Genomic DNA, 55,692 nt, shown 5'->3' with positions numbered 1-55,692 from the left:
GGGAAGTTGTGCATGCCGTAGACGGCGTCGGCCGGGAACCGGTCGAACAGGCCCTCCTCCACCATCACGCGGCCGCCGCCTTCGTTCTCTTCGGCGGGCTGGAACACGAAGTGCACCGTGCCCTTGAAGGGCTTGTGGCGCGACAGGTGCTCGGCGGCGCCCAGCAGCATGGCGGTGTGGCCGTCGTGGCCGCAGGCGTGCATCTTGCCGGCGCACTTGGAGGCGTGCGCCTGCGTGCCCAGTTCCTGCATGTTGAGCGCATCGAGGTCGGCGCGCAGCGCGATGCTCGGGCCTTCGCCGTTCTTCAGCGTGCCGACCACGCCGGTGCCGGCCAGGCCGCGGTGCACCGGCAGGCCCATCAGCATCAGCGCGTTGGCGACGACGTTGGCGGTGCGGTGTTCCTCGAAGGCGGTCTCGGGGTTGGCGTGGATGTCGCGACGCCAGCTGAGCATGCGGGCGCGGGTGTCTTCGGCGATTTCGGGGTCGCGGTACATGGCGTGGGTCTCTCGTGGGGTTGTCGGGGTCAATGGAAGAATTCGGCGATCAAGGTCGCACCCAGGAAGGTGCCGGCCGTGGCGGTGAGCGACACCACCACGATGCGCCAGCCCAACTGGCGGAACACCGGCAGGTCCTTCGCGACCGAGAAGCCGGCCAGCGCCAGCACCGGCGTGGTGAAGGCCAGGAAGTTGAGCTTGGCGGTGATGGCGATCAGCGCGTCGGAAAACGGAAACAGCCCCGGAATGCCCGCCAGCGTGGCCACCACCGACAGCACCAGCACCATCGGCAGGCGCGGCACCAGCCGCTTGATGCCCTCGACCACCAGCGCGATCAGCACCACCGCCGCCATGCCTTCGAGCGACACCAGCACCGGCACCTTGTAGGTCAGCGAATTGCCGATGAGCACGCCGCCGCCCACCACCGTCCAGGCGATGAGCGTGTCGCGCAGCGACGTGGCGCCGCCGTGCGCCATGCTGACTTGCGACACCGCGCCCGTGCCCGCCGCGTCCTGCGCGCCGCGCTTCGAGAAGCGGCCCAGCACCGGCTCCAGCTTGCCGTAGAGCCACGAGCACAGCGGCAGCGACAGGAACAGCGTGAAGTAGAAGCCGGCCACGGTGGTCAGCAGGTTCGAGGCGGCCGCAATGGCGGTGAGCTGCGGCAGCATCTCGGCCGGCTGCTGCGCGGCGATGGCGCCCAGCGCGGCGGCCATCAGGCTGCCCGAGCCCACGCCGGCGCCCATGGCCAGCGAACGCGGATCGAAGATGTGCAGGCTGGCGATGAAGCCCGCCAGCACCGCGATGAAGAGCGCGCCCAGCACGGTGCCGGTGATGTACTCGGCCAGCACGCCGCGGCCTTCGGGCGAGGCCATGCCGTACTTCTCGCCGATGATCACCAGGTTGCCCTCGCGGCCCACCGAGAAGGTCGCGCCCACGGCCTCGCGCTTGATGCCCAGCAGCAGCGCCAGCGGCAGGCCCAGCGCCAGGGTGCCGAGCGCATGGCCGAACTCCTGGAACAGCAGCGCCCAGCCGGCCTGCCTGACCTGCGGCAGCGCGGCGCCCACCGTGAGGCCGAGCTTCACCACGAACAGCAGCAGGCCGGCGTTCAGCAGGCCGCCGGCCAGCGACTGCTCGGCCGTGGCCACGCGCACCGCGCCCGGCAGGCGGCGCTGCGCAATGCCCCACACGGCCGCGATCAGCAGCGCCCACAGCATCGGCAGCAGCGCCACCTTGCCGGGGCCGACGCTGAACTGCACCGGGCCGATGAGTTCGGCCGCGGCCACGATGGCCAGCGTGACGAGCACGAGCTTGAGTTTTCCGGAGGCGCTGGAGCGTACGGGTGCGGCAAGAACGGAGGCGGCAGAGGTCATGGGTGGGGCTTCTTCTGGCGGAATGCGGGCGAGTTTCCGCGTCCGGCTCTATTGCATCAATGACCGCAAATAGGGATATTCGATGCATTGAATGCAACACTCGCCACGAACTTCAGGAGACCGGGCCATGGACGACAAGCTCGACACGCGCCGCGTGCGCTACTTCATGCAGGTGCTCGACAGCGGTTCGGTGCGCGGTGCCGCCGACGTGCTGGACATGGACCCCTCGGCCGTCAGCCGCGCCATCGGCATCCTCGAGCAGGAGTGCGGCGTGCCGCTGCTGGAGCGCCACGGACGCGGCGTGGTGGCCACCGACGCGGGCGAGATGCTGGCCGGCTACGTGCGGCGCCAGAACAGCCAGAAGCAGCACCTCATGGCGCAGATGGACAGCATCCGCAAGATCGAGCGCGGGCACATCGACATCGTGGCGGGCGAGGGCTACGTCGACTGGCTCATGCGCCACAGCCTGCGCGACTTCATGACCACGCACCCGAAGATCACCATCGAGCTGGACGTGGCCAGCACCGACGAGATCGTGCGCCGCGTGGTCGAGGAGCGCGCCCACATCGGCATGCTGTTCCAGCCACCGAAGGACGACCGGCTCACCTCGCACCAGTCGCACCCGCAGCCCATCCAGGCGATGGTGCTGCGCTCGCATCCGCTCGCGCAGCTGGGCCGGCCGCTCAAGCTGGCCGACCTGCTGCCCTACCCCGGCGCCACGCTGCACCGCCACTTCGGCGTGCGCCAGCACATCGAGGCGGCGGAGGTCAGCGAGGGCGTGCGGCTGCCCGCGCTGCTGACCACCACCTCGTTCAGCGCGCTCGGCCATTTCGTGTCGGCCGGGCTGGGCTACACGCTGGGCACGCGCATCTCGCTCACGCCCAACGCCAACAGCCCCGAACTGGTGGAGCTGCCCATGAAGAACCCGCTGCTGTCGCAGGGGCGCTCGCACATCGTGTCGCGCCACGGCCGCATGCTGTCGCCGGCCGCGGCCGAATTGCTGCGCCGCGTGGTGGCCGACATGCGGGTCTATGCCGACGACACGCCCGCCAAGGAAAGACGCACGGCCGCGCGGGCCAGAAGCACCCCGGCCTGAAAGGGATGATCCGCCGCATTGCGCACATCGCCGCTTCGGTGTTCTGATCGGACCACATGTCCTACGTCATTGCACTCTTCATCCACCTGCTGTGCGCCGCCTTCTGGGTCGGCGGGATGGCGACCATGCACTTCGCGGTGCGCCCCTCGGCCGTCGCCACGCTGGAGCCGCCGCTGCGGCTGCGCATGATGGCCGCGACGCTGCGGCGCTTCTTCGTCGGGGTGGATGCGTCGGTCACGCTGCTGTTCGTGTCCGGCGTGGGAATGATCATGGCGGCAGGCGGCTTTCGCGGCCTGCACTGGCGCATCGAGGCCATGATGAGCATCGCGATCGTGATGGCCGCGATCTACGTCTACATCCGCGCCTCGGTGTTCCGGGCCATGCGGCGCGCGGTGGAAGAAAGCGCGTGGCCGGTGGCTGCCGCGCGGCTGGATACCGTGCGCAAGCTGGTGACGCTGAACCTGGTGCTGGGCGTGGCGGTGTTCGCGGTGGCGACCATCGGGCGCGCGGGCTGACGAAGGGCGTCAGGCGATTGCGGCCGCAGGCGCCGGAAGGCGCACCGGGCTCGCCGTGCCTGCGCCGTTTTTTTCAGACCACGCCGGCCGACCGCAGGGCGTCGAAGCGGGCGTCGTCGATGCCCATCTCCGCCAGCACCTCGCGCGTGTGCTGGCCCAGCGCGGGCGGCGCGTGGCGCAGCACGGGCGGCGTGGCCGACAGGCGCAGCGGACTCGCCACGCCGGTGATGCTGGCGATGCCGTCGCCCGCGTCGCGCGGCAGCGTGACCTTGAGGCCACGCGCCTGCACCTGCGCGTCGTCGAAGGCCTGCGCGATGTCGTTGATAGGGCCGCAGGGCACGGCCTTGTCCTCGAGCAGCGTGACCCACGCTGCCGTGGTGCGGGTGCGCGTGAGTTCTTCCATCATCGGGATCAGCACGCCGCGGTGCTTCACGCGAAGGGTGTTGGTGGCAAAGCGCGCGTCGCTCGCCCATTCCGGATGGCCCGCCGCTTCGCAGAAGCGCGCGAACTGGCCGTTGTTGCCGATGGCCAGCAGCATCGCGCCGTCCTGCGTCGGAAAGTCCTGGTAGGGCGCGAGGCTCGGGTGCGTATTGCCCTGGCGCCCGGGCGCCTTGCCGGTGTTGAGGAAGGCGCTGGCCTGGTTGGCGAGGATGGCCATGCCCACGTCGAGCAGCGCCATGTCGATGTGCTGGCCTTGGCCGGTGCGGTCGCGCACCTGCAGCGCCGCGAGGATCGCGGTGCTGGCGTAGACGCCGGTGAACAGGTCGGTCAGCGCCACGCCCACGCGCAGCGGGCCGCCGCCGGGCACGTCGTCGGGGCGGCCGGTGATGCTCATCATTCCGGTCATGGCCTGGATCATCAGGTCGTAGCCGGCGCGCTCCGCATAGGGGCCGTCGTGGCCGAAGCCGGTCACGCTGCAGTAGATGAGGCGCGGGTTGGCCGCGCGCAGGCTTTCCTGGTCGAGGCCGTATTGCTTCAGCCCGCCGGTCTTGAAGTTCTCCACCACGATGTCGGCCTGCGCCGCCATCTGCCTGAGCAGCGCCTGCCCGTCGGGCGTGGCCATGTCGACCGTGACCGAGCGCTTGTTGCGGTTGCAGGCGGTGAAGTAGCTGGCCTGGTCGGTGTCGTTGCCGTCGGCGTCCTTGATGAAGGGCGGGCCCCAGGTGCGCGTGTCGTCGCCGACGCCGGGGCGCTCGATCTTGACGACGTCGGCGCCCAGGTCCGCCAGGATCTGCGTGCACCACGGGCCCGCGAGCACGCGGGACAGATCGAGGACCTTGATGCCGTCGAGTGCTGCGGGCTTGTTGCTCATGCGTTCGATCAGTTCGCGAACGCCGCGATGCCGGTGATGGCGCGGCCCAGGATCAGCGCGTGGATGTCGTGCGTGCCTTCGTAGGTGTTGACCACTTCCAGGTTCACCAGGTGGCGTGCCACGCCGAATTCGTCGCTGATGCCGTTGCCGCCCATCATGTCGCGCGCCATGCGGGCGATGTCCAGCGACTTGCCGCAGTTGTTGCGCTTCATGATCGAGGTGATTTCGACGGCGGCAATGCCCTCGTCCTTCATGCGGCCCAGGCGCAGGCTGCCTTGCAGGCCCAGCGTGATCTCGGTCTGCATGTCGGCCAGCTTCTTCTGGATGAGCTGGTTGGCGGCCAGCGGGCGGCCGAACTGCTTGCGGTCCAGCGTGTACTGGCGGGCGCGGTGCCAGCAGTCTTCGGCGGCGCCCAGGGCACCCCACGAGATGCCGTAGCGGGCGCTGTTCAGGCAGGTGAAGGGGCCCTTGAGGCCCTGCACTTCGGGGAAGGCGTTCTCTTCGGGGCAGAACACGCCGTCCATCACGATCTCGCCGGTGATGCTGGCGCGCAGGCCGACCTTGCCGTGGATGGCGGGGGCGCTCAGGCCCTTCATGCCCTTCTCGAGCACGAAGCCGCGGATGGGGCCGACCGTGCCGCTTTCGCTGACTTCCTTGGCCCACACCACGAACACGTCGGCGATGGGCGAGTTGCTGATCCACATCTTCGAGCCGCTGAGCGAGTAGCCGCCCGGCACCTTCTTGGCGCGCGTGGCCATGCTGCCGGGGTCGGAGCCGTGGTCGGGCTCGGTCAGGCCGAAGCAGCCGATCCATTCGCCGGTGGCGAGCTTGGGCAGGAACTTCTGCTTCTGCGCTTCGGTGCCGAATTCGAAGATCGGCACCATCACCAGCGAGCTCTGCACGCTGGCCATCGAGCGGTAGCCCGAATCGACGCGCTCGACTTCGCGGGCGATCAGGCCGTAGGCCACGTAGTTGAGGCCGGGGCCGCCGTATTGCTCGGGGATGGTCGGGCCGAGCAGGCCGAGCGCGCCCATCTCGCGGAAGATGGCCGGGTCGGTCTCGCCGGTGCGGAAGCCTTCAGTGACGCGGGGCGCCAGGCGCTCCTGGCAGTAGGCGTTGGCCGCGTCGCGGATCATGCGTTCTTCGTCGGTCAGTTGCTGGTCGAGAAGAAGGGGGTCATCCCAGTGGAATTGCGCTTTGGCGGCCATGTGGCTGTCTCCGGAGAAGGGGGAAGAAAACAAAAAGAGGGGGATCGGTCGATCCTAGCCACGCGCAAGCCATGACGCAAACGAGGATTCCTCACCCAGATATGCGTTTGTAGAATGTCTTGCAAGATGTTCGGGCAGCGTCTTCATTGGCGAGCGCTGCGTTCCATTCATACTTTCCAGGCATACATGCATGCGCCGCAAGATCCCGCCCCTGCAGACCCTGGTGTGCTTCGACGCCGCCGCGCGCCACGAGAGCTACACGCGCGCCGCGCAGGAGCTGGCCCTCACGCAGAGCGCGGTGTCGCGCCAGATCGGCACGCTCGAAGCCTTCCTGGGCGTGGCGCTGTTCCGCCGCACACGGCACGGCGTGGCGCTCACCGCCAGCGGCGCGGCCTATGCGCGGCAGACGGCCAAGCGCCTCGAGGCCATGGAGCGCGACACGCTCGACGCGATGGCCCACCAGGGCGAAGGCGGCTCGCTCTCGCTGGCGGCCGTGCCCACCTTCGCCACCCGCTGGCTCATGCCGCGCCTGAAAGGTTTCGCGGCGCTGCAGCCCGACGTGGTGGTGCACATCGAGACACGCACCCGTCCCTTCCTGTTCGCGGATGCCGAGTTCGACGCCGCGCTCTACGCTGGCACGCCCGCGCAGGTCGAGAACTGGGCCGGCACGCATGCGCTGCTGCTGATGCACGAAGACGTGGTGCCGGTGTGCAGCCCCGCCCTGCTGCCGCGCGGCAAGGCCGTGACGCCGGCTGCCATCGCGAAGATGCCGCTGCTGCAGCAGAGCACCCGGCCCGACGGCTGGCGCCAGTGGTTCGACGCGCAGCAGATCGACGCACCCAACGCGCGCGGCGGACCGCGCTACGAGCTGTTCTCCATCCTCGCGGCCGCAGCGTCCCATGGCCTCGGCGTGGCGCTGATGCCGACGATGCTGGTGGCCGACGAACTGGCGCGCGGCGAGCTTGTCGTCGCATGCGCGCGGCCCCTGTCGGGCGAGCGCAACTACTACCTCGTCACGCCCGAGCGCGCCGACCAGCGGCCGCTCTTGAAGTTCTTCAGCGACTGGCTGCTCGGGCAGGCGCGGCAAGGGTGAGCGGCGGCGCGCCGGGCAGGTCGACGAGCGCTTGCGGCATCACGGCGGTGCTCATGGGGTGTTCCCGCCCAGCACTTGTTCCGGTGCAATCTTCTTCGGCGGCGAAATGCGCCGCGGCCTGAACGGCCCCGCGACCTTCTCCAGCCACGGATCGCACACGGCACGGAGTTGAGGATCGATCTTGAACTGCGGATCGCGCGCGTCGAACAGAACCGACTTCTTCGCCTGCGCCCGCACCAGCGCGAAGGCGTCTTTCTCGGAGCGGCTGTTGTCGAACATGAGCGTCATGTTCGCGATCTGCGCCGCATGCCCGACCGCCGCCTGCGTGCGGGGAAAGCGCTCGATGAGCTTCCTGCGGTCCACGTCGTGGCCGCCCTGCTGCTTGCGGGTGCTCACGCGAAAGACGGACATGTCGACCGACACCAGGCCGACGAAGAGCAGCACGACGAAATAGCCCGCCTGCTGCATCGCGCGGATGTCGTCCGCCTTGGATTCGTGGCCGCCGCCGGGCAGCGGCTTCCAGTGCGAGAAAACCGTCTCGAACGCGAAGGGCATGCGCTGGTCCATCACCAGGCTCTTGAAGGCGCGCACGCCTTCCTGCGACAGGATCTGCCACTTCAGGTCGTCGTCGCGCAGCTGCTGGGCCCAGGGCGGGATATGCCCGGTACGGGGGTCGGCGTCCGGCAGGATCGACATCATCATGCGATCGGCGTTGATGAGCGGCATGCGCAGCGACGCAGCCAGGCGCGAGTACCACAGCGTGGACTTGCCGGAGCCGTTGTGGCCGGCAAGAACGAAGGCCACCGGGCGCGGCCCCTGCGTCTGCTCGAGCAGCTTCTCGAGACCGGGTGGGCGGCGGCTCACGCCTTGCTCGCGCGGAACCTGCCGTCGACCAGCCGGCCGATCACCTGGGTACCGTCGGCGGACTCGCGGATGACCTTGGTCGGGTCCTGCGGGTAGGCGTAGTAGGCGAATATCCTGGCTGCGTTGGGTCCGCGAAAGACCACCGCCCTGTCGATGCCGGGCTTGTTGAGCGCACGGGCCGCCTTCTTCAGCAGCACCGTGGTGTTGTCCTCGGGGCGCACTGCCGGCCGCGCCGCCTTGCCGACCTTCACCAGCGCCATGCCGCGCCCCAGCGTCGCAACCGAGCGGCCCTGCACCAGTTGCCCCGTGGCGCTCGCACGCGCGGTCGTCGTCTTTTCTCTTGCCATGGCCGGATGATCGCTCAAAAACGGCGGCACGGCGCATGCCGCGGACCCGTGTCCGGAAACGGCGAGCGCAGGCAGTGCCGAAGCCGGAAACTCCGCGCATGACAAGCCCCGCCTCTCTCGTCGCAGCGCTCGACTGGCCCCGCATCGAAACCGAGCTCGCCAACCGCGGCTGCGCAACCACCGGCGTGCTGTTCACGTCGCAGGAGTGCGCCGCGCTCACGGCGATGTACGACCGGCCCGCCCACTTCCGCAGCCGCGTCGTCATGCAGCGCCACGGCTTCGGCCAGGGCGAGTACCAGTACTTCGCGAACCCGCTGCCGCCCAAGCTGGCCGCTTGGCGCGGCGCGCTGTACGAACGCCTCGCGCCGCTGGCCAACGCCTGGGCCGCCGCGATGGGCCAGCCCGCCGACTACCCGCCGGACCACGCCGCCTATCTCGCGCGCTGCCACGCAGCCGGCCAGTCGCGCCCCACTCCGCTGCTGCTGCGCTACCAGGAAGGCGACTACAACTGCCTGCACCAGGACCTCTACGGCGACCTGCAGTTTCCGCTGCAGCTCACGGTGCTGCTGAGCCGGCCGGGCGAAGACTTCACCGGCGGCGAGTTCGTGCTGACCGAGCAGCGCCCGCGCATGCAGTCGCGCGCCGAAGTCGTCTCGCTCGCGCTGGGCGAGGCGGTGATCTTCGCGGTCAACCAGCGGCCCGTGGTGGGCACGCGCGGCAGCTACCGCGTGACCATGCGCCACGGCGTGAGCCGCCTGCGCTCGGGCCGCAGGCACACGCTGGGCATCATCTTCCACGACGCGCGCTGAACGAGGGCTTTCCCGCACGGTCGTTCTACTTGTAGGGCGCGGCCGCATTCCCAGCCAAGACCGGCGAAAATCGCCACCGCATCAGGCACCCGCCAGGATCTCCGACACCAACGATCGGGGCCGCGGACTCGCCGGATGCCGATCCGCGCCTTCGTGGCGCGGGTGTGTTCGAGTGGTCGTCAGGGAGCTGTATGAACAAGAACTCGTCCGGGAATCCGGGTGTGGCGGGAAAGCCGCCTTTCGAATCCGCCGCCGCGGCACCGCCATCGAAGCGCTCGCGGCGCTTCAGGGTGGACGTGGGCACCATCGTCAGCGCGGTGGCGCTCACGCAGTCGCTGCTGCTGGTGTCGCTGGGCTATTGGGGGTCGCAGCGGCTGGTCTCGCGCATCGGCACTTCCGCGCACAAGGCCAACCACGACCGCACCGAGGACAAGGTGCTGGCCTTCCTGCAGAAGGCCGAGTCGGTGATCGACGCGGCGGGCAGCGCCCCCAGCCTGCGGCCCGCGGGCGAGCAGTCCGAGAGAACTTCGGAGCTGCTGTGGACGCTGCTGGCGCAATCGCCCGAGCTCGACAGCATCTACGTGGCCAACGAAGCCGGCCAGATGCTGATGGCGCTGCGCTACCCCACGCCCGCCATGCGCCACATAGAGCGCGGCCCGCAGTTCACCACCGAGACCTGGCACTACAAGCCGCCGCCCTCGGCCGAAGCCGACGTGCAGGACCGCTACGCCACGCGGCGCGTCGAGACCCTGCACAGCCGCTACGACCCGACGCAGCGCAGCTGGTATGTGCAGGCCCGCAAGGCACAGGGGCCGGTATGGACGCAGCCCTATGTGTTTGCCGCCGCGCAGGAACTGGGCGTGACCTACGCACTGCCAGGCAAGCGGCGCTACGCCGAGGGCGGCACGCAGGCGCTGGTGGTGGCGGGCGACGTGTCGCTGGGGCGCCTGTCGGGGTTCGTGCAGCAATTCAGCAGCAGCATCGGCCACGGCGAAAGCGCCCTCCTGAGCGCCGACTTCCGCGTGCTGGCGCGCAGCGATCATCCGGGCGTGCTCCACAAGCTGGAGCTCCCGTCGGGCGTGCTCGGCGCGCTGCATGCCCACATGCTGGCCGACGGCACCGCGGGCAGCCGCCACGACACCGAGTTTTCGTTCACGCACGAAGGGCGCAACTATCTGGTGCAGACCTCGTCCATTCCCAGCACGGGCTGGCAGCTGGTGAGCTGGGTGCCCGAAGACGTCCTGCTGGGCGACCTGCGGCATGCCGTGCTGCTGAGCCTGCTGCTCGCGCTGGCCTTCCTGGCGGTGGCGCTGTTCATGTCGCTCAAGCTGTCGAAGCTGGTGACATCGCCGGTGGAGAACCTCTCGCACATCGCGCGGCGCATCGGCCTGCTGGAGCTGGACAACCTGCCGCGCGAGCCCAGCCGCGTGCTCGAGATCCAGCACCTGGACCAGGCGCTGGACGATTCCGCGCGCAGCCTCAAGGCCTTCAGCAAGTTCGTGCCGGTGGATGTCATCAACCAGCTGGTCGCCGACGGCCATGCACTCGCGCCCAACGGCTCGCCGCGCCGGGTGACGGTGATGTTCAGCGACGTGGAGGGTTTCACCTCGATCTCGGAGTCGCTCGACACCGACGTGCTGGTGGGCATGCTGACCGAGTACTTCAACCTCGCGACGGCGGTGTTCGCGCGGCACGGCGGCATGGTCGACAAGTTCATCGGCGACGGCATCATGGTGCTGTGGGGCGCGCCCGCCGACCTGCCCGACGCCGAGTACAGGGCCTGCATGGCGGCCCTCGAGCTGCACGTGGAAATGGACGAACTCAACCGCCGGTGGGTTGAACAGGGCCTGCCCGAGTTCCGCACGCGCGTGGGCATTCACACGGGCATGGTGATCGCGGGAGTGCTGGGCTCGAACGACCGGCTGTCGTACACCGCGTTCGGCGACGTGATCAACGTGGCGAGCCGCATCGAGGGCATCAACAAGCAGCTGGGCACGCAGGTGCTGATGTCGGAGGTGACGTTCGCGGGCCTGCAGGGCCGGCTGCACACGCGCCGCATCGAGGAGCTCGTGGAGCTGCGCGGCCGGCAGACGCGCATGGTGCTCTACGAGCTGATGACTTCGTAGCGGCCCGCTCTAGCGCGGCGCCTGGGTGACGCGCACCAGCACCAGGTTGGCGCTGGTGCCGTTGCCCTGCGTGAGCACCGAATACTGCGTGTCGTTGATGAACAGCAGCTGGTCGCCGCGCGAGATGCGCGCCGACACGGCATAGCGCATGCGCGGATCGATGCGGGCCGCGTCCACCTTCAGCTCGTAGGCGAACGGCGGCTGCCTGCCGTCGGCCTTGAAGCGCTGCTCGGCCAGCACGGTAGAGGGCGCGTCCATGCGCGACACGTCGAGCAGCTGCACCACGATCTCGGCCGCTGGGTCGAGCGCGATGCGCTCGCGATAGGCGACGGTGCCGGTCACGCGCAACTGCGAGGCTCCAGCAGCCGCGCCGGACGACGAGGGCGCCGCGCAGGCACCCAGCAAAGAAGCGCCTGCCACGGCGGAAAACATGAGGAGGCCGGTACGTCTTTTCATCCGCCCATTATGCGGAGGCACGCTCCGCGGCGAAGGCCACATACCACTCGAGGCTTCCGGGGTTTGCCATCGCTTCGCGGTTGACCACCTTCTCCAGCGGCTGCCCCAGCAGCAGCTTCTTGATCGGCAGCTCCTGCTTCTTGCCGGATAGCGTGCGCGGAATCTCGCCCACCTGGAAGATGTCGTTGGGCACGAAGCGCGGCGACAGCGACGTCTTGATGGCGTTGTTCAGCCGCGCGCGCATGGCATCGTCGAGCGCCACGCCAGGGCGCAGCACCACGAACAGCGGCATGTAGCTGTCGCGGCCCAGGTACTCCAGGTCGACCACCATCGAGTCGAGCACCTCGGGCAGGCCCTCGACCGCGCTGTAGATTTCGCTGGTGCCCATGCGCAGGCCCTGGCGGTTGATGGTGGCGTCGCTGCGGCCGTAGATGATGCAGCCGCCGTCGGCGCCGATCCTGATCCAGTCGCCGTGGCGCCATACGCCGGGGTAGGTGTCGAAGTAGCTCGACAGGTAGCGCGCGTTGCCCTCGTCGCCCCAGAAGTACAGCGGCATCGACGGAATGGGCTGGGTGCACACCAGCTCGCCCACCTCGCCGATGACGGGCTGGCCGTCGTCGTTCCAGGCTTCCACGGCATGGCCGAGTTCGCGGCATTGCATCTGTCCCGGCACTTCGGGCAGGTCGCGGTTGCCGCCGACGAAGGCGCCGCAGAAGTCGGTGCCGCCGGAGATGTTGCACCACCACACGTCGGGGGAGCCCGCGTCGAGGATCTGCCGCGAGCCCCAGCGCTGAACTTCCTCGGGCAGCGGCGAGCCGGTGCTGCCGAGCGCGCGTACGGCCGACAGGTCGCCGCAGTCCTTGGCCACGAGGCCGGCCTTCATGCAGTTGGTGAAGTAGGCCGCGCCGGCGCCGAAGAAGGTGACCTTGTGCCGCGCCACGAAGCGCCACAGCACGCTCCAGTCGGGCTTCTCCTTGCTGCCCGCCGGGTTGCCGTCGTAGATGCAGATGGTGGCGCCGAAGGCCATGCCCGAGAGCTGCGAGTTCCACATGACCCAGCCGGTGGAGCTGTACCAGTGGTAGCGCTCGCCGAGGTTGTTGGCGCCGTAGCTCGCGCCCACGTCGTTGTGCAGGCCGCAGGCGTGCATGGTGAGGATGATGCCGCCCTGCCCGTGCACGATGGGCTTGGGCAGCCCGGTGGTGCCGCTGGAATAGACGATCCAGATCGGATGGTCGAAGGGCAGCCATTCGGGTTCGAAGGCGTTGACCTCGTCGTCGTAGCGGCCGACGGCGCGCGACCAGTCGATGTCGTGCGGCACTGCGTTGGCGGCGAAGGGCGACTTCACCAGCACCAGCTTCTTCACGCTGGGCAGCTGGCCGCGCAGCTCCCGCAGCACCGCGCTGCGGTCGAGCGGCTTGCCGCCGTAGTGCACGCCGTCCACCGCGATCAGCACCTTGGGCTCGATCTGGCGGAAGCGGTCGGCCACGGCGGCGGTGCCCATGTCGGGCGCGCACACGCTCCAGATCGCCCCGATGCTGGAGCACGCCAGGAAGGCGACCATGGTCTCGGGCACGTTGGGCAGGTAGGCCGCGACGCGGTCGCCGCGGCGCACGCCCAGCGCCCTGAGCGTGAGCGCGACCGACGCGACCTGGCGGCGCATCTCGGGCCAGGACATCTCGCGCACGTCGCCGCGTTCGTTGTCGCTCACGATCGCGGGCATGCCGGCCGCGTGCGCCGCATCGACGTGGCGCAGCACCTCGCGCGCGTAGTTGACCTGGGCGCCGGGGAACCACTGCGCGCCGGGCATGCGGCGCTCGGCCAGCACGGTGGCGCCGGGCGCGAGCGGCGTGGGGGACTGGATGGCGGCGTAGTCCCAGATGCTGCGCCAGAAGGCGTCGAGCTCGGTCACGGACCAGCGCCACAGCGCGTCGTAGCTGTCGAAGGAGAGGCCGCGCTTCTCGCGCAGCCAGTTCTGATAGAGGCGGATCTGGGGAATGTTGGGGGCGGGCATCCTGCAAGCGTAGCGCTGCGAACGACCGTGCTCAATCGGGGTTGACCTCAGGGTTTGTACGTGTGTTCAAGTTTTTTGTACAAGCGTTCAATACGCCCCGATGAGCACCCGCACACCGACCCACAGGCGCGGCGCCTCGCGCGCCGCGGCACCTGCCGCCGCCGAGACTGCCCGCCCCGACCGCAAGCACGCCATCCTGCTGGCGGCCGAGAAGCTTTTTGCGCGGCACGGCTACCACGTGGTCACCATCCGCCAGATCGCCGAGGAAGCCGGCGTGCCGCTGGCGCTCGTGGGCTACTACTACGGCCAGAAGCACGAGCTGTTTCACGCCATCTTCGAACACTGGGGCCACACCATCGAGGAGCGGCTCGCCGGCCTGGCCGCCCTGACCCTCGACCCCGAAGACGTGCGCACGCTGCCGCGCATCATCGAAGCCTTCACCGCGCCGGTGCTGGCGCTGCGCGCGAGCGCCGAGGGCGAGTACTACGCGCTGCTGGTGGCGCGCGAGCTGTACCACGCGACCGAGGAAGCCGACCGCGTGCTGCGCGGCTACTTCGACCCGCTGGCCGAGGCCTACATCGACGCGCTGCACATCGCACTGCCGCACGCCTCGCGCAGCCAGGTCGCCTGGGGCTACCAGTTCGCGCTGGGCTCGCTGCTGCACCACCTGAACGACAGCCGCATCGAACGGCTCTCGCGCGGCGAGAACAAGCGCGCCGACGCGGCCGTGGCGCCGATGCTCGTGAACTTCATCGTCGGCGGCCTGCGCGCCGCGCTGCCTCGCCCGAAGGCGGCCAGGAATCCATCCACGAAAACCATCCCACGGAGACAGAAGACATGATGACGAAGACCCCGGTGAAACGGCGCACCCTGTTGTTGTCGGCGCTCGCTGCCGCATCGGCCGCCGCCGCGCTGCCCGCGCTCGCGCAGTCCGCCACGAAGATCGTGTTCGGCTACACGGCCGTGACCGACTTCGCATCGGTGTTCGTGGCGGCCGAAGAGGGCTACTTCAAGAAGCGCAGCCTCGATGTCGAGCTCAAGTTCATTCCGCTGAACTCGACCATTCCGGCCGCGCTGCAGTCCGACTCGCTGCAGATCGGCGGGCCCACGCCGTCGGTGTTCCTGCAGGCGGTGGACGGCGGCCTCGACCTGGTGCTGGTGGCCGGCGGCGGGCTCACCTCGAAGACCATCACCGGCTTCGGCCTGGTGGCGCGCGCCGGCTCGGGCATCAAGAGCGCGCAGGACTGCGTGGGCAAGAAGATCGGCGTGCCGGGCCTGGGCGCCTTCCTGCACGTGACCTTCCGCGCATGGCTGAAGGACAGCGGCGTGGACTACCGCAAGGTCAACTTCGTGGAGGCTGCGTTTCCGCAGCATGCCGACCTGCTGCGAGGCGGATCGGTCGACGCGGTGGTGTCCGCCGACCCGTTCATGAGCCGCATCACCGAAAGCGGCGCAGGCTACGTGGCCTCGTACTACTCCACCTTCCTGCCCGAGAACAACCAGACCATCGTGCATGCGGCCAAGCGCGAATGGGTGGCGAAGAACCCGGCGGCGGCGCGCGCGTTCCGCGAGGCGCTGGTGGAAGCGGCCGCGTTCATGCAGCAGCCGAAGAACGACGCGAAGGTGCGCGCGGCCATCGGCAAGTACATCAAGCTGCCGCCCGAGGTGCTGGCCAAGGTGCAAGTTTCGCCGCCCGGCCCCGTGGTGACCGAGAAGCAGCTCGCCTACTGGACCGGGCTCATGAAGGAGCAGGACATGCTCAAGACGAACATCGACGTGGCGAAGCTGGTGGCCAAGTGATCTCGGCGCCCGCCCCTGTCACCGCGCGCGCCGCGCTGTCGGCGAGCGCATTCGATTCGCCAACCGGCCCCGCGATGCAAGCCACTCCCTTCCTGCGCTTCGACGGCGTGACCATCCGCCTCGGCGGCCGAGAGATCCTGTCGCCCACCTCGTTCGACGTGGCGCGCGGCGAATTCGTCTGCATCGTCGGCCCCAGCGGCTGCGGCAAGACCACGCTGCTGCGCGCGGCCAGCGGCCTCGTCACTGCCAGCGCGGGCGAGGTGCGGCGCAACGGCGTGAAGATGACCGAGCCCTCGCGCGAGGTGGCCTTCGTGTTCCAGGACTACGGCCGCGCGCTGCTGCCCTGGCGCACGGTGGAAGGCAACGTGAGCCTGGCGTTGGAAGCCGCCGGCGTGCCGACGGCCGAGCGCGCGCCGCGCATTGCCGATGTGCTGGGCAAGGTCGGCCTGGCCAGGCATGCGCACAAGTTCCCGGTGCAGCTGTCGGGCGGCATGCAGCAACGCGCGCAGATTGCCCGCTGCCTCGCGCAGAAGCCCGAGCTGATGATGATGGACGAGCCCTTCGGCGCGCTGGACGCGCTGACGCGGCAGAGCCTGCAGGACGAGCTGGCACGGCTGGTGCGCGACGACGGGCTCACGGTGCTGTTCGTCACGCACGACCTGGAAGAGGCCATCTACCTCGGCGACCGCGTGATCGCGCTGCAGGCCAACCCAGGTCCGGGCCGGCCCAGCCTCGCGCGGATGATCGACGTGAAGATCCCGCGTCCGCGCGACCAGCTCACGACCAAGGAGCATCCGGAGTACCTGCGCTTGCGGCGCGAACTCTTCGCCTTCATCGAGCAGGGCCATGACTGAGCGCGGCTTCTTTCGCTGGCTGCGGCCGTGGGTGTTTCCTGCGCTGCTGATCGGCCTCTTCGAGTGGTATGCGCGCCGCGCGGCTGCCCTGGGCAGCGATTCGCTCGCGCCGCCGAGTGCCGCGGCCAAGGCTTTCGCCGGCGCGGCGATGGACGGCTCGCTCTGGCAGGCCACCGGCTTCACGCTGGGCACCGCCGCGCTGGGCCTGCTGCTGGGCGCGGTGCTCGGCATTGCGCTGGGCCTGGTGCTCGGGCTCTCGCGCCGAGCGGCGCAGCTCGGGTCGATGTCCATCGAGGTGCTGCGCCCGGTGCCTTCGGTCGCGCTGATTCCGCTCGCGATGCTGGGCTTCGGCTTCGGCGTGCGCATGGAGCTGGCCATCGTCGCCTTTGCCACTTTCTGGCCGCTGCTGGTGCTGGTGCAGGCGGCGGTGCAGCAGGTCGAGCCCCGGCTGCTCGAGGTAAGCCGCGTGCTGGGGCTGTCGGCGCGCGAGCGGGCCTTCAAGATCGTGCTGCCCGCCATCGTGCCGCGCCTGTTCGTCGCGCTGCGGCTGGGCGTGGCGGTGGCGCTGGTGGTGGCCGTGACGGTGGAGATCGCGGCCAACCCCAACGGCATGGGCTACGCGATGATGATCGCGCAGCAGAGCTTCGACCCCGCGCTGATGCTCGCCTGGCTGGGCTGGATCGGCGTGGTGGGCTTTGCAATCAATGCCGGCATGCTGCTGTTGCAGCGCATGGTGGCGCGGCGGATGGGAGTGCAGCCATGAATGGCCGCGCGCATCTGAATCGCCTCGGCTCGCTCGGCGTGCTGCTCGCGCTGGTCGGGCTGTGGTGGGTGGCCAGCAACGCGGGCTGGGTCAGCCGCGTGTTCCTGCCCACGCCGCAGGCCACGTTCGCAAGCCTGCTCGAAGGGCTGAATCTCTCGGGCACCGGCGGCAACGGCGAACTGCTCGGCTTCACGCAGGCCACGGTGGGCCGGATGATCGAAGGCTGGCTGCTGGCCTCGCTGTTCGGCGTGCTGCTGGGCGCGGCCATCGGCGTGTCGCCCTCGGTGCGCGCCTGGGTGCAGCCGACGCTGGAGTTCATACGCCCCCTCCCCGCTTCCGCGCTGCTGCCGCTGGCGATTTCCATCTTCGGCCTGAACCCCGGCATGGTGCTCTTCGTGGTCGCCTTCGGCGCGATGTGGCCGGTGCTGCTGGCAACGGTGCACGGCTTCGCTGCGGTGGAGCCGCGCCTGTCGGAAGTGGCGCGCTGCCTGCAGATGTCGCGCGCGGCGTACATCTGGAAGATGGGCCTGCCCAATGCCATGCCCGACATCCTGGCCGGCATGCGCCTGGCGCTGACCATTGCGCTCATCGTCGCGGTGGTGGGCGAAATGATCGCCTCGCAAAGCGGCCTGGGCCAGGCCATCCTGCTGGCGGCGCGCGCTTTCCGCGCCAGCGACCTGTTCGCGGGCATCGTGCTGCTGGGGCTCATCGGCTTCGCGAGCAATGCGCTGCTGGCCTTTGCCGAACAACGCCTGCTGCGCTGGCAGCACCCCTGATTCCTTCGTCTTCCAACACCAACATCAACACACCGCAAGGAGTTCCCATGCCACGCAAATTCGTCGACCTGTCGATCTTCCTGGAGAACGACGTGCTGTCCGACCCGCCGGCCTTCGCGCCCAAGATCCAGTACTTCACGCACGAGCAGACCTACGAGCAGATCGAGCCTTTCTTTCCGGGCCTGAAGAAGGAAGACCTGCCCGACGGCGAGGGCTGGGCGGTGGAACTGGTGCAGCTGTCCACGCACAACGGCACGCACCTCGATGCGCCCTATCACTTCCACTCGACCATGGACAAGGCGCTGGGCGAGAAGAAGCCCGCCATCGCCATCCACGACGTGCCGCTCGAGTGGTGCTTCCAGCCCGGCGTGAAGCTCGACTTCCGGCATTTCGCCGACGGCTACGTGGTGACCGCCGCGGACGTCGAGGCCGAGCTCAAGCGCATCGGCCACACGCTGAGCCCGCTGGAGATCGTGGTGGTCAACACGCGCGCCGGTTCGCGCTACGGCAACCCCGACTACGTGTCGGCCGGCGCGGGCATGGGCTATGAAGCGACCATGTACCTGCTGGAGCGCGGTGTGCGCCTCACCGGCACCGACGCATGGAGCTGGGACGCCCCCTTCGTGCACACCGCCAAGAAGTACGGCGAGACGCAAGACGCCTCGCTGATCTGGGAAGGCCACAAGGCCGGCCGCGACATCGGCTACTGCCACATCGAGAAGCTGCACAACCTGGAGGCGCTGCCGCCTACCGGCTTCTTCATCAGCTGCTTTCCGCACAAGATCCGCGGTGCGTCGGCGGGCTGGACCCGCGCGGTCGCGATCTTCGACGACGCGCTGATGGCTTCGGTGTGAGGGCCCGTTCATGAGCATTGCACTCAACCACACGCACGACGTTCATGCGCGCAGCTGGGTCGAATCCGCCAATGCGGCGGGCAGCGACTTTCCCATACAGAACCTGCCGCATGCGGTGTTCCGCCGCGCGGGAAGCAGCGAGGCTTTTCGCGGCGGCGTCGCCGTCGGCGACCAGGTGCTGGACCTCGCTGCGCTGGCCACGCGCGAGCAGCTCGAGGGCCTCGCGCTGCATGCGGCACGCGCGGCCGCGCAGCCTGCGCTGAACGACTTCTTCGCGCTTGGCGCCGCCGCATGGAAGGCGCTGCGCCATGCGCTCTTCGACCTCCTGAAGAACGATGCGCCGGTTGCCACGGTGCAGGCGGTGCGCGAATGCCTCGTGCCGCAGGCCGATGCCGAATACACCGTGCCCGCGCGCATCGGCGACTACACCGACTTCTACACCTCCATCGATCACGCGCTAAACATCAGCCGCCTGATGAACCCCGACGGCGACGTGACACCCAACTTCCGCTGGATCCCCACGGCGTACCACGGGCGGGTGTCGACCATCGGCGTGAGCGGCCAGCGCTTTCATCGGCCGATGGGCCAGGCGATGGCGCCCGGCGCGAAGGCGCCCACGTACCAGGCCTGCGCGCGGCTCGACTACGAGCTGGAGCTGGGCGTGTGGATCGGCACCGGCAATGCGCAGGGCGAGCCCATTGCACTGGAGCGCGCGGAGGAGCACATCTTCGGCATCTGCCTGCTCAACGACTGGTCGGCGCGCGACATCCAGTTCTGGGAGATGGCGCCGCTCGGGCCGTTCCTCGCGAAGAATTTCGCGACCACGATCTCGCCGTGGATCGTGACGATGGAAGCGCTCGCGCCCTACCGGCAAGCGTGGACACGGCCGGCCGACGAGCCCCAGCCGCTTGCCTATCTGGAGAACGCGGCGAACCGCGAGAGTGGCGCGCTCGACATCCGCCTGGAGGTCTGGCTCGAGAGCGAGAAAGCGCGCAAGGAGAAGACAGGGCCATCGCGCCTCTCGTCCACCAGCTTCAGGCACCAGTACTGGAGCGTGGCGCAGATGGTGACGCACCACACCATGGGCGGCTGCAGCCTGAACCCCGGCGACCTGTTCGGCAGCGGCACGATCTCCGGGCCGGGCCCCGGCGAGGCCGGCGCGATCATCGAGCTGACGCGCGCGGCGCAGAGCCCGGTGACGCTGGCCAACGGCGAGCAGCGCGGCTTTCTCGAAGACGGCGACGCTGTGCTGCTGCGCGGCTGGTGCGAGAAGCCGGGGCATGCGCGCATCGGGTTCGGGGAGAGCCGGGGGATGGTGCTGCCGGCCAGAGGTTGACGGCCCGGTAAATACTCTTTACAGTCCGCCTCCTTCGAAACGCACACCTCCACCGAAACTTCATCGTGAACGCCGCATCGGTCATCGCCAACATCCGCCGCATCGTCTGCCCCGCATCGGGCGGCACATTCGCGTACGGCATCGACCATGCGACGAACCTGCAGCAGGCAGGCGAACACACACCACCGGGCGGGGGCAGCGCATAGCGCACATCTCTTCGACACTCTTTCACAAGAGGCCCGGACACCGAATGGTTCCGGGCCTTTTTCTTTTTTTGCGTCACCGTCAGTTCATCATCAATCAACCACAGGGAGAAAAAACCATGCGCAAGCTTGTCACCGTCCGCACTGTCGATGCCGTTCGCCCCATCCCCGGGGCCGACGCGATCGAATGCGCCATCGTCGAAGGCTGGACCGTCGTCACCAAGAAGGGGGAGTTCGCCGCCGGCGACCGGGGCGTCTTCTTCGAGATCGACGCGTTCCTGCCGCTCGACGATCCGCGCTTCGCCTTTCTCGAGAAGTCGGCCATCACCTGGAACGGCAAGCGCGGCGTACGGCTTCGCACGATGAAGCTGCGCGGGCAGATCTCGCAAGGGCTGATCCTGCCGCTGTCGCGATTCGCCGAGATCGACGCGCTCGCGCTGGCCGATCCGGCGCTTCGCCAACGCGACTGGGCCGAGCTGTTCGGCGTCGGCAAGTGGGAGCCGGTGATTCCGGCGTGCCTGTCGGGCGATGTGGAAGGCGCATTTCCGGCGTTCATCGCCAAGACCGACCAGGAGCGCATCCAGAACCTGCCCGAGGTGCTCGCGGCCCATGACGGGCAGTCGTTCGAGGTCACGGTCAAGCTCGACGGCTCGAGCATGACCGTGTTCCACAACGCAGGCGCGCTCGGTGTGTGCGGACGCAACTGGCAGCTTCGCGAAACCCCAGGCAACAGCCTGTGGCGCGTGGCGCGGCAAGACCGCCTGCTCGAAGCGCTGGCCACGCTGGGCCGCAACCTCGCGTTGCAGGGCGAGATCGTCGGCGAGGGCATCCAGGGCAACCCGGAGAAGCTGCGCGGGCAGGCGGTCCACGTGTTCGATGTGTTCGACATCGACCGGGGCACTTACTGCGGGATGGAAGAGCGCAACGCCGTCATCGACGTGCTTCGCGTGCTGGGGGCGACGGTTCGCACCGTGCCGCTGCTCGAAGTGACCACGCTCGAACGCTTCGGCGGCTCGACCGCCGAGGTGCTGGCGTATGCCGAGGGGCCGTCGCTGAACCCGGACACCCAGCGGGAAGGTGTGGTGTTCAAGCGGCTGGACGGCGGGCTGTCGTTCAAGGCGATCTCGAACAGCTACCTGCTGAAGCACTCGGATCGTTGAACGAAAAGGCAAGCCGACAGGAAAGGCTTGCCGCAACGAAAAAAGGCCACCCGTATGGGTGGCCTTTTTCGGCAATGTTGGAGCGGGAGAAGAGTCTCGAACTCTCGACCTCAACCTTGGCAAGGTTGCGCTCTACCAACTGAGCTACTCCCGCGTCGAGCCTCAGATTATAGGGTGATTTTCGACGGGTTTTTCCGAATCCGGGAAAAAAGTTCTTTCAGGCCCCGAACACCAGCGACCGGTGCATCGACACGCCGGCCATCAACCCGTCCGCAGACGCCAGCGTGGCGTTGGAAAACGCCATCGCAAGATCGCCCGCCGCGTAGACGCCGGGCACCGTCGACATCTTCATGGCATCGACGCGCAGCACCTGGCCCATCGGGCCGTCGTCGAAGGCGCAGCCGAGCTGTTCGGCCAGCGGGCTGGCAGGCCGCGTGTGCGGCGCCACGAACAGCGCCTCGACCGGCACGAGCCTGCCGTCTTCGAGGCGCACGCCGGCCAGGCCCGTCGCCTCGCCTTCCAGCCCGGCAATACGCCCCGGCTCGACAGTCACGCCGCGCGACTGCAGCCTGGCGCGAACCTCCGCATCGGGGCCCTTGCTGCCGTTCAGGAAGAGCGTGGTCGGACCCCATTCGGCGATCAGCAATGCATGGTCCGGCGGGCCGCCGGCGTGGAACAGCAGGCCCAGCTGGCGCTCGCCGAACTCGTAGCCGTGGCAGTAAGGACAGTGCAGCACGCTCTTGCCCCAGCGCTGGCCGATTCCGGGAATGTCGGGCAGTCCGTCCTGCACGCCGAACGACAGCAGCAGCTTGCGGGTCGACAGCTGCGCGCCGTCGGCCACAGACACGGTGAAGCCGCCGGAGTCGTCGGCCTCGGCGGCCGCCACGCTGCCCTGAACAAAATCGACCGACGGATACGCGAGCAATTTCGCGCGCGCATCGGCGACCATCTTCAGCGGCGGCGTGCCGTCCTGCCCGAAGAAGCCGTGCGACGCAGCGGCAAAGCGGTTGCGCGGCGCGCCCGCGTCGACCACGCATACCTTCCTGCGTGCGCGGGCCAGTTGCATCGCGGCGGAAAGGCCGGCAAAGCTGCCGCCCACCACCAGAACGTCATAGCGCATGTTCAATGTCCTTTGAAGTGAAGCCGCCGCCCGTCATGCGGCGATGAAAGTCCCTGGAAAGATCGGCCAGCGTGATGCTGTTGAAACGCCTGAGCAGCAGCGCCTCGGCCTCATCGCACACGCCGTCGAGCGCGGCATTCACCGCCTGCTCGACAATGCAGCCCGGGCTCTCTGTGCGGTTGCCCACGGCCAGCAGCGCAGGCGCGCCGACGGCGTTGTGCACGTCGCCCAGCGTGACCGCCGAGAGCGAGCAAGACAGCACCCACCCGCCGCCGTGCCCCTTGGCCGAACTCACGAAACCCGCTTGCCGCAGGCCGGCCATGAGCCGGCGGATGACGACCGGGTTGGTGTGCATCGCGACCGCGAGCAACTCGGAGGTGACCGGCCCCTCCATCTCGGCCATGTGCAGCAGCACATGGAGAACGCCTGAAAGCTTGCTGTCTCTTTTCATGCAACATTATGAGTTGCGTGTTTTTAACATGACGAGCCCTGGGGTCTTGGGGCGCCGCGCAAACGTTCGAGCCCCCGATCCCGCCGACAGCCATGTCCCACACGCGTGGGCGACTGTGGCGCACATGGCGACAGACGACGGCCCGGCCATGGTTGCACCCGGATCGATCGAACCTCGGTCGCTCCTTGATTCGTGACCATGCTACGAAAGGAACAGTCACCCATGAAGCAACAACAACACAACCGCATCCTCATCGGCGCCGTGCTCGCAGGCCTGCTGGCCATCGGCGGAACGGCCCAGGCGCAAGGCGTCGGGGTCGGCGTGGGCGTCAATGCCGACGTGAACGCATCCGGTTCAGGCACAGGCGGCAACGCTGGCACAGCTGCCGGCGCCAATACAGGAGCGAAGGCCAATGCCGGGAGCACGGCAGGCGGTGCGGGCAATGCCGTGGGTGGCGTGCTGGGCGGTGCAACGGGCGCTGTCGGCGGTGCCACGAACGCGGTGGGCGGTGTGACCAACACCGTGGGCGGCACGCTCAATGGCGCGACCGGCGCCGTGGGCTCGGCCGGCAGTGCAGTGAAGGCGCCCGCGGCGGGCGTGAAGGCGAACGGCAAGGCCCAGGGTTCGGGCGCGGTCGACCTCAAGAAGTAAGGTAAGCCAGAGCCACCCGAAGTGGAAGGCCCGCGGCGCTTGATTGCGCGGCGGGCCTTTTTGTTCGTCTGTAGAAAACCTCAGTCGATCGGCTTCAGCCTGAACAGGCTGGTGACTTCCACATCAAGCACCAGCATCTCGCGCTGGTTGAACAGCCGCCAGCGCCAGCGCAGGATGCCGAGCGTGGGCCGCTTCTCGGAGCGGCGCGCCTCGATCACGTCGGCCACCAGCCGAAGCGCGTCACCGGGCCGCACGGGGTTGGGCCAGCGCACGCGCTCGAGCCCTGGCGATGCGAAAGACTCCGAGCCCGCCAGCACCGCGTCGACCACCAGCCGCATCGCGATGGAGCAGGTGTGCCAACCGCTCGCGATCAGCCCGCCGAAAGGGCTTTCTGCGGCGGCTTCGGCGTCTGTGTGAAACCACTGCGGATCGTAGGCCCGCGCGAACTGCACGAGTTCGGCTTCGGTGAGCACATAGGGCCCGGCCTCGATGACCTGGCCCGCATGGAAGTCGGCGAACTGCATCCGCCGCAGCTTAGTAGGTTTCGAGGTGCAGGCGGCCTTCGCGCTTCAAGGCGGCGCCGACGGTGTCCCAGTCAAGCCCCGCTTCCTTCGCCACGTCGCGCAGTGCCAGCACCACGCCCTCTTCCATGCTCTTCAGGCCGCACACGTAGAAGTGGCTGGCACCGTCCTTCAGCAACGCGGCCAGGTCGGCGGCGCGCTCGCGCATCAGGTCCTGCACGTAGCGCTTGGGTTGGCCCGGCGTGCGCGAGAACGCCAGGTTGATGTCGATGAAGTCCTTGGGCAGCGACTGCAGCGGGCCGAAGTACGGCAGCTCCTGCTGCGTGCGCGCGCCGAAGAACAGCATAAGCTTGCCGCCCTCGAACTTGCCGCTCTTGCGCAGCCGGCGACGCCACTCGGTCATGGCGCGCATGGGCGCGCTGCCGGTGCCGGTGCAGATCATCACGATGTGCGACTTGGGGTGGTTCGGCATCAGGAAGGACGAGCCGAAGGGCCCGACCACCTGCACCGTGTCGCCCACCTTCAGGTCGCACACGTAGTTGGAGCACACGCCGCGCACCGGTTCGCCTTCGTGGTCTTCGGTCACGCGCTTCACGGTGAGCGACACGTTGTTGTAGCCGGGCCGCTCGCCGTTGCGCGGGCTGGCCACCGAATACTGGCGCGCATGGTGGCGCTTGCCGATGGCGTCGATGCCCGGCGGCACGATGCCGATCGACTGGCCTTCGAGCACCGGGAACGGCACCACGCCGAAGTCCAGCACGATGTGGTGGGTCTCGCTGTCGAAGCCCGCCTCGGTGCAGTTGAAGTTGCCGACCACGGTGGCGGTCGTCGGGGTCTTCGGCGGGAACAGGTTGGTGTACGCATGCGCGGCCGACCAGGGCGGCACGCTGGCGCCGTACTGCGCCGAATTGAAGACCGGCTCCACCGACTCGACGGCCGCCTGGGCCTGCGTCTGCGCGGGCAACGCGGCGGCGGGGTCGCCGGCCGCATCGGCGGACACGCCTGCGGCTTCGAGCTCCTCAGGGGAAAGTTCGTCGGGAAGCGACTCCCAGGTGAACTGTTCCTCGATCGAATAGGCGCGCACCACCGGCATGGTGCGCCAGTTGTCGATCGAGCCCGTCGGGCACGGCGAGATGCACGCCATGCAGCCGTTGCAGGTGTCCGCGCGCACGACGTAGTTGTTGTCGTCGTGCGTGATCGCGTTCACGGGGCAGATGGCCTCGCAGGTGTTGCAGCGGATGCAGATCTCGGGGTCGATCAGGTGCTGCTTGATGACTCCGGCTTCAACGGCCATGTCCATGTTGTTCTCTCCTGAAAGCCCTCCCCTTTCGGGGGAGGGTCGGGTGGGGGCTTGCGGCGCTTGTCGTAGTCGCGCCGCTGGCCCCCATCCCAGCCTTCCCCCAGAGGAGGAAGGAGCAATACCGAAATACCTCGATCAACCGAAACGCACGTACTCGAAATCCACCGGCTGCCGGTTGATGCCCATCACCGGCGGGGAGATCCAGCCTGCGAACTTGCCCGGCTCCACCACGCGGCCCATCAACGATGCCACGAAAGCGAAGTCTTCGGAACTCGGCAGCCATTCGTCGCGCTTGGCGGCCCATTCCACCTCGTTCACCACGCGGCCGTCCGGCGACATCTTGATGCCCGCGAGCGCGCCGATCTGGCGGTTGAAAGCCTTGTGCGGCACGCTCAGGCGGGTCGGGATGCCGGCCTTCTCGAGCACCTTGTTCCAGCGGTTCACGCCGGCCACCGAATCCTTGATGAAGTCGTCGCGCAGCACCTCGTTCAGCGCGTTGAGCATCGGCACGTCCTTCTCGACGAGCTGGCCGTCCTTCACTTCCAGCACCTTGTAGGTCTGGCCCTTGAGCACGTGGTCGTCGTCGCGCTTGCCTTCTTCATAGCGGCCCTTGAGGCCCGAGCTGTAGAAGATGGCGGCATTGCTCGACTGGTCGGCGCCGAACAGGTCGATGGTCACGCTGTAGTGGAAGTTCAGGTAGCGCTGGATGGTGCCCAGGTCGATAGCGCCGGCCGCGCGCACCTTCTGCGCGTCGTCGGTCTTCAGCTCGTTCATGACCTGCGCGGTGCGCGCGATGACGCGCGACACGCCGCTCTCGCCCACGAACATGTGGTGCGCCTCTTCGGTCAGCATGAACTTCGTGGTGCGCGCGAGCGGGTCGAACGCGCTCTCGGCCAGCGCGGCCAGCTGGAACTTGCCGTCGCGGTCGGTGAAGTAGGTGAACATGAAGAACGCGAGCCAGTCGGGCGTCTTCTCGTTGAAGGCGCCCAGGATGCGCGGGTTGTTGTCGTCACCCGAGGTGCGCTGCAGCAGCGCGTCGGCCTCTTCGCGGCCGTCGCGGCCGAAGTGCTTCTGCAGCAGGTAGACCATGGCCCACAGGTGGCGGCCTTCTTCCACGTTGATCTGGAACAGGTTGCGCAGGTCGTACATGCTGGGCGCGGTCAGGCCCAGGTGGCGCTGCTGCTCGACCGATGCCGGCTCGGTGTCGCCCTGCGTCACGATGATGCGGCGCAGGTTGGCGCGGTGCTCGCCGGGCACGTCCTGCCAGGCCTTCTCGCCCTTGTGGTCGCCGAAGTGGATCTCGCGGTTGGCGTCGCCCGGGTTCAGGAAGATGCCCCAGCGGTAGTCGCGCATCTTCACGTGGCCGAACTGGGCCCAGCCCTGCGGATCGACGCTCACGGCCGTGCGCAGGTACACCTCGTGGTTGGTCGAGCCCTCGGGGCCCACGTCGTCCCACCAGTTGATGAAGTTGGGCTGCCAGCCTTCGAGCGCGCGCTGCAGCGTGCGGTCTTCGCCGAGGTTGACGTTGTTGGGGATCTTCTCGCTGTAGTTGATCGTGCTCATCGTTGTTCCTTGGGTTGTACGGACTGCGCTATCAGACGCGATTCATGTCGAAGCCGGCCTTCTGGCCGGTGCCGTAGACCTTCAGCGCGCCCTTTTCGCCGACGGCGTTGGGGCGGTTGAAGATCCAGTTCTGCCAGGCGGTGAGCCGGCCGAAGATGCGGGTGGCCATGTTCTCCTTGCTCGCGAAGCGCAGGTTGGCTTCGAGGCCGGTGAGCGCATCGGGCGACATGGCGGCGCGCTCCTCGATGGCGATGCGGATCTCGTCGTCCCAGTCGATGTCGTCGGGCGCGGCAGTGACCAGACCGAGCTTCAGGGCCTCGTCGGCATCGAGCGGCTTGCCGGCTGCGGCGCGGGCGGCTTCGAGCGGCGTGGCCTCTTCATAGAAGCGGCGCTGCAGGCGGCTCTGGTCGTTCACCATCGGGAAGAAGCCGAAGTTGAATTCGCCCAGTGTGAGCTTGGGCGCGCGCTCGGCGTCGTCGGGCAGCGCGAGCATGTAGGTGCGGTCGGCGGCAAAGGCCAGTTCGGCCAGCGTGCCGGCGAAGCAGGAACCGGCTTCGACCAGCGCGAACAGGCTGCGCGACGACACGTCCAGGCGCGCCAGCGTGCGGCGCAGCGCGCCGATGGTTTCGCGCACCAGCCAGTGGTCCTTGTTGGCGAACATCACCGCGTCCGACGCGAGCACCGCGGCGGCGTCGCCCTCGGTCTTGAGCAACCAGGTGCCGACGTCGAGTTCGTTCGTGCGCAGGTTGAGGATGGCGTCGTCGAGTTCGCGGCACATCGCCAGCGGCCACCAGGCGGCGCCCGCCGCTTCGATGGCTGCCACGTCGGCCGGCTGCGTGCCGGTCGGCGCCTTCACCGTGATGGTGGCGGTGCGCTTGCTGCGGTCGATCTGCACGTTGACGTGCGAATAGGCAATGCCGTCGGCGCTGTCGGTGCGTTCGAGGCGGGTCAGGGCCACACCCTTGCCGCCGGCGGGGCGGTCGCTGCCCGCGGCGAGCTGCGAAGCACGGTCCTGCACGGCGGCCGCGAACTGCGCGGGCTTGGCCACGGCATCGACCAGGCGCCAGTCGACCGCGCGCTGGCCGCGCACGCCTTCGACGCTGGTGCAGAAGATGTCGGCGAGGTCATGGCGCACATGGCGCTTGTCGGTCACGCGGGTCAGGCCGCCGGTGCCGGGCAGCACGCCGAGCAGCGGCACCTCGGGCAGCGACACGGCGGAGGAGCGGTCGTCCACCAGCAGGATCTCGTCGCAGGCCAGCGCCAGTTCGTAGCCGCCGCCGGCGCAGGCGCCGTTCACGGCCGCGAGGAACTTCAGGCCCGAGTGCTTCGACGAGTCTTCGATGCCGTTGCGCGTCTCGTTGGTGAACTTGCAGAAGTTGACCTTCCAGGCGTGGCTGGAGACACCCAGCATGAAGATGTTGGCGCCCGAGCAGAAGATGCGGTCCTTGCCGCTGGTGACGATGACGCTGCGCACTTCAGGATGCTCGAAGCGCACGCGGTTGAGCGCGTCGTTCAGCTCGATGTCCACGCCCAGGTCGTAGCTGTTGAGCTTGAGCTTGTAGCCGGGGCGGATGCCCGCGTCTTCCGCGATGTCGAGCACGAGGCGCGCAATGGCGCCGTCGAAGCTGAGGGACCAGTGGCGGTATTGGCCGGGCTCGGTGCGGTAGTCGACGCGCGGGGGCGCCTGGAGCGTGGTGGTATCTGTCATGCGGAAGTCTCCTGTGGGGCAGTGTTCGGAAACCGTGAACAGGAAAGATAATGCACTTTACTGCTCCGATGACATGCATCATGCTGCATGCAAAGAAGCAAGTCAATGCCTGCTGCACTTTTTTTCAGATTTCGGGCTGGTTGGGTTCGGGGTGCGTGCCCAGGCCACCGGGTACTCCCCTCCGCGAATGTCCCCCGGGCTTCGCCCTCCTCCTTTATTTCGCTGCGGGGAGCACCCGGCGCCCTGTGCACGACGAGCGCTGCTCTTGTGCTGGCTGGTCAACAAGTGCTCTGGACGCTCACGACGGCGGGGTGCCTTGCGCAGCGAAATAAAGGGGGAGCCCGAAGGGCGGAGGACATTCGCGGAGCAAGGTACCCCGTCGGCGTGAGCGCGCCCCGAACAAGAGCCTGGAGATTCAGGCGCCCAGACCCATCGACTGCCGAGCCACCGCCCGCAGCGCCTGGAAACTCTGCGACAAAGTCCTGCCGCTGGTGTCTACCGACAGATCGGCCTTCGAATAGAAGGCGGCCCGGCCGTTCAGGATGCGGCGCAGGTCTTCCATCGCTTCCTTGCTGGCCGCCATCGGGCGGGTGTCGCCCTGCGCGGCCACACGGCCCATGTGCTCCTCGGGCGCGGCCTGCAGCCATACCGTGGTGCAGTGCGCGAGCAGTTCGTTGAAAGTAGCCGGGTCCGAGACGATGCCGCCGGGCGTGGCGATCACCACCTCGCTGTAGATCTGCACCGCCTCCTCGAGCGCGCGGCGCTCATAGCGGCGGTATGCGTTGGTGCCGTACAGGTCGTGAATCTCGCGCACGCTGCAGCCGGCGAGCTTCTCGATCTCGCGGCTCAGTTCGATGAAGGGAATCTCCAGGTCTTCGGCCAGCATCTGGCCCAGCGTCGACTTGCCCGCACCGCGCAGGCCCACCAGCGCGATGCGGCGGTGCCGCGCCGGGTCGACGGAGGCGGTGCCCAGCAGCTCGCCGAGCGCCACGCGCACGCGGCGCAGGTCGGCTTCGCTGCGGTTCTCCAGCAGCTCGCGGATCAGCAGCCACTCCGGCGAGCTGGTCGTGACGTCGCCCACCAGTTCGGCCAGCGAGCAATGCAGCGCTCCCGCCACCTGCTGCAGCACCAGGATCGACGCGTTGCCGATGCCGTACTCGAGGTTGGCCAGGTGCCGCTCCGACACGTCGGCCGACAGCGCCACCGCCTTGCGCGTGAGGCCGCGTTGCGCGCGCAGGTTGCGCACGCGGTCGCCCAATGCCGCCAGCAACGGATTCTTGGCCTCCCCGGCCGGCGCCGCGCCGTTGCCGCCGGCGGCGCTTTCGGGCGCGGTGGCCAGCACCGCGTCTACATGCTCGTTCATGCAATTCCTCGTTCTTCGCCGGGATTGTGCGCGCTCAGGGTAAACACCATAGATGCACTATATTGCTTGACACTCATTGTCTCGATGCTTATTGTTCGGCCACAAGCAAGATACTGCACACGCAGCATTCCTGCAAGGTAGTTCATAAGTTCGAGGCCCCACGATGTCCGACCGCAACACACCCGCCACCGGCAAGGAAGCATTTCACCAGCTGATTGCCGGCCTGACCGCCGAAATCGCCGGCAAGCCGCTCGACAGCGCGCTCGACCAGTGGCTCAACGCCAACCATGGCGCGGGAAGCGCCAGCTTCGAGGCGCTGCGCCAGGCCTGCATCGGCGGCGTGGCCGAAGGCTGGCTCTGCGAGCGCGAAGGCGGCGGCATCAAGTACGGCCGCGTCTTCAAGGCCGAAGACGCGCTGCACCGCTTCTCGGTCGACGTGGTCGACATGCAGGACATCGCCGGCCCGCACCACACGCATCCCAACGGCGAGATCGACCTGATCATGCCGCTCGACGACCACCCCGCCACCTTCGACGGGCGGCCCGCCGGCTGGTGCGTCTACGGCCCGGGCACCGCGCATCGCCCGACCGTGGCCCAGGGCCGCGCGCTCGTCCTGTATCTCTTGCCCGAAGGGCAGATCAAGTTCACCGCATGAAGTACTCCCCCAGGCTTGCCCACTTCGTGTGGCCGCCTACCCCCTCGCCGGGGGCAACACCAGCGGCCCGGCAAAGCCGGTTCCGCGGTGTTCCCCGAATCTGCCCACGTTGAGACCCATCGAATGACCGAGCTTCTTTCCAACTACGTCGCCGGCCGCTGGCAAAGCGGCTCGGGCGCAGGCACGCCGCTGTTCGACCCGGTGCTCGGCACCGAGCTCGCGCGCGTCGACGCCACCGGCCTCGACCTGCCCGCCGCCTTTGCCTTTGCACGTGAACAGGGCGGCAATGCGCTGCGCGCCCTCACCTACCGCCAGCGCGCGGAGCTGCTCGCCGCCGTCGTGAAAGTGCTGCAGGCCAACCGAGACGCCTACTACGAGATCGCCACCGCCAACTCCGGCACGGTGAAGAACGACTCGGCCGTCGACATCGACGGCGCGATCTTCACGCTCGGCCAGTATGCGAAGTGGGGCAATGCGCTCGGCGACGTGCGTGCGCTGCGCGACGGCGAGGCGGTCAAGCTCGGCAAGGAGCCGGTGTTCCAGTCGCAGCACCTGCAGGTGCCGACGCATGGCGTGGCGCTGTTCATCAACGCCTTCAACTTCCCGTCGTGGGGCCTGTGGGAAAAGGCCGCGCCCGCGCTGCTGTCGGGCGTGCCGGTGATCGTGAAGCCGGCCACCGCCACTGCCTGGCTCACGCAGCGCATGGTGCGCGACGTGGTCGATGCGGGCGTGCTGCCCGCCGGTGCGCTGTCCATCGTCTGCGGCAGTTCGGCCGGCCTGATGGATGCCCTGCAGCCTTTCGACGTGGCCTCGTTCACCGGCTCGGCCGAGACGGCCGCGGTGATCCGCTCGCACCCCGCCGTGGCCGAGCGCTCGGTGCGCGTGAACATCGAGGCCGACAGCCTCAACAGCGCCCTGCTGCTGCCCGGCGCCGCACCCGGCAGCGAAGCCTTCAACCTGCTGGTGCGCGAAGTGGTGCGCGAGATGACGGTCAAGTCGGGCCAGAAATGCACCGCCATCCGCCGCATCCTGGTGCCGGCCGGGTTGTACGACGCGGCGGCCGAAGCCATCGGCGCCAAACTCGCGGGCATCACCGTCGGCAATCCGCGCAACGAGAGCGTGCGCATGGGCTCGCTGGTGAGCCGCGCGCAGCTGAACGCGGTGCGCGAAGGCCTCGACGCGCTGGCCGCGCAGACCACGGTGCTGCACGACGGCCGCGACAAGCCGCTGGTCGATTCGGATCCGGCCGTGGCCGCGTGCATCGGCCCCGTGCTGCTCGGCGCGCGCGATGCCGACGCGGCGCAGCGCGTGCACGACGTGGAAGTGTTCGGCCCCGTCGCCACGCTGCTGCCCTACCGCGATCTCGCGCACGGCATCGCGCTCGCGCACCGCGGCCAGGGCTCGCTGGTCACATCGCTATATGGCAGCGACGACGCGGCCCTGGCGCAGGCTGCGCTTGCAGTGGCGCCCAGCCACGGCCGCGTGCACGTCATCACCCCCGAAGTGGCGCAGGCCCACACCGGCCACGGCAACGTGATGCCGATGTCGCTGCACGGCGGCCCCGGCCGCGCGGGCGGCGGCGCCGAACTCGGCGGGCTGCGCGCTCTCGATTTCTATCACCGCCGCAGCGCGGTGCAGGCGAGCCCCGGCGTCATCGCCGCGCTCGGCCTCTAGAACAAGAACACACGGCCGAAGGAGACAAGACATGACCCTGCCCACACGATTCAACTTCGCCGAGCACCTGTTCGCGCTCAACCGCGGCCGCGCGGCGCGCACCGCCTACATCGACGACCGCGGCGCGCTGAGCTACGGCCAGCTCGAGGAACGCGCGCGCCGGCTGGCCGCCGCGCTCAAGGCCGCCGGCATCCGGCGCGAAGAGCGCGTGCTGCTGCTGATGCTCGACGGCAACGACTGGCCGGTGAGCTTCCTCGGCTGCCTGTATGCGGGCATCGTGCCGGTCGCCGTCAACACGCTGCTCACGCCAGACGACTACGCCTACATGCTCGACCACAGCCGCGCGCAGGCGGTGCTGGTGTCGGGCGCGCTGCTGCCGACGCTGCAGGAAGCCATGGCACGCGGCGGGCATGAAGTGCAGGCGATGCTGGTGTCGCAGCCGACCGGCCCGCTGCCGGACAACGCGCAGGAGTTCGATGCAGCGCTCGCCGCCGCCGAGCCCCTGGCATCGCCGGTGACCACGGCCTCCGACGACCCGGGCTTCTGGCTGTATTCCTCCGGCTCCACCGGCAAGCCCAAGGGCACGGTGCACACGCACGCCAACCTGTGGTGGACGGCGGAGCTGTACGGCAAGCCGGTGCTCGGGCTCACCGAAGACGACGTGTGCTTCTCGGCCGCCAAGATGTACTTCGCCTACGGCCTGGGCAATGCGCTGACCTTCCCGCTCTCGGTGGGCGCGACCGTGGTGCTGATGGCCGAGCGGCCCACACCCGACGCCACCTTCCGCCGCTGGGTGGAACACAAGCCCACCGTGTTCTTCGGCGCCCCCACCGGCTTCGCGGGCATGCTCGCCTCGCCGAAGCTGCCCGCGCGCGAAGCAGTGGCGCTGCGCATGTGCTCCTCGGCCGGCGAAGCATTGCCAGGAGAGATCGCGCAGCGCTTCAAGGCGCAGTTCGGCTGCGAGATCATCGACGGCATCGGCTCGACCGAGATGCTGCACATCTTCATCTCCAACCGGCCCGGCGACATCCGCTACGGCACCACCGGCAAGCCGGTGGACGGCTACGAGGTCGAGCTGCGCGGCGAGGACGGGCGCCCCGTGCCCGACGGCGAGGTGGGCGACCTCTATATCCGCGGCCCCAGCTCCGCGCTGATGTACTGGACCAACCGCGAGAAGTCGCGCGAGACCTTCCAGGGCGGCTGGACCAAGAGCGGCGACAAGTACACGCGCGATGCCGACGGCTACTTCACCTATGCCGGGCGCAGCGACGACATGCTCAAGGTCAGCGGCATCTATGTGTCGCCATTCGAGGTCGAGGCCACGCTGATGCAGCACCCCTCGGTGCTCGAGGCCGCCGTCATCGGCAAGGAAGACGCCGAAGGGCTGACGAAGACCAAGGCCTTCGTGGTGCTGAAGGACGGCGCCGCGGCCAGCGAGGAAGAGCTCAAGGCCTTCGTGAAGGAACGCCTCGCGCCTTACAAGTACCCGCGCTTCCTGGAGTTCGTGAGCGAGTTGCCGAAGACGGCGACGGGGAAGATCCAGCGGTTCAGGTTGCGTGAGAAGGAAAAGCAGGCGTGACGGGCGCGCTGTTTCTGTCTTGCTCCCTCCCCTCCCGGGGGAGGGCTGGGGTGGGGGCAAGCGGCCTTCGCAAAAGCCCCGCCTCTGCCTGCGCCGCGCGCCCCCATCCCAGCCTTCCCCCGGAAGGGGAAGGAGCAATGCGATGAGCCCCTCCCCCTTCGCCACCATCACCTGGCGCGACAGCACCGTGCAGATCGAGTGCGCCTGGATCGCCCCCGAAAAAACCGACGCCCCGCTCATCGTCTTCCTCCACGAAGGCCTCGGCTCCGTCGCCATGTGGAAGGACTTCCCCGCGCAAGTCTGCGAAGCCGCCAACGCGCGAGGCCTGGTGTTCTCGCGCCCCGGCTATGGCCGCTCGACCCCGCGCGCCGACGACGAAACCTGGGACGTCGACTTCATGCACCGCCAGGCGCACGAAGTGCTGCCCGCGCTCTTCGCCGCATTGAAGCTCGATGGCGAAAAGCCCTGGCTCTTCGGCCACAGCGACGGCGGTTCGATATCGCTGCTGTACGCCTCGCGTTTTCCCGACAAGGTCGAAGGCCTGGTGGTGCTCGCGCCGCACATCTTCGTGGAAGACAAGACCATCGCGAACATCGAGATCGCGCGCACCGCCTACCTGGAAACCGACCTGCCGAAGAAGCTCGGCCGCTACCACGACAGCGCCGACTCGGCCTTCTGGGGCTGGAACCGCATCTGGCTGCATCCGCCATTCCGCGACTGGAACATCGAGGCCGAGCTCGGCGCCATCCGCTGCCCCGTGCTCGCCGTGCAGGGCATCGACGACGAATACGGCACGCTGGCGCAGATCCGCGGCATCGCGGCGCGCGCCGGTGGTAGTTGCGAGCTGCTCGAAATCCCTGAATGCGGGCATTCCCCGCATCGCGATCAGCCGGATCGTGTCATCGTCGCCACCGCTTCTTTCATCACCAAAAACAGGAGACAAACACCATGACCAACATTCGCACCGCACGCCTCGCGCTGACGGCACTCGCTTTCGCCGCCGCCCTCTGCGGCACCGCCGGCGCCCAGGGCACGGGCAAGCTCAAGGTCGGCCTGATGCTGCCGTACAGCGGCACCTACACCGCGCTGGGCGTGGCCATCGAGAACGGCTTCAAGCTGTACGTGGACGAGCAAGGCGGCAAGCTCGCGGGCCGCGAGATCGAGTACTTCAAGGTCGACGACGAGTCCGACCCCGCCAAGGCCACCGACAACGTCAACAAGCTCATCAAGCGCGACAACGTCGACGTGATCGTCGGCACCGTGCACTCCGGCGTGGCCATGGCCATGGCGAAGGCCGCGAAGGAAAGCGGCACCGTGCTGATCGTGCCCAACGCCGGCGCCGACGCGGTGACCGGCCCGATGTGCGCGCCCAACATCTTCCGCAGCTCGTTCAGCAACTGGCAGCCGGCCTACGCCATGGGCGAAGTGGCGGCCAAGCAGCAGGGCAAGAAGAAGGCGATGACCATCACCTGGAAGTACGCGGCCGGCGACGAGTCGGTCAACGGCTTCAAGGAAGGCTTCGAGAAGAACGGCGGCAAGGTCGACAAGCAGCTCACGCTGCCCTTCCCCAACGTCGAGTTCCAGGCGCTGCTGACCGAGATCGCGGCGGCCAAGCCCGATGCGGTGTACGCCTTCTTCGCGGGCGGCGGCGCGGTGAAGTTCGTCAAGGACTACCAGGCCGCCGGCCTGAACAAGACCATTCCGCTGTACGGCCCCGGCTTCCTGACCGACGGCACGCTCGACGCGCAGGGCGACTCGGCGCAAGGCATGCTGACCACGCTGCACTACGCCGACGGCCTGAACACCCCGCGCGACAACGCTTTCCGCACCGCCTACGCCAAGTCGTTCAAGCTGCAGCCCGACGTGTATGCGGTGCAAGGCTACGACGCCGCGCAGATGCTGGGCGTGGGCCTGAACGCCACCAAGGGCGACATCTCGAAGAAGGCCGAGTTCGCCGCCGCGGTCGAGAAAGCGAAGATCGACAGCCCGCGCGGCGCGTTCACCGTGAGCAAGTCGCACAACCCGGTGCAGGACATCTACCTGCGCAAGGTGGACGGCAAGGAGAACAAGCTGGTGAGCACGGCCATCAAGGGTCTCGCAGACCCGGCCCGCGGCTGCAGGATGTGAATAGGCACACCCCCAGGCTTCGCGCACTTCGTGTCGCTGCGCCTACCCCCTTGCAGGGGGCGACACCTGCGGCCCGGCAAAGCCGGTTCCGCGGTGTCTCGCGCACTGCATCCTTCCTCAACGATTCCGCCCTGAGAGAAACTCCAACGTGGATTTCGGCACCTTCCTGGTCCAGTGTCTGAACTCGGTTCAGTACGGACTCCTCCTCTTCCTCGTGGCCTCGGGGCTGACGCTGATCTTCGGGATCATGGGCGTCATCAACCTCGCCCACGGCAGCTTCTACATGATCGGCGCGTACATGGCGTTCTCGCTCGCGCCGGTGTTCGGTGACCAGTTCCTGCTGATGCTGGTTGCCGGCGTGGTGCTGGCGGCCGTGTTCGGCTACCTGCTGGAGTGGGCCTTCTTCAGCTACCTCTACCAGCGCGACCACCTGCAGCAGGTGCTGATGACCTACGGGCTCATCCTGGTTTTCGAGGAGCTGCGCTCCATCTTCGTGGGCAACGACGTGCATGGCGTGAAGGTGCCCGCATGGCTCGACGGCAGCTTCGCGCTGGGCAGCGTCATGAGCTATCCGTGGTATCGCCTGTTCGCATCGGCCGCCTGCATCGTGCTGGCCGTGGGGCTGTATTTCGTGGTCAACCGCACGCGGCTGGGCATGATGATCCGCGCTGGCGCGAGCAACCGCGACATGGTGCGCGGCCTGGGCATCGACGTGAAGCGCCTGTACCGCATCGTGTTCGCGGCCGGCGTGGCGCTGGCGGCGCTGGCCGGCATGATCGCCGCGCCCATGTCCTCGGTGTATCCGAACATGGGCGCGAGCGTGCTCATCATCTGCTTCGTGCTGGTGGTGATCGGCGGCATCGGCTCCATCACCGGCGCGCTGGTGGCCTCGCTGCTGGTGGGCTTCGTCGACACCTTCGGCAAGGTGTTCTTCGCGGACCTGAGCGGCATCGGCATCTACCTGCTGATGGCGATCGTGCTGATCTGGAAGCCCGAGGGGCTGATGGGGAGGCGGCCATGAAGCGCGGCGCCTTCCTCCTGCCCGTGGCCTGCGCGATCGCCATCGGCATCGCCGGTCCTTTCATGGGTAACTACGCATCGGACTTCGTCGTGAAGATCATGATCCTGTCGATCTTCGCGCTCAGCCTGGAACTGCTGGTCGGCATGACCGGCCTGGTGAGCCTGGGCCATGCGGCGTTCTACGGCATCGGCGCCTACGTCACCGTGCTGGCGTCGGGCAGCGAAGGCGGCAACTTCGCGCTGCTGCTGCCGCTGGCCATGGGCGCGGCGGCGCTGTATGCGCTGTTCGTCGGCGCGCTGAGCCTGCGCACGCGCGGGGTGTACTTCATCATGGTGACGCTGGCCTTCGCGCAGATGGCCTTCTTCGTGTTCCACGACACCAAGGTCGGCGGCGGCAGCGACGGCATCTACATGTACGTGCGGCCCGCCATCGGCGCGCTCGACATGGAGAACCGTACCGTGCTGTTCTACGTGGTGCTGGCGTCGCTGGTGTTCACCTACGGGCTGCTGGCCCTGATTCGCCGCTCGCGCTTCGGTGCGGCGCTGGCGGGCATCCGCGTGAACGAGCAGCGCATGCGCGCGGCGGGGTTCTCGGTGTACGGCTACAAGCTCGCGGCCTTCGTGCTGGCGGGTGCGCTGGCCGGGCTCGCGGGCTTCCTGCTGGCCTCGCGCGACGGCGTGGTCAACCCCGAGCTGATGGCATGGCACAACTCGGGCGAGGTGCTGCTGATGGTGATTCTCGGCGGCCTCGGCCATCTGCGCGGCGCGGTGATCGGCGCCATCGCGTTCACGCTGCTCAAGGAAATTTTCTCGACGCATGCCGTGATGGGTCCGCTGGCCGACCACTGGCAGCTGACGCTGGGGCTGACGATCATCGTGTTCGTAGCGCTGCTGCCCAAGGGCCTGATCGGCCTGGTGCAGCGCCTGTCGCCGAAGGGGGCCGCATGACCCCGCGTTTCTCCCTCCCCTCCCGGGGGAGGGCCGGGGTGGGGGCACGCGGCCTCCAACGCCGCGCAGCATCAAAGGCCGCATGCCCCCATCCCAACCTTCCCCCGGAAGGGGAAGGAGCAAGACCATGAACGCACTGCTCTCCGTCGAAAAACTCACGCGCCGCTTCGGCGGCCTCACCGCCGTCAACGCCGTCACGCTCGACCTGCACGTCGGCGAAGTGCACGCCGTGATCGGCACCAACGGCGCGGGCAAGTCGACGCTGATCAACATGCTCTCCGGCGAGATCGAAGCCTCCGAAGGCCGCATCGCGCTCGACGGCGTGGACATCACCGGCCGCGCCCAGGCGAAGCGCGCGCGCGACGGCGTGGGCCGCAGCTACCAGCGCACGACCATCTTCCCGGAGTTCAGCGTGCACGAGAACTGCCGGCTCGCCGCTCAGGCCGCCACGCCGAAACCATGGGCGTTCTGGCAATCGTCGCAAAGCTGCGCCGCCAGCACCGCATCGGCCGACGCGGCACTGGAAGCGGCAGGCCTCGCCCACGAGGCGCACCGCATCGCCGGCACCATGAGCCACGGCGCGCAACGGCAGCTCGAAGTGGCCATGTGCCTGGCCACCAAGCCGCGCGTGCTGCTGCTCGACGAACCGCTCGCCGGCATGGGTGCCGAGGAAACCGACCGCATGCTCACGCTGCTCGCGCGGCTGAAGGCCACACATGCCATCCTGCTGGTGGAGCACGACATGGACGCGGTGTTCCGCATCGCCGACCGCATCACCGTGATGGTGAACGGCACGGTCATCGCCACGGGCAACCCCGCGGAGATCCGCGAGAACCCCGAAGTGCGCACCGCCTATCTCGGCGAGGAGCAACACTGATGCTGATCGTGCGAGACCTCAACACCTACTACGGCAACAGCCACATCCTGCGCGGCGTGCATGCCGGCATTCCGGCGGCCACCTCGGTCGGCCTGCTCGGGCGCAACGGCATGGGCAAGACCACGCTGATCCGCACGATGATGGGCTACGTGCGCCCCGCTTCGGGCGAAGTGCAGGTCGACGGCCGCACCGTCACCGGCCTGCCGCCCGAGAAGATGGCGCGGCTGGGCATCGGCTACGTGCCAGAGGGGCGCGGCATCTTCCCCAACCTGTCGGTGCGCGAGAACCTCGTGATGAGCGAGCGCGCCGGCATCGACGGCCGCCGCGAATGGACCTTCGACCGCGTCATGGCGACCTTCCCGCGCCTGTCGGAGCGGCTGTCGCACGGCGGCCAGCAGCTGTCGGGCGGCGAGCAGCAGATGCTGTCGATCGGCCGCGCGCTCATGACCAACCCGCGCCTGCTGATCCTCGACGAAGCCACCGAAGGCCTGGCGCCGCTGATCGTGGCCGAGATCTGGCGCGTGATCGGCGAGATCCGCGCCACCGGCATCGCCACGCTGATCGTCGACCGCGACTACCGCAAGGTGCTGGCGCATACCGACCTGGCGGTGGTGATGGAGAAGGGGCAGATCGTGCGGCACGGGGCTTCGGCGGATCTGCTGGCCGAGCCGCATGCGCTGGAGGAACTGCTGGGGGTGTGAAGCCCGACGCCGACCCCTTGCGTTGTGAGAGGGAGTAACACGTCCGTTCCACCGGGTTTCACCTCTCCACTGCGACAGTGCGACAGCCGAATGATGTGCGGCTGCCCACCCAGGCACAGCGAGGTTGACCATGGCTTCCCTGCAATCGCGTCACATCGACAACGTCTACTCCATCGCCACCGGCGCGGCGCTCGCCGACCCGGCGCAGAGCCTGGTCCACAAGTCGTGGGCGCGCTGCGTGCGCGACCATGGGCTCGATCCGTCGAAGCCGAGCCCCGCGCGCATACTTCCGGCGCAGGAGGTGCGCGCGCACCAGCAGCAGCTCGAACACTTCCTGCGCGCCGCCCGCGCGGGCATGGAAGACATCTACCGCCGCGTGGCCGACCTGGGCTACATGGTGCTGCTGACGGATGCCGAGGGCATCACGGTCGACTACATCGGCCACCCCGCGTGGGACGACCAGCTGCGCAAGGCCGGCCTGTACCTGGGCGCCGACTGGAACGAGGCCCACGCCGGCACCTGCGGCGTGGGCACCTGCCTGGTCGAGCGCCAGCCGATGACCTGCCACCAGACCGAGCACTTCGACGCCACGCACATCGCGCTCACCTGCACCACCGCGCCGCTGTTCGATCACAGCGGCAAGCTCACGGCCATCCTCGACGTGTCGGCGCTGCGCTCGCCCGAAGCGCGCGAGAGCCAGCACCTGGTGCGCCACCTGGTGTCGATGTATGCGCGGATGATCGAAGACGCCGATTTCCTGCGCCACTTCCGCGGCCACTGGATCCTGCGGCTGGGCAGCGCCTACGGGCTGGTCGACGTGGCGGGCGAGGTGATGCTGGCCTTCGACGATGGCGGCACGCTGGCGGGCGCCAACGGCGGCGCGCGGCAGGCCTTTGCGGGGCATGCGCTGAGCGGCGCGGTGTCGGAACTGCTGCATATGCCGATGGATGCGATCTGGCGCATCGGCAACGGCGGTGCTGCGTCGGCACTGATGCCCTTCGCGCACACGGTGCTGCTGCCGGGCGGGGGCGAATATCACGCGTCGCTGATCGCGCCGCGCGTGCGCAGGGCGTCGGCGCCGGCCGCAGCCGGCGCGCCGAGTCCCCGGCCTTCCGACAGGTTGCCGCCACTGGAGCGCATCGCCGGTGACGACCCAGCGATGCAGAAGCTGCTCGCCCAGGCGCGCAGGCTGGTGGACCGAGGCATCCACGTGCTGGTCGAAGGCGAGACCGGCAGCGGCAAGGAAGTGCTTGCGCGTGCGCTTCACGGCGCGAGCAGCCGCGCGGCGATGCCCTTCGTGGCGGTGAACTGCGCGGCCATTCCCGATTCGCTGATCGAGAGCGAGCTGTTCGGCTACACGCCCGGCAGCTTCACGGGAGGCCGCGCCAAGGGCATGAAGGGACTGATCGCGCAGGCCGACAGGGGCACGCTGTTCCTCGACGAAATCGGCGACATGCCGATGGCGCTGCAGACGCGGCTGTTGCGCGTGCTGTCCGAAGGCGAGGTGCTGCCGCTGGGGGCCGAATCGCCGCAGCGGGTAGACATTGCGGTGGTCGCGGCCACGCACCGGCACCTGCCCGACCTGGTGGCCTCGGGGCGGTTTCGCGAAGACCTGTATTACCGGCTGTGCGGTGCGGTGCTGAAGCTGCCGCCGCTGCGCGAGCGCGGCGATAGGCGCTACCTGATCGAGGGGATGTTCAACGAGGAGGCTGCGGCGATGTCTTCGCCGGCGCGCTTGTCGGAAGAGGCAATGCGGCAGCTGCTCGCGCATGACTGGCCAGGAAATCTGCGGGAGTTGCGCAATGTGCTGCGGCTGGCGTTGGCGCTGTGCAGCGGTGCGAGCGTGAGCGCGCAGGATCTGCAACTGCAGCAGGAAGATGCAGAGGCTGCCGTCCATGCCGATATGGCGCCCGATGAAGACGCCGCCGCCGAAACCGGACGGCTGATCGATGCGCTGAAGCGCCACCGCTGGCACGTCGCCCGCGCGGCCGACGAACTCGGCATGAGCCGCGCGACCGCCTATCGACACATGAAGCGGCTGGGCATCGTGGCGCCGCGGCGCGGATAGGGACGCGCCTCAGTCCGCAGGTAGCGGACGAACTCGGCGTGGACGATGCCGTCGATCACGTCAGCCTGCAGCAGTTGCCCGTCGATTCGGATCATGCCTCGCCAGGCATGCGCATGGAAAAAGCCCGCGAAGCCTTGGATGGCCTGGCGGGCTTCACTCATGGCCTTGCCGGCCGGGTCTCGACCTGCTACTGGATGAGCCCGATGTGCAGGAAGCCGGCGCGGGCCGATGGGCTGCGCGCACCGATCAGCAGTTCCAGGCTCTTCGAGCGCATGGAGAAGAACGCGTCAGGACCTGATGCCGCCGAGCGGATGCCGTAAGGCGACGCGGCGCCGACTGCCGCAACCGTGAGGCCCAGGAGATTCGTGGTCGCGTCGGTCATGGCGAGTTGGTAGCTCGTCGTAGAGACGATCGACATGTCCATCGTGCCGCTTGTCGACCAGCCGGCAAAACTGCTGAAAGCCACGTATTGCGGCGCCGCCGGCACGCCGATGGCCAGCACCTGGCCACCAGTGGCGGGAGATGTGCCCGCGCTCAGATAGATCTTCTCGCCTTCGAAAATGGCGATGCCAAAGCGGCCCAGAAGTGTTCCGTCCGCAGGGTTCTTCAGCGACCAGAGACCGCTTTCGGCATCGGCATCCGCTTCGACCTTGCTGGTCACCAAGCTTGCCGGCGGGCAATCTTCGATTCTGTAGATGATCTGGTCGACGCACTGCTTCATCACTGTCCCGCCGCCAGAGATCTGGATTTGAGCAATTGCGGATTCGCGGGCAGATGCCGTGACCTCGATGCGCGCACGGTCGTAGGTACCGTCGAGCCTGCTTTGCGTCGTCAGAAGAGCCCGGGTCGCCACCAGTGGTGCGGCCATGTAAGACACGGGCGCCGAGAATGGCTTGGCGAACGGGAACGCACCGACGATGTTGTCCCCCAGGCCCCACAGCGCGGACGTATTCGTGCCGGTGATGCGATTGCTCTGTACCTTCCAGTCGTTGACGAGCGTCGACGGGGAAGGCGGCGTCAGGGTGCCGCTGGTGGTATCTCCAGCCGCATCCGTCATGCTGTAGGTGGCCTTGTCGAAGTCGATGCTCAGTTTCTGCCGAGAGCCGTTCGCTGCGAACACCATGTAGTCGCCATTGCGATAGTCGCCCGTCTGAACGACGAAGCTCAGTTCCTTCGAGCGATTTTCCGAAGCACTCGCCACGAGCTTGTAGGCGCCGGTCTTCGTCTTGTCTGGATTGGCGAGTCGCGAAACCCACTCGGTGGCAGTGGTGTCGACATCCGTGCGAGTCACGACACCGGTACCGGCATCGCCGGTCCACGCGACGTTGTCGCTAGCTCTGACGACGACTCGTTGGCCGGGAAGCACGCTGTACTTGCCACTGCCGTCAGGCGTTGCTGCCGTACCGGCGATCTCGACCGTGAGTTTCAATTCAGCTGCCGCCGGCGTTTGCGGTGCCGGTGCCGGTGCTGGTGCCGGCGCAACGGCGATCGGCAGCAGTGGGACGCCGCCTCCTCCTCCGCCCCCACCACCGCCGCAACCGGCAAGACCCACCACCATGGCCGCGGTGAACGCGGTGCCAATGCTTCTCCTCATCTCTCTGTCCCTCTGGATTTGTATTGATCGATGCACTCCGGCGACGCCGGGGCGCTTCGAATTTAGCGATAACCTTTGTTTAAGAAGATAAAAGGCCTATGGAAAGTCGGATTGGCGCCACATTTGTTCGGCCGGATTCGGGTCGCCCTCATAAAAAATAGTGCCAAAGTGCTCTTTGCCTGAATGAATTCGTCTCGACGTGTCGCGGGGCAGTCGCAGTCCAAACGAGACGGGATGTGCGCCGTGAGACAAAACGCAGTCCAAGTCATTGATTCCCCGTGACTCCCCACGCGGCATGAAAGCTGCGCAATGGAAGCCGCGCCGCCCAGATGGCGCCGCACATCCATCAACGACGCTACGGAGACACGCAATGACAGACACCATCACCGCCCCCACCCGGGCTGCGGCCCAATGGCTCGCCGACTTCGCCGCCGCGCTCGCGCAGGGCGACATCGACACAGCCGTCGCGCTCTTCGAGCCCGACAGCTTCTGGCGCGACCTCGTCGCCTTCACCTGGAACATCCGCACGCAGGAAGGACCGGCTGCGATCCGCGCAATGCTGCAGGCGCGGCTGGCCGACACGCAGCCCACGGCCTTCGCCTTGGAGGGCGAAGCGACCGAGGCCGACGGCGTGGTCGACGCGTGGTTCACCTTCGAGACGCGCGTGGCGCGCGGCCGTGGCCACCTGCGGCTTCGCAACGGCAAGGCCTGGACGCTGCTCACCACCATGACCGAGCTGAAGGGCTTCGAGGAAAAGACGGGTGAGAACCGCGTCAAGGGCGCGGAGCACGGCGTGCACAAGGGCCGCAAGAACTGGCTGGAGAAGCGCCGCGACGAAGAGGCGGCGCTCGGCTATACCGAGCAGCCCGAGGTGGTGGTCATCGGCGGCGGCCAGGGCGGCATCGCGCTCGGGGCCCGGCTGCGCCGGCTGGGCGTGCCGACCATCATCGTGGAGCGCAACGCGAAGGCCGGAGACTCCTGGCGCAAGCGCTACAAGTCGCTGTGCCTGCACGACCCGGTCTGGTACGACCACCTGCCCTACATGCCCTTCCCCGACGACTGGCCGGTGTTCGCTCCCAAGGACAAGATCGGCGACTGGCTGGAGATGTACACGAAGATCATGGAGCTGAACTACTGGAGCTCCACCACCGCGAAGAAGGCGCGCTTCGACGAGGCCACGCAGCGCTGGGAAGTGACTGTGGAGCGCGAGGGCAAGCCGGTGGTGCTGCGGCCGAAGCAGCTGGTGTTCGCGCTCGGCGTGTCGGGCTATCCGAACGTGCCGAAGGTGGCGGGCGCTGAGAACTTCAAGGGCGACCAGCACCATTCCAGCCAGCATCCGGGGCCCGAAGCCTACGCGGGCAAGAAGTGCGTGGTGCTGGGCTCCAACAACTCGGCGCACGACATCTGCGCGGCGCTGTGGGAGCACGGCGCCGACGTGACGATGATCCAGCGCTCGTCCACGCACATCGCGCCTTCGCAGTCGCTGATGGAACTGGCGCTGGGCGGGCTGTACTCGGAGCAGGCGGTGAAGAACGGCATCGACCACCACAAGGGCGACCTGATCTTCGCGTCGGTGCCCTACAGGATCATGCACACCTTCCACATCCCGGTGTACGAGGAGATGAAGAAGCGCGACGCCGACCTGTATGCGCGGCTGGAGAAGGCGGGCTTCCTGCTGGATTTCGGCGTCGACGGCTCGGGCCTGTTCATGAAGTACCTGCGGCGCGGCTCGGGCTACTACATCGACGTGGGCGCCTCGGAGCTGGTGGCCAACGGCAGCATCCACCTGAAGAGCGGCGTGAACATCGAGCGGGTGAACGAACACTCGGTGACGCTGACCGACGGCACCGAACTGCCGGCCGACCTCCTGGTGTACGCCACCGGCTACGGCTCGATGAACGGCTGGCTCGCCGACCTGATCTCGCCGGAGATCGCCGACAAGGTCGGCAAATGCTGGGGCCTGGGCTCCGACACGCCCAAAGACCCGGGGCCGTGGGAAGGCGAGCTGCGCAACATGTGGAAGCCCACGCAGGTCGACAACCTGTGGTTCCACGGCGGCAACCTGCACCAGTCGCGGCACTACTCGCAGTTCCTGGCGCTGCAGCTGAAGGCGCGCATGGAAGGGATCGACACGCCGGTGTACGAACGGGCGCCGTCGCACCACACGCGGTGAGTCAGTCCGTCACTCGCTGATGAAGCGGCGCAGCCCTTCGAGGTCGATCACGGTGATCCCGCCGTACTCGATGCGAAGAAAGCCCGCTTCCTTCAGCCGGTTCAGCGCCGCGTTGCAGCGCTGGCGCGACACGCCCGACAGGTTCGCGATCTCCTCCTGCGAGGTCTGCAGGTGCGGCTCGCTGCCCGGATGCAGCCACGGATGGAACAGCCCGGCCAGCGCGCGCGCCACCTGGCTGTCGGCATCGAGCAGGCGGTGCGCCGCATAGCTGCCCATGAACCAGTGCAGCCGCTCGTTGATCTGCTGCAGCAGGAAGTGGTCGAAGCCGCGCTGCGTGCGGTGCAGCCACTCGAAGGTCTCCAGCGGCAGCTGCGCCACGCGGCTGGGCCGCAGCGCGATGATGTCGGCCGAACGCGGCAGCGCGCGCAGCAGCGTGCCTTCGCCGAACCAGCTGCCCACCGACAGTCCGCCCAGCGTCACCGAGCGCCCGTCGCTCGAGGTGATCGACCACTTGAGCAGCCCTTCGAGCGTGCCGTACCAGTGCGCCGGCGTGTCGCCGCGCCGGCAGAGCGCGGCACCGGGCGCCACCTCGACCTCGCGCATCTCGTCGAGCACGCGCTCTCCGGCGGCCACGTCGAGCAGCGGAAACCACGCCGAGCCCTGCAGCAGTTGCGGGATGGTCAGCGACGCGTGCTGAAGCGGTTGCTTGTTCGTGGACATGGACGGCTCTGGAGGCTCACTGCGCCAGGGGATCAGGGCAAGTCCTTGATGCGCTGCAGCTCGGCCTGCGCTTCGCGCAGCTTGTCTTCGCGCCGCGCAACCTTGTCGGCGTCGCCCTTGCGCCGGGCTTCCCGCAGTTCGCGCTCGCGCTGCGCCACCTTGCGCTCCTGGCTGCGCACGCGTTGCTGGTGATCGGCGGCCAGCCCGGCGTCGCTGCAGTTGCGGCGCACTTCGGCCAGCGCGCGTTCCAGGCCGCGAACGCGCTGGGTCTGGCCGTCGGCCTTGGCCGCGTCGATGTCGCGCGAGATGGCGTCGCGCTTGGCCGCGCAGGTGGCGCTGGGCCCCGGTTGCGCCATCGTCATGCCCGATGTCGCCAGTGCGGCGGCGGCCACGAGAACGAGAGGCAGGAATTTCATGGGCGCTGCTCCTTGCTGCATGAGTGTGTGGAAGGCAGTGGCGACTTTAGCCGCTGGCGCAGGTAAACCCTGAGCCCGAATGTCGTCGCGATGACTGAGTGCAAACGCGCCTCAAAAAATAATGGCGCGCCCCCATGAAAGACACCAGGAGCCACCGACCATGTCGAAGCGCAAAGTGATCGTGACCATCGCCCCCACCGGCGGCATGGCGCACAAGTCGCAGAACCCCAACCTGCCCACGCAGCCCGCCGAGATCGCGGCCGACGTGCTGCGCTGCTGGAACGCCGGCGCCAGCGTGGTGGCCATCCACGCCCGCCGCCCCGACGACGGCGCCACCTGCAATGCCGACGTGTACCGCGACATCAACAGCCGCATCCGCGCGGGCGGCAGCGACATCGTCATCAACAACTCCACCGGCGGCGGCGTGCACGGCGACATGGTGAAGCCGCTGGCGGGCGACCGCTGGGAGATTGCCTGGGAAGAACGCATCAAGGGCATGGATGCCGGCGCCGAGATGTGCACGCTCGACGCGACCACGCTCAACCTGAGCTTCGAGGGCAAGCAGATCCTGATGGACACGCCCATCACCCGCGGCCGCGAGCTGGCCGCCGGCATGAAGGCGCGCGGCATCAAGCCCGAGTGGGAGGTGTTCAGCCCCACGCACATCCTGCAGGACACGACCACGCTGATCCAGGAAGGCCACGACGACGAGCCCTACTTCATCAACCTGGTGATGAACGTGCACCGCAACTTCCAGAATGCGATGCCGTATTCGCCGCGCTTCCTGCAGATGATGGTCGACACCCTGCCCAAGGGCAGCATCTTCTGCGTGAGCGGCATCGGCCCCTCGCAGCTCGAGGCCAACGTGGCGGCGCTGCTGCTGGGCGGGCATGCGCGCGTGGGGCTGGAAGACAACCTCTACTTCCGCCAGGGCGAGCTGGCCACCAACGTGCAGCTCACCGAGCGCATCGTGCGGGTGATCCGCGAGCTCGACATGGAAGTGGCAACCCCTGCGGAGGCGCGCCAGATGATGGGCCTGCCGCGCACGGGCACGCCGCGGCCCGAGTTCGCATTGGGCTGAGCGACAAACAAAAGAACAACGAACGGAGACAAGAGCACATGAACACTTCCCGCACCGCACTGGCCCTGGCGCTCGGCACGGCATTCGCCGCAGGCGCCTCGGCACAGGTGTCAGACGACGTGATCCGCATCGGCTTCATCAGCGACATGTCGGGCATCTACCGCGACTACGACGGCCCGGCCGGCGCCGAGGCCATCCGCATGGCCATCGCGGACATGGGCGGCGCCATCGGCGGCAAGAAGATCGAGCTGGTCACGGCCGACCACCAGAACAAGCCCGACATCGCCGCCGCCAAGGCGCGCGAATGGTTCGACGTGCAGAAGGTCGACATGCTGATCGGCGGCGTCAACTCGGGCGCGGCCATTGCCATGGCCGGCGTGGCCGCGGACAAGAAGAAGCCGTACTTCGTGGTGGGCTCGGGCGCGTCGAGCCTCACCAACGAGTACTGCTCGCCCTACACGGTGCACTACGCCTACGACACGGTGGCCATGGCGCGCGGCACCGCGAGCGCGGTGGTCAAGGCCGGCGGCAAGAGCTGGTACTTCGTGGCGGCCGACTACGCCTTCGGCGCGGCGCTGCAGAACGACGCGACCAAGACCGTGCTGGCCAGCGGCGGCACGGTGGCGGGCTCGGTCAAGCACCCGCTGGGCGCGAGCGATTTCTCGTCCTTCATGCTGCAGGCGCAGAACTCGAAGGCGCAGGTGCTGGCCCTGGCCAACGCGGGCGGCGACACGGTGAACGCCATCAAGTCGGCGGCGGAGTTCGGCCTCGGCAAGAACATGAAGCTGGCGGGCATGATCATCACCATCAACGACGTGCATGCGCTGGGCTTGAAGGCTTCGCAGGGCATGTACCTCACCGACAGCTGGTACTGGAACCAGAGCCCCGAGTCGCGCGAGTGGTCGCGCCGCTTCTTCGACAAGCACAAGCGCATGCCCTCCTCCTTCCATGCCGGCGACTACTCGGCCGCGCTGCAGTACCTGCAGGCGGTGAAGGCCGCGGGCAGCGACGATGCCGACAAGGTGATGGCGCAACTGCGCAAGACGAAGTTCAACGACATGTTCGTCAAGGGCGGCTGGCTGCGAGACGACGGGCTGATGGTGCACGACATGCACCTGATGCAGGTGAAGACCCCGGCCGAGTCGAAGGAGCCGTGGGACTATTACAAGGTGGTCGAGCCGATCCGCGGCGAGGCCGCATGGACGACCAAGGCGGAGAGCCGCTGCACGCGGTGGAAATCGACATGAGCACATCCCTGGACGTGAAGCGCGTGGCGGTGGTCGGCACCGGCGTGATCGGTGCGAGCTGGGCCGCGTACTTTCTGGCGCACGGGCTCGACGTGAACGCGACCGATCCGTCGCCCGGCGCCGAGGAGCGGCTGCGCGCGGCGGTGGCGCAGCACTGGCCCACGCTGGAGCGCTTCGGCCTGGCGCCGGGCGCGTCGGTCGACCGGCTGCGCTTTCACGACAGCCTGGAAGACGCCGTGTCGGTGGCCGACTTCGTGCAGGAGAACGGTCCCGAGCGCATGGATTTCAAGATCGACCTGTTCCGACGCATGGACGCCGCGGCGCCGCCGGAGACCATCCTCGCATCGAGTTCGTCGGGCCTGGCGATCAGCGGCGTGCAGTCGGGTTGCGCGCATCCGCAGCGCGTGGTGCTGGGGCATCCGTTCAACCCGCCGCACCTGATTCCGCTGGTGGAGGTGATCGGCGGCGCGCAGACGTCGGCCGAGGTCATCGAGCGCACGATGGCGTTCTATGCGGCCATCGGCAAGCGGCCGATCCATGTGAAGCGCGAGGTCAAGGGCCACATCGCGAACCGGCTGCAGGCTGCGCTGTGGCGCGAAGCTTTTCATCTGGTCGATGAGGGTGTGGCGAGCGTGGCCGACATCGACACGGCCATTGCGCACGGCCCCGGCCTGCGCTGGGCGGTGATGGGTCCGTTCATGAATCTGCATCTGTCGGGTGGCGCGGGCGGCATCGAGCATGTGCTGGCGCATCTGGGCGGACCGATCGAGGACTGGTGGAAGGACCTGGGCGAGCCGTCGATGACGGCGCAGCTGAAGCAGAAGGTGAAGGAAGGTGCGGACGAGGCGCTGGGGCAACGCCGCACGGCGGACCTTGAAGCGGTGCGCGACAACCTGCTGTTAGACCTGATTCGCGCGAAGGCTGATAGCGGCAAGCTTGAATAGGTCGGGGCCTTGCTTGGCTCTTGTCGTGCTGTGAGCGGCTTGTTCGGGGCGCGCTCACGCCGACGGGGTACCTTGCTCCGCGAATGTCTCCCGGGCTTCGCCCTCCTCCTTTATTTCGCTGCGCAAGGCACCCCATCGGCGTGATCGTTGTACAGAGCGGTCGTTGATCGGCCAGTACGAGAGCCGCGCTCGTTGTGCACAGGGCACCGGGTACTCCCCGCAGCGAAATAAAGGAGGAGGCCGAAGGCCGGGGGACATTCGCGGAGGGGAGTACCCGGTGCCCTGTGCACGCACCACGAACAACCCGGAACACAAAAAATGACCGATTTCCTGAACGACGAAAACCTGATCGCCCCACCCCGCACGGTACGCATCGACTTCGACGACGGCTCGTTCGCGTTGCGCTCGCCGGTGGCGCTGAGGCCGTATGCGCGCTGCATCGGCGAATGGATCGAACGCTGGGCGCGCGAGACACCCGACGCGCTGGCCCTCGCCGAGCGCGAGGAGGCCGGCGAAGGCTGGCGCAAGCTCGACTACCGTGCATTGCGACAGGCAGTCGGCGCGGTCGCGCAGGCGCTGCTCGACATGAAGCTGCCGGCGAACCAGCCGGTCGTGATCCTCTCGGACAACGCCATCGACCACGCGGTGCTGATGCTCGCGGCCATGCACGTGGGCCGTACCGCGTGCTCGCTTTCCAGCGCCTACTCGCGCATGGCCAAAGACCCGTCGCGGCTGCACGGCATGCTGCAGGCGCTGAAGCCGGCACTCATCTATGCATCGGACGCCAGGGTCTACGGCGGCTCGCTCGCGGGCTGCGGCGTGGAGGCGGCCACGGTGTTCAGCCGCAATGCCGGTGCGCATCCGGGTGCCATCGCGTTCGAGCAGTTGCTCGCGGCGCAAGAAACGCCCGCCGTCATGCAGGCCTTTGCCAACGTGCTGCCCGACACGCATGCCAAGTACCTGCTGACCTCCGGCTCCACCGGCAAGCCCAAGGTGGTCATCAACACGCAACGCATGCTGTGCGCCAACCAGCAGATGATGGCGCAGACATGGCGCTTCCTCGCGCAGGAGGCGCCGGTGCTGGTCGACTGGCTGCCCTGGAGCCACACCTTCGGCGGCAACCACAACCTGCACATGGTGCTGTGCCACGGCGGCGCGCTCTACATCGACGAAGGCCGGCCCGCGCCGGGCCTGATCGAGAAGACGGTGCGCAACCTGCGCGAGGTGAAGCCCACGCTGCTGTTCAACGTGCCGCGCGGCTTCGACATGCTGCTGCCTTTTCTCGAAGCCGACGACGCGCTGGCCGCCGAGGTGTTCTCGCGGCTGCGGCTCGCGTTCTACGCGGCGGCGGCGCTCGCGCCCTCCACATGGCAGCGGCTCGAAGCCGTGGCGAGGCGCGTGCGGCCCACGCGGCCGCTGTGGCTCACCACTTCCTGGGGCGCGACGGAGACTTCGCCCGCCATCACCTCCGCGCACTGGAAGCTCGACGGCGCCGGCTGCATCGGCGCGCCGCTGCCGGGGCTGGAGCTGAAGTTCGTGCCCAACGGCGAGAAGCTGGAGATGCGCGTCAAGGGCGTCTCGGTGTTCCCCGGCTATCGCGACGCGCCGCGCGAAACCGCCGATGCCTTCGACGCAGAAGGCTACTACCGCATCGGCGATGCCGGCTATCTCGCGAACCCGGCGCAGCCCGCGCAGGGCGTGATCTTCAACGGCCGCGTGGCGGAAGACTTCAAACTCTCCAGCGGCACCTGGGTGTCGGTGGGCACGCTGCGCGTGAAGCTGGTGTCGATGCTCGCGCCGCATGCGCAGGACGTGGTGCTCACCGGCCACGACCGCGACGAGATCGGCATGCTGGTGTTCACGAGCCCGCAAGGCGCCGCGTTGCCGCCGGAAGCCATGGACGAGCGCATCGCCAGCGTGCTGCGTTCGCTGCGCGACGAAGGCGCGGGCTCCTCGCAGTGCCCGGCCTGCGCGCTGGTGCTGGCCGAGCCGCCGAGCCTCGATGCGGGCGAGATCACCGACAAGGGCTACATCAACCAGCGCGCGGTGCTGACGCGGCGCGCGGCCGAGGTGGAAAGGCTGCACGCTCGCGGACCCGCGGGCGATGCGCGCGTGGTACGGCTCGACTTCTGATTGCCCGGTGAAGGCAGAGGCAGGTGCTCCGCGGGTCATGAAGTAAGGCGTGGTGCAGTTCGACGAACTGCGCGCTGAAAAGCTACGGCAGCGCCAACCACTTGCGCCACAAGACCAGCGCCTTGTCCTGGTAGCGGCGGGTGGCGGCGAGCAGCTCGGCGCGCGGCGCGGGCGACATGAGTTCGGCCGGCAGCAGCGGATCGCGGATGAGGTGCGCGATCACGGCGCGCCCCAGCAGCAGCGACTCGCGCATGGCCACTTCGAGCCGCTGGGTGCGCAACCGTTTCTCGCTGCGCTCCAGGCCCGCCTGCAGGCGGCGGCAATCGGCCGCAAGAGCGCGCACGTTCCACAGCTTGCGCGCGGCGGCCTGCGCGGCATCGTCCAGGTCGGCCAGCCGGAACACCAGCGCGCTCGGCGACAGCCCCAGGGCTGCAAGCTGCACGCGCTCGCCCTCCAGCCCGCCCGCGAGGTTGTCGGGCCGGATGTGCAGCCCCGGCCGCAGCGCCGCAAAGCCGCGCAGCGAGAGCGCCAGGGCGTGGTGGCGCCAGGCCGTCTTGTCGGCGCGCGGCACGCCGGCGTCGTGCACGGCGAGCCAGTCGCCGCGCCATGCGACGGTCTGCGCCTGCTTGTGACGCCAGTCGTCGACCGCGCGCGACAGCGCCGGGCCATCGCGGTTGAGCGCGTAGCTGCCTCGCTCGCCGCGCGCGATCTTGCCCTCGGCCGCGAGCCGCGTCAGGCCCACGCGCAGCGTCGACTCCCCGATGCCCATGAGCTCGCCCGCGCGGCACAGCGCCTGCGAACTCAGCGTGCCGCCGTCGGCCACCAGCAGGTCGAGGATCAGCTCCGGGGCGCTGGGGATGGCCACCGGCACATTACATACTTTGTCCATGATTGCGAAAGAGAGAAATATTTCCTAGGATGCAGCCGAGCGATCGCTAATGTAATTTAGCCCTAAAGGATGCACACATGGCCATGCAGTACGTGACGTACGACGTGGAGCGCACGGTCTGCACCATCACGCTGAACCGTCCGGAAAAGCGCAATGCGGTCGACGGCGTCGTGGCCGCCGGACTGCGCCAGGCCTTCGAGCGTTTCGAGGCCGACGACGCGCTTCGCGTTGCGGTGCTGGCCGGCGCGGGCGGCAACTTCTGCGCGGGCGCCGACCTCTCGGCCGTGGGCGACCCGGCCCGGCGCAACGAGCTCGACCCCGAAGGCGGCGGCAGCGGGCCGATGGGGCCGACGCGCATGGCGCTGTCGAAGCCGCTCATCGCGGCGGTGAACGGCTATGCGGTGGCGGGCGGCCTCGAACTCGCGCTGCTGGCCGACCTGCGCGTGGCCGACGACGACGCGGTGTTCGGCGTGTTCTGCCGCCGCTGGGGCGTGCCGCTGATCGACGGCGGCACGGTACGGCTGCCGCGCATCGTGGGCATGGGGCGCGCGCTCGACATGATTCTCTCGGGCCGTCCGGTAGGCGCGGCCGAGGCGCTGGCGATGGGCCTGGTCAACCGGGTGACGCCGCCCGGCGGCGCGCTGGCCGCCGCGCAGGAACTGGCCCACCAGCTTGCCGCCTTCCCGCAGCAATGCATGCTGGCCGACCGCCGCTCCGCCTACGGGCAGTGGGACATGCCGCTGGCCGAAGCGCTGCGCCGCGAAGGCGCGCAAGGCGTGCCGATGGTCTTTGCCGAGGGCGAAACCGGCGCCGCGCGTTTTGCCGGCGGCGCGGGCCGCCACGGCGAGTTCGGGCGCTGAAGCCCTCAGCGCCCCGGCGCGGGCCTGGACGGCTTCGGCTTCGGCTTGTTGCCGCCGAACATCTTCTCCACCTGCTGCCCTATGCGCGCGCCGATGGCCGTGCCCACGCCCGGCAGCACCGCGCTGCCGATGGCCGCGCCGGTGAGCGCGGCACCTGTCAGCGAGAGCTCGGGGTCGCTCACAGTGCCGCCTATCTTGAGCGGCACGCCGACCACGCCGTCGACCAGGTCCACCGCGATCTCGCCGTCGAGCTTGCGGTTGAACAGCTTCAGGCTGCCGCTTGCGGTGAGCACGCCCGAGCGGGCCTTGAGGTTGGAGTACTGCAGCACCACGCCGTTGTCGGTGCCCTGGGTGTCGAGCGTGCCCGTGAGCTCGTCCAGTTGCGTGCGGCCGCCGCGGCTGATGCCGGCGGTGCTCACCGCCTTGGCCACGTCCAGCTTGGTGAGCGTGGCGGGCTGCACCGAGAAGGTGGTGCGGGTGTGCAGGTTGCGGACCAGCGCGCTCACCTCCTCGGCGCTGCCCGCCTCGGCCACCAGCGTGGAATGGCCGGAGACCTTGCCGGCCACCGAAGTGCGGCGGTCGAAGGCCTGCACCAGGCTTTCGATGTCGACCTGGCGCGGGTCGAGCTCGGCCGACACGCGCAGCTTGCCGTTGGCCAGGGTCTCGAAGCGCGCGACGCCGTTCAAGGTGCCGCCGCCCACGTCGATGCGGGTGCGCCAGCGGTCCTGCCCCGCTTCGCGGTCCAGCCGCAGGCGCGCAGGCGGCAAGGGCGACGCCAGGCCGGCGCGCTCCACCCGGGCCTGGCGCGGGCGCCACTGGGGGTCGAAGACGATGTCGCCGTCGTAGGCCAGCGCGATGTCGCGCCGGTCGATCCAGGTCAGGTCGCGCCAGCGCACCCGTTCCACAGGCACCGGTGCCAGGGTCCACGGTGCCGGCAGCGCCACGGGCGCCGCGCCCTCGGCGGGCTTGGGCCCCTTGCCGCGAAAGGCCCGCACCGACGCGCTGGGCAGCACCAGGCTTTCGATCTCGACATCGTCCAGCGCAATGACGCGGTGCAGCAGCGGAGCCAGCTTGAGCCGCAGTGTGACCTGCCGCAGGGTGATGGGCCGGGGTTGCCCGGTGGCGACGTCGGACAGCACCAGCATGGGCATCGGCAGCAGCGACCAGTGGGCGCTGCCTATCTTCAGCGGCACGCCGAAGCGCTGCTCGAAGCCTTCGGCGATCTTCGCGGCCACCTCGTCGTCGGTGGGCAGCTTCGCGCGCACCACCAGAACCAGGGCGCCGACGCCGATCACCAGGACGGCGGCAATGCCGAGGAGCCAGCGGCGGACGGAGTGCTTCATCGATCCAAGTTAACACGCAAAGGCGACTGCCGTTGTCAGCCGCCGTCGCTATAGTTTTAGCCACCTACTACAGGAAAGAAGAACCGAATGCGTATCTGGAAAAAAGAAATCTCCGTCGAGGAGCTGACCCGCAACCACGTCGGCACCGCCGTCTCGACGCTGGGCATGGAGTTCCTGGAGGTGGGCGACGACTTCATCCGCGCCCGCTGCCCGGTCGACGAGCGCACCCGCCAGCCCTACGGCATCCTGCACGGCGGCGTGTCGGTGGTGCTGGCCGAAACGCTGGGTTCCTGCGGCGCCCACTACTCCGCCCCCGAAGGCGACCGCGCGGTGGGGCTGGACATCAACGCGAACCACATCCGCTCGGTCACCAGCGGCTGGGTCATCGGCACGGCGCGGCCGGTGCACCGGGGCCGCACCACGCAGGTCTGGCAGATCGACCTGACCAACGAAGCGGGCGAGCTGACCTGCGTCTCGCGCATCACGATGGCGGTGCTGCAGCCGCGCTGAGGGCGGCGG

Annotated in this window: 53 protein-coding genes and 1 tRNA gene (1 of these 54 cut by a window edge); 32 read left to right on the top strand and 22 right to left on the bottom strand. The window is 68.3% G+C overall.

Annotated features, from left to right (window positions below):
* Together WIX39_RS04910 and WIX39_RS04905 are read right to left on the bottom strand one after the other, a co-directional pair.
* Positions 1-494, bottom strand: the beginning of a protein-coding gene (locus WIX39_RS04910) for a M20 aminoacylase family protein (protein WP_409194599.1). The gene continues 697 nt to the left of window position 1, outside the view; only the first 494 of its 1,191 coding nucleotides appear in the window; it begins with the start codon at positions 492-494; its stop codon lies off the left edge, out of view.
* Positions 495-523: 29 nt separating this feature from the next.
* Positions 524-1,864, bottom strand: coding sequence for a DUF3100 domain-containing protein (locus WIX39_RS04905; protein ID WP_106936209.1), 1,341 nt, complete (start codon positions 1,862-1,864; stop codon positions 524-526).
* Positions 1,865-1,991: 127 nt separating this feature from the next.
* Between WIX39_RS04905 and WIX39_RS04900 the strand changes: the two genes are divergently transcribed.
* Both WIX39_RS04900 and WIX39_RS04895 read left to right on the top strand, forming a co-directional pair.
* Positions 1,992-2,960 (top strand): LysR family transcriptional regulator, encoded by a 969-nt coding sequence (locus WIX39_RS04900; RefSeq protein WP_106936210.1) that lies wholly within the window; start codon positions 1,992-1,994, stop codon positions 2,958-2,960.
* Positions 2,961-3,016: 56 nt separating this feature from the next.
* Positions 3,017-3,475: a CopD family protein gene (locus WIX39_RS04895; RefSeq protein WP_106936211.1), complete on the top strand. Its 459-nt coding sequence runs from the start codon at positions 3,017-3,019 to the stop codon at positions 3,473-3,475.
* 73 nt (positions 3,476-3,548) lie between these two features.
* Here the strand turns inward: WIX39_RS04895 and WIX39_RS04890 are convergent, their stop codons facing one another.
* Both WIX39_RS04890 and WIX39_RS04885 read right to left on the bottom strand, forming a co-directional pair.
* On the bottom strand, positions 3,549-4,787 hold the full coding sequence (locus WIX39_RS04890) for a CaiB/BaiF CoA transferase family protein (protein ID WP_106936212.1): 1,239 nt from the start codon (positions 4,785-4,787) through the stop codon (positions 3,549-3,551).
* Between the two features lie 8 nt (positions 4,788-4,795).
* Positions 4,796-5,995 (bottom strand): acyl-CoA dehydrogenase, encoded by a 1,200-nt coding sequence (locus WIX39_RS04885; RefSeq protein WP_081267333.1) that lies wholly within the window; start codon positions 5,993-5,995, stop codon positions 4,796-4,798.
* Positions 5,996-6,185: 190 nt separating this feature from the next.
* Between WIX39_RS04885 and WIX39_RS04880 the strand changes: the two genes are divergently transcribed.
* The gene (locus WIX39_RS04880) at positions 6,186-7,088 is read left to right on the top strand and encodes a LysR substrate-binding domain-containing protein (RefSeq protein WP_081267332.1); all 903 of its coding nucleotides are present in this window, start codon (positions 6,186-6,188) and stop codon (positions 7,086-7,088) included.
* A 51-nt stretch (positions 7,089-7,139) separates the two neighbouring features.
* Here WIX39_RS04880 and WIX39_RS04875 read toward each other — a convergent pair whose 3' ends face one another.
* Together WIX39_RS04875 and WIX39_RS04870 are read right to left on the bottom strand one after the other, a co-directional pair.
* Positions 7,140-7,952: a zeta toxin family protein gene (locus tag WIX39_RS04875; RefSeq protein WP_106936213.1), complete on the bottom strand. Its 813-nt coding sequence runs from the start codon at positions 7,950-7,952 to the stop codon at positions 7,140-7,142.
* Positions 7,949-8,299 carry a hypothetical protein gene (locus WIX39_RS04870; protein ID WP_234382172.1) on the bottom strand — a complete coding sequence of 117 codons (351 nt, stop codon included), beginning with the start codon at positions 8,297-8,299 and terminating at the stop codon, positions 7,949-7,951. Before WIX39_RS04870 ends, WIX39_RS04875 begins: the two co-directional genes overlap by 4 nt.
* Before the next feature lie 98 nt (positions 8,300-8,397).
* On the opposite strand from WIX39_RS04870, the gene WIX39_RS04865 reads away from it, so the two are divergent.
* On the top strand, positions 8,398-9,108 hold the full coding sequence (locus WIX39_RS04865) for a 2OG-Fe(II) oxygenase (protein WP_106936214.1): 711 nt from the start codon (positions 8,398-8,400) through the stop codon (positions 9,106-9,108).
* Between the two features lie 191 nt (positions 9,109-9,299).
* Positions 9,300-11,234 carry an adenylate/guanylate cyclase domain-containing protein gene (locus tag WIX39_RS04860; RefSeq protein ID WP_205367721.1) on the top strand — a complete coding sequence of 645 codons (1,935 nt, stop codon included), beginning with the start codon at positions 9,300-9,302 and terminating at the stop codon, positions 11,232-11,234.
* 9 nt (positions 11,235-11,243) lie between these two features.
* On the opposite strand, the gene WIX39_RS04855 is transcribed toward WIX39_RS04860, so the two are convergent.
* Positions 11,244-11,690 (bottom strand): YbaY family lipoprotein, encoded by a 447-nt coding sequence (locus WIX39_RS04855; protein ID WP_234382174.1) that lies wholly within the window; start codon positions 11,688-11,690, stop codon positions 11,244-11,246.
* 7 nt (positions 11,691-11,697) lie between these two features.
* Positions 11,698-13,701 carry an acetoacetate--CoA ligase gene (locus tag WIX39_RS04850; RefSeq protein ID WP_205367719.1) on the bottom strand — a complete coding sequence of 668 codons (2,004 nt, stop codon included), beginning with the start codon at positions 13,699-13,701 and terminating at the stop codon, positions 11,698-11,700.
* Positions 13,702-13,801: 100 nt separating this feature from the next.
* Here WIX39_RS04850 and WIX39_RS04845 point away from each other — a divergent pair, with 100 nt between their 5' ends.
* The 9 genes from WIX39_RS04845 (at position 13,802) to WIX39_RS04805 (ending at position 21,447) form a co-directional block, all read left to right on the top strand.
* Entirely contained in the window at positions 13,802-14,542 is a 741-nt protein-coding gene (locus tag WIX39_RS04845) for a TetR/AcrR family transcriptional regulator (protein ID WP_106936217.1), read from the top strand.
* A complete protein-coding gene (locus WIX39_RS04840) occupies positions 14,539-15,501 on the top strand; it encodes an ABC transporter substrate-binding protein (protein ID WP_234382177.1) in 963 nt (320 codons plus the stop codon). Before WIX39_RS04845 ends, WIX39_RS04840 begins: the two co-directional genes overlap by 4 nt.
* Positions 15,498-16,355 (top strand): ABC transporter ATP-binding protein, encoded by an 858-nt coding sequence (locus WIX39_RS04835; protein WP_106936219.1) that lies wholly within the window; start codon positions 15,498-15,500, stop codon positions 16,353-16,355. Before WIX39_RS04840 ends, WIX39_RS04835 begins: the two co-directional genes overlap by 4 nt.
* A complete protein-coding gene (locus WIX39_RS04830; protein WP_106936220.1) occupies positions 16,348-17,118 on the top strand; it encodes an ABC transporter permease in 771 nt (256 codons plus the stop codon). Before WIX39_RS04835 ends, WIX39_RS04830 begins: the two co-directional genes overlap by 8 nt.
* Complete coding sequence (locus WIX39_RS04825) at positions 17,115-17,894, top strand: ABC transporter permease (protein ID WP_205367717.1); 780 nt, start codon at positions 17,115-17,117, stop codon at positions 17,892-17,894. The genes WIX39_RS04830 and WIX39_RS04825 overlap by 4 nt, the downstream gene beginning before the upstream one ends.
* A gap of 47 nt (positions 17,895-17,941) precedes the next feature.
* A complete protein-coding gene (locus tag WIX39_RS04820) occupies positions 17,942-18,748 on the top strand; it encodes a cyclase family protein (protein WP_081267321.1) in 807 nt (268 codons plus the stop codon).
* A gap of 10 nt (positions 18,749-18,758) precedes the next feature.
* Positions 18,759-20,084, top strand: a complete 1,326-nt coding sequence (fahA, locus tag WIX39_RS04815) for a fumarylacetoacetase (protein ID WP_106936222.1) — start codon at positions 18,759-18,761, stop codon at positions 20,082-20,084.
* A 65-nt stretch (positions 20,085-20,149) separates the two neighbouring features.
* Positions 20,150-20,290, top strand: a complete 141-nt coding sequence (locus WIX39_RS04810; protein WP_159053677.1) for a hypothetical protein — start codon at positions 20,150-20,152, stop codon at positions 20,288-20,290.
* A gap of 116 nt (positions 20,291-20,406) precedes the next feature.
* Positions 20,407-21,447 carry an RNA ligase (ATP) gene (locus tag WIX39_RS04805; protein ID WP_409194598.1) on the top strand — a complete coding sequence of 347 codons (1,041 nt, stop codon included), beginning with the start codon at positions 20,407-20,409 and terminating at the stop codon, positions 21,445-21,447.
* Positions 21,448-21,525: 78 nt separating this feature from the next.
* On the opposite strand, the gene WIX39_RS04800 is transcribed toward WIX39_RS04805, so the two are convergent.
* From WIX39_RS04800 to WIX39_RS04790, 3 genes are all read right to left on the bottom strand, one after another.
* Positions 21,526-21,601: transfer RNA gene (locus tag WIX39_RS04800), tRNA-Gly, on the bottom strand.
* Positions 21,602-21,664: 63 nt separating this feature from the next.
* Complete coding sequence (locus WIX39_RS04795) at positions 21,665-22,567, bottom strand: NAD(P)/FAD-dependent oxidoreductase (RefSeq protein ID WP_409194597.1); 903 nt, start codon at positions 22,565-22,567, stop codon at positions 21,665-21,667.
* A complete protein-coding gene (locus tag WIX39_RS04790) occupies positions 22,557-23,018 on the bottom strand; it encodes an RrF2 family transcriptional regulator (protein ID WP_409194596.1) in 462 nt (153 codons plus the stop codon). The genes WIX39_RS04795 and WIX39_RS04790 overlap by 11 nt, the downstream gene beginning before the upstream one ends.
* Positions 23,019-23,240: 222 nt before the next feature.
* On the opposite strand from WIX39_RS04790, the gene WIX39_RS04785 reads away from it, so the two are divergent.
* Complete coding sequence (locus tag WIX39_RS04785) at positions 23,241-23,669, top strand: adhesin (protein ID WP_409194595.1); 429 nt, start codon at positions 23,241-23,243, stop codon at positions 23,667-23,669.
* Positions 23,670-23,749: 80 nt separating this feature from the next.
* Here the strand turns inward: WIX39_RS04785 and WIX39_RS04780 are convergent, their stop codons facing one another.
* The 5 genes from WIX39_RS04780 to WIX39_RS04760 all read right to left on the bottom strand — a co-directional run bounded on the left by WIX39_RS04780 (position 23,750) and on the right by WIX39_RS04760 (position 30,124).
* Complete coding sequence (locus WIX39_RS04780; RefSeq protein ID WP_409194594.1) at positions 23,750-24,193, bottom strand: MaoC family dehydratase; 444 nt, start codon at positions 24,191-24,193, stop codon at positions 23,750-23,752.
* A gap of 10 nt (positions 24,194-24,203) precedes the next feature.
* The gene (gene boxA, locus WIX39_RS04775; protein WP_106936227.1) at positions 24,204-25,490 is read right to left on the bottom strand and encodes a benzoyl-CoA 2,3-epoxidase subunit BoxA; all 1,287 of its coding nucleotides are present in this window, start codon (positions 25,488-25,490) and stop codon (positions 24,204-24,206) included.
* 135 nt (positions 25,491-25,625) lie between these two features.
* A complete protein-coding gene (gene boxB / locus WIX39_RS04770; protein WP_106936228.1) occupies positions 25,626-27,053 on the bottom strand; it encodes a benzoyl-CoA 2,3-epoxidase subunit BoxB in 1,428 nt (475 codons plus the stop codon).
* Positions 27,054-27,084: 31 nt separating this feature from the next.
* Positions 27,085-28,761: a 2,3-epoxybenzoyl-CoA dihydrolase gene (gene boxC, locus WIX39_RS04765; RefSeq protein WP_106936229.1), complete on the bottom strand. Its 1,677-nt coding sequence runs from the start codon at positions 28,759-28,761 to the stop codon at positions 27,085-27,087.
* Between the two features lie 415 nt (positions 28,762-29,176).
* On the bottom strand, positions 29,177-30,124 hold the full coding sequence (locus tag WIX39_RS04760) for a helix-turn-helix transcriptional regulator (RefSeq protein WP_081267312.1): 948 nt from the start codon (positions 30,122-30,124) through the stop codon (positions 29,177-29,179).
* Positions 30,125-30,287: 163 nt separating this feature from the next.
* On the opposite strand from WIX39_RS04760, the gene WIX39_RS04755 reads away from it, so the two are divergent.
* From WIX39_RS04755 to WIX39_RS04710, 10 genes are all read left to right on the top strand, one after another.
* Positions 30,288-30,779 (top strand): DUF4863 family protein, encoded by a 492-nt coding sequence (locus WIX39_RS04755; protein WP_106936230.1) that lies wholly within the window; start codon positions 30,288-30,290, stop codon positions 30,777-30,779.
* A 123-nt stretch (positions 30,780-30,902) separates the two neighbouring features.
* Positions 30,903-32,453, top strand: coding sequence for a 3,4-dehydroadipyl-CoA semialdehyde dehydrogenase (locus WIX39_RS04750; protein ID WP_106936231.1), 1,551 nt, complete (start codon positions 30,903-30,905; stop codon positions 32,451-32,453).
* A 31-nt stretch (positions 32,454-32,484) separates the two neighbouring features.
* Positions 32,485-34,032: a benzoate-CoA ligase family protein gene (locus tag WIX39_RS04745; RefSeq protein WP_081267309.1), complete on the top strand. Its 1,548-nt coding sequence runs from the start codon at positions 32,485-32,487 to the stop codon at positions 34,030-34,032.
* A gap of 142 nt (positions 34,033-34,174) precedes the next feature.
* Positions 34,175-34,984, top strand: a complete 810-nt coding sequence (locus tag WIX39_RS04740; RefSeq protein ID WP_106936232.1) for an alpha/beta fold hydrolase — start codon at positions 34,175-34,177, stop codon at positions 34,982-34,984.
* Positions 34,981-36,159, top strand: a complete 1,179-nt coding sequence (locus tag WIX39_RS04735; RefSeq protein WP_106936233.1) for an ABC transporter substrate-binding protein — start codon at positions 34,981-34,983, stop codon at positions 36,157-36,159. The genes WIX39_RS04740 and WIX39_RS04735 overlap by 4 nt, the downstream gene beginning before the upstream one ends.
* 148 nt (positions 36,160-36,307) lie before the next feature.
* Positions 36,308-37,180: a branched-chain amino acid ABC transporter permease gene (locus WIX39_RS04730; RefSeq protein ID WP_081267306.1), complete on the top strand. Its 873-nt coding sequence runs from the start codon at positions 36,308-36,310 to the stop codon at positions 37,178-37,180.
* Positions 37,177-38,127, top strand: coding sequence for a branched-chain amino acid ABC transporter permease (locus WIX39_RS04725; protein ID WP_106936234.1), 951 nt, complete (start codon positions 37,177-37,179; stop codon positions 38,125-38,127). Before WIX39_RS04730 ends, WIX39_RS04725 begins: the two co-directional genes overlap by 4 nt.
* Positions 38,128-38,254: 127 nt before the next feature.
* Positions 38,255-39,004: an ABC transporter ATP-binding protein gene (locus tag WIX39_RS04720; RefSeq protein WP_106936235.1), complete on the top strand. Its 750-nt coding sequence runs from the start codon at positions 38,255-38,257 to the stop codon at positions 39,002-39,004.
* A complete protein-coding gene (locus WIX39_RS04715) occupies positions 39,004-39,705 on the top strand; it encodes an ABC transporter ATP-binding protein (RefSeq protein WP_081267303.1) in 702 nt (233 codons plus the stop codon). The genes WIX39_RS04720 and WIX39_RS04715 overlap by 1 nt, the downstream gene beginning before the upstream one ends.
* Before the next feature lie 130 nt (positions 39,706-39,835).
* Entirely contained in the window at positions 39,836-41,773 is a 1,938-nt protein-coding gene (locus WIX39_RS04710) for a sigma-54-dependent Fis family transcriptional regulator (protein WP_106936236.1), read from the top strand.
* Here the strand turns inward: WIX39_RS04710 and WIX39_RS04705 are convergent.
* The gene (locus WIX39_RS04705) at positions 41,725-41,934 is read right to left on the bottom strand and encodes a hypothetical protein (RefSeq protein WP_159053679.1); all 210 of its coding nucleotides are present in this window, start codon (positions 41,932-41,934) and stop codon (positions 41,725-41,727) included. The two genes, WIX39_RS04710 and WIX39_RS04705, sit on opposite strands and share 49 nt — an antisense overlap.
* 26 nt (positions 41,935-41,960) lie before the next feature.
* Positions 41,961-43,367 carry a hypothetical protein gene (locus WIX39_RS04700; protein ID WP_234382179.1) on the bottom strand — a complete coding sequence of 469 codons (1,407 nt, stop codon included), beginning with the start codon at positions 43,365-43,367 and terminating at the stop codon, positions 41,961-41,963.
* A 370-nt stretch (positions 43,368-43,737) separates the two neighbouring features.
* On the opposite strand from WIX39_RS04700, the gene WIX39_RS04695 reads away from it, so the two are divergent.
* On the top strand, positions 43,738-45,540 hold the full coding sequence (locus tag WIX39_RS04695) for an NAD(P)/FAD-dependent oxidoreductase (RefSeq protein WP_106936237.1): 1,803 nt from the start codon (positions 43,738-43,740) through the stop codon (positions 45,538-45,540).
* A gap of 9 nt (positions 45,541-45,549) precedes the next feature.
* Here WIX39_RS04695 and WIX39_RS04690 read toward each other — a convergent pair whose 3' ends face one another.
* Positions 45,550-46,260 carry a Crp/Fnr family transcriptional regulator gene (locus tag WIX39_RS04690; RefSeq protein ID WP_081267302.1) on the bottom strand — a complete coding sequence of 237 codons (711 nt, stop codon included), beginning with the start codon at positions 46,258-46,260 and terminating at the stop codon, positions 45,550-45,552.
* Between the two features lie 32 nt (positions 46,261-46,292).
* Positions 46,293-46,676: a DUF1090 domain-containing protein gene (locus WIX39_RS04685; protein WP_172839816.1), complete on the bottom strand. Its 384-nt coding sequence runs from the start codon at positions 46,674-46,676 to the stop codon at positions 46,293-46,295.
* Positions 46,677-46,836: 160 nt separating this feature from the next.
* Between WIX39_RS04685 and WIX39_RS04680 the strand changes: the two genes are divergently transcribed.
* The 4 genes from WIX39_RS04680 to WIX39_RS04665 all read left to right on the top strand — a co-directional run bounded on the left by WIX39_RS04680 (position 46,837) and on the right by WIX39_RS04665 (position 52,081).
* Positions 46,837-47,757 (top strand): 3-keto-5-aminohexanoate cleavage protein, encoded by a 921-nt coding sequence (locus WIX39_RS04680; protein ID WP_081267300.1) that lies wholly within the window; start codon positions 46,837-46,839, stop codon positions 47,755-47,757.
* A gap of 38 nt (positions 47,758-47,795) precedes the next feature.
* Positions 47,796-49,004: an ABC transporter substrate-binding protein gene (locus WIX39_RS04675; RefSeq protein ID WP_106936238.1), complete on the top strand. Its 1,209-nt coding sequence runs from the start codon at positions 47,796-47,798 to the stop codon at positions 49,002-49,004.
* Positions 49,001-49,948, top strand: a complete 948-nt coding sequence (locus tag WIX39_RS04670) for a 3-hydroxyacyl-CoA dehydrogenase NAD-binding domain-containing protein (RefSeq protein WP_199851868.1) — start codon at positions 49,001-49,003, stop codon at positions 49,946-49,948. Before WIX39_RS04675 ends, WIX39_RS04670 begins: the two co-directional genes overlap by 4 nt.
* A gap of 318 nt (positions 49,949-50,266) precedes the next feature.
* Positions 50,267-52,081: a feruloyl-CoA synthase gene (locus tag WIX39_RS04665; protein WP_106936240.1), complete on the top strand. Its 1,815-nt coding sequence runs from the start codon at positions 50,267-50,269 to the stop codon at positions 52,079-52,081.
* An 82-nt stretch (positions 52,082-52,163) separates the two neighbouring features.
* Here the strand turns inward: WIX39_RS04665 and WIX39_RS04660 are convergent, their stop codons facing one another.
* Positions 52,164-52,970 carry a PaaX family transcriptional regulator gene (locus WIX39_RS04660; RefSeq protein WP_106936241.1) on the bottom strand — a complete coding sequence of 269 codons (807 nt, stop codon included), beginning with the start codon at positions 52,968-52,970 and terminating at the stop codon, positions 52,164-52,166.
* 77 nt (positions 52,971-53,047) lie between these two features.
* Here WIX39_RS04660 and WIX39_RS04655 point away from each other — a divergent pair, with 77 nt between their 5' ends.
* Positions 53,048-53,830, top strand: a complete 783-nt coding sequence (locus WIX39_RS04655) for a crotonase/enoyl-CoA hydratase family protein (RefSeq protein WP_106936242.1) — start codon at positions 53,048-53,050, stop codon at positions 53,828-53,830.
* Positions 53,831-53,835: 5 nt separating this feature from the next.
* Here WIX39_RS04655 and WIX39_RS04650 read toward each other — a convergent pair whose 3' ends face one another.
* A complete protein-coding gene (locus tag WIX39_RS04650) occupies positions 53,836-55,173 on the bottom strand; it encodes an AsmA-like C-terminal region-containing protein (RefSeq protein ID WP_106936243.1) in 1,338 nt (445 codons plus the stop codon).
* A gap of 87 nt (positions 55,174-55,260) precedes the next feature.
* Between WIX39_RS04650 and WIX39_RS04645 the strand changes: the two genes are divergently transcribed.
* The gene (locus WIX39_RS04645) at positions 55,261-55,683 is read left to right on the top strand and encodes a hotdog fold thioesterase (RefSeq protein WP_081267295.1); all 423 of its coding nucleotides are present in this window, start codon (positions 55,261-55,263) and stop codon (positions 55,681-55,683) included.
* Positions 55,684-55,692 lie beyond the last annotated feature (9 nt).

The sequence above is a fragment of the Variovorax sp. AB1(2024) genome (genome assembly GCF_037482385.2).
In the GTDB taxonomy this organism is placed as follows: Bacteria; Pseudomonadota; Gammaproteobacteria; order Burkholderiales; family Burkholderiaceae_C; genus Variovorax.
The sequence above is the reverse complement of the archived record's forward strand: the minus strand, read 5'-3'. Positions and strand labels throughout refer to the sequence as shown.

Coding starts and splice junctions, on each gene's coding strand:
- WIX39_RS04645 (WP_081267295.1), top strand. CDS start 55,261: ATGCGTATCTGGAAAAAAGAAATCTCCGTCGAGGAGCTGACCCGCAAC.
- WIX39_RS04795 (WP_409194597.1), bottom strand. CDS start 22,567: ATGCGCTATGACGTTCTGGTGGTGGGCGGCAGCTTTGCCGGCCTTTCC.
- WIX39_RS04655 (WP_106936242.1), top strand. CDS start 53,048: ATGGCCATGCAGTACGTGACGTACGACGTGGAGCGCACGGTCTGCACC.
- WIX39_RS04665 (WP_106936240.1), top strand. CDS start 50,267: ATGACCGATTTCCTGAACGACGAAAACCTGATCGCCCCACCCCGCACG.
- WIX39_RS04790 (WP_409194596.1), bottom strand. CDS start 23,018: ATGAAAAGAGACAGCAAGCTTTCAGGCGTTCTCCATGTGCTGCTGCAC.
- WIX39_RS04845 (WP_106936217.1), top strand. CDS start 13,802: ATGAGCACCCGCACACCGACCCACAGGCGCGGCGCCTCGCGCGCCGCG.
- WIX39_RS04740 (WP_106936232.1), top strand. CDS start 34,175: ATGAGCCCCTCCCCCTTCGCCACCATCACCTGGCGCGACAGCACCGTG.
- WIX39_RS04715 (WP_081267303.1), top strand. CDS start 39,004: ATGCTGATCGTGCGAGACCTCAACACCTACTACGGCAACAGCCACATC.
- WIX39_RS04895 (WP_106936211.1), top strand. CDS start 3,017: ATGTCCTACGTCATTGCACTCTTCATCCACCTGCTGTGCGCCGCCTTC.
- WIX39_RS04820 (WP_081267321.1), top strand. CDS start 17,942: ATGCCACGCAAATTCGTCGACCTGTCGATCTTCCTGGAGAACGACGTG.
- WIX39_RS04885 (WP_081267333.1), bottom strand. CDS start 5,995: ATGGCCGCCAAAGCGCAATTCCACTGGGATGACCCCCTTCTTCTCGAC.
- WIX39_RS04755 (WP_106936230.1), top strand. CDS start 30,288: ATGTCCGACCGCAACACACCCGCCACCGGCAAGGAAGCATTTCACCAG.
- WIX39_RS04700 (WP_234382179.1), bottom strand. CDS start 43,367: ATGAGGAGAAGCATTGGCACCGCGTTCACCGCGGCCATGGTGGTGGGT.
- WIX39_RS04825 (WP_205367717.1), top strand. CDS start 17,115: ATGAATGGCCGCGCGCATCTGAATCGCCTCGGCTCGCTCGGCGTGCTG.
- WIX39_RS04735 (WP_106936233.1), top strand. CDS start 34,981: ATGACCAACATTCGCACCGCACGCCTCGCGCTGACGGCACTCGCTTTC.
- WIX39_RS04710 (WP_106936236.1), top strand. CDS start 39,836: ATGGCTTCCCTGCAATCGCGTCACATCGACAACGTCTACTCCATCGCC.
- boxB (WP_106936228.1), bottom strand. CDS start 27,053: ATGAGCACGATCAACTACAGCGAGAAGATCCCCAACAACGTCAACCTC.
- WIX39_RS04865 (WP_106936214.1), top strand. CDS start 8,398: ATGACAAGCCCCGCCTCTCTCGTCGCAGCGCTCGACTGGCCCCGCATC.
- WIX39_RS04650 (WP_106936243.1), bottom strand. CDS start 55,173: ATGAAGCACTCCGTCCGCCGCTGGCTCCTCGGCATTGCCGCCGTCCTG.
- WIX39_RS04720 (WP_106936235.1), top strand. CDS start 38,255: ATGAACGCACTGCTCTCCGTCGAAAAACTCACGCGCCGCTTCGGCGGC.
- WIX39_RS04685 (WP_172839816.1), bottom strand. CDS start 46,676: ATGAAATTCCTGCCTCTCGTTCTCGTGGCCGCCGCCGCACTGGCGACA.
- WIX39_RS04745 (WP_081267309.1), top strand. CDS start 32,485: ATGACCCTGCCCACACGATTCAACTTCGCCGAGCACCTGTTCGCGCTC.
- fahA (WP_106936222.1), top strand. CDS start 18,759: ATGAGCATTGCACTCAACCACACGCACGACGTTCATGCGCGCAGCTGG.
- WIX39_RS04690 (WP_081267302.1), bottom strand. CDS start 46,260: ATGTCCACGAACAAGCAACCGCTTCAGCACGCGTCGCTGACCATCCCG.
- WIX39_RS04675 (WP_106936238.1), top strand. CDS start 47,796: ATGAACACTTCCCGCACCGCACTGGCCCTGGCGCTCGGCACGGCATTC.
- WIX39_RS04780 (WP_409194594.1), bottom strand. CDS start 24,193: ATGCAGTTCGCCGACTTCCATGCGGGCCAGGTCATCGAGGCCGGGCCC.
- WIX39_RS04880 (WP_081267332.1), top strand. CDS start 6,186: ATGCGCCGCAAGATCCCGCCCCTGCAGACCCTGGTGTGCTTCGACGCC.
- WIX39_RS04660 (WP_106936241.1), bottom strand. CDS start 52,970: ATGGACAAAGTATGTAATGTGCCGGTGGCCATCCCCAGCGCCCCGGAG.
- WIX39_RS04850 (WP_205367719.1), bottom strand. CDS start 13,701: ATGCCCGCCCCCAACATTCCCCAGATCCGCCTCTATCAGAACTGGCTG.
- WIX39_RS04900 (WP_106936210.1), top strand. CDS start 1,992: ATGGACGACAAGCTCGACACGCGCCGCGTGCGCTACTTCATGCAGGTG.
- WIX39_RS04890 (WP_106936212.1), bottom strand. CDS start 4,787: ATGAGCAACAAGCCCGCAGCACTCGACGGCATCAAGGTCCTCGATCTG.
- WIX39_RS04905 (WP_106936209.1), bottom strand. CDS start 1,864: ATGACCTCTGCCGCCTCCGTTCTTGCCGCACCCGTACGCTCCAGCGCC.
- boxC (WP_106936229.1), bottom strand. CDS start 28,761: ATGACAGATACCACCACGCTCCAGGCGCCCCCGCGCGTCGACTACCGC.
- WIX39_RS04670 (WP_199851868.1), top strand. CDS start 49,001: ATGAGCACATCCCTGGACGTGAAGCGCGTGGCGGTGGTCGGCACCGGC.
- WIX39_RS04785 (WP_409194595.1), top strand. CDS start 23,241: ATGAAGCAACAACAACACAACCGCATCCTCATCGGCGCCGTGCTCGCA.
- WIX39_RS04750 (WP_106936231.1), top strand. CDS start 30,903: ATGACCGAGCTTCTTTCCAACTACGTCGCCGGCCGCTGGCAAAGCGGC.
- WIX39_RS04855 (WP_234382174.1), bottom strand. CDS start 11,690: ATGAAAAGACGTACCGGCCTCCTCATGTTTTCCGCCGTGGCAGGCGCT.
- WIX39_RS04725 (WP_106936234.1), top strand. CDS start 37,177: ATGAAGCGCGGCGCCTTCCTCCTGCCCGTGGCCTGCGCGATCGCCATC.
- WIX39_RS04830 (WP_106936220.1), top strand. CDS start 16,348: ATGACTGAGCGCGGCTTCTTTCGCTGGCTGCGGCCGTGGGTGTTTCCT.
- WIX39_RS04760 (WP_081267312.1), bottom strand. CDS start 30,124: ATGAACGAGCATGTAGACGCGGTGCTGGCCACCGCGCCCGAAAGCGCC.
- WIX39_RS04805 (WP_409194598.1), top strand. CDS start 20,407: ATGCGCAAGCTTGTCACCGTCCGCACTGTCGATGCCGTTCGCCCCATC.
- boxA (WP_106936227.1), bottom strand. CDS start 25,490: ATGGACATGGCCGTTGAAGCCGGAGTCATCAAGCAGCACCTGATCGAC.
- WIX39_RS04860 (WP_205367721.1), top strand. CDS start 9,300: ATGAACAAGAACTCGTCCGGGAATCCGGGTGTGGCGGGAAAGCCGCCT.
- WIX39_RS04840 (WP_234382177.1), top strand. CDS start 14,539: ATGATGACGAAGACCCCGGTGAAACGGCGCACCCTGTTGTTGTCGGCG.
- WIX39_RS04695 (WP_106936237.1), top strand. CDS start 43,738: ATGACAGACACCATCACCGCCCCCACCCGGGCTGCGGCCCAATGGCTC.
- WIX39_RS04680 (WP_081267300.1), top strand. CDS start 46,837: ATGTCGAAGCGCAAAGTGATCGTGACCATCGCCCCCACCGGCGGCATG.
- WIX39_RS04705 (WP_159053679.1), bottom strand. CDS start 41,934: ATGAGTGAAGCCCGCCAGGCCATCCAAGGCTTCGCGGGCTTTTTCCAT.
- WIX39_RS04870 (WP_234382172.1), bottom strand. CDS start 8,299: ATGGCAAGAGAAAAGACGACGACCGCGCGTGCGAGCGCCACGGGGCAA.